Below are 57,671 nucleotides of genomic sequence, written 5' to 3'. Positions count from 1 at the left end.
AGTCCAAATATTGAACAATAGAAATATTTTCAATTAAGGGTTTGTGAAAATTCTGGAATCATATATAATTAAACTATAACAATATATAAAATAGGAAAATAAAGAAGGTGATAGAATGGCAGATAAAAATGTAGGACTAGTTCTTGAAGGTGGAGGAATGAGAGGGGCTTATACATCGGGAGTATTGGATGCTTTTATGGATTCAAATATAAAATTTCCTTATGTAATAGGTGTATCAGCAGGAGCAAGCAATGGAGCTAATTTTGTGGCGGAGCAAAGGGAAAGGAATAGAAAAGTATTTGTTGAACATGTCAAAGATAAGGAATTTTCCGGATTTAGGCATTGGCTTAAAGATAGAAGTTATTTCAATATGAACTATCTATATGACAGTCTTCCAAATAAAGTAGTACCTTTTGATTATGAAACTTTTAAGAAATCCGAGACTATATTTAAGGCATGTGCTACTAGTTGTAAAACTGGGAAAGCTGTATATTTTGAAAAAAATGATTTTGACCCAGTGGAATACATGGAAGTGGTTTTAAGAGCTTCTAGTAGTTTACCTATCATTTCACCTCCTGTAGAAATAAATGGAGAATTTTATTATGATGGTGGTATTTCAGATTCTATTCCTATAAATAAATCTATTGAAGATGGGAATCAGTATAATGTAGTTGTACTTACAAGAAACAAGGGATATAGAAAAGAACCTCAGAGAATAAATTTTGCAATAAAAAGACTTTCCAGAAAGTATCCTAAAGTAGTTGAAGCAATTAAAACTAGACATATTAGATACAATTCTGCATTAAATAAAATTCAAGAACTTGAAAAAAAAGGTAAAGTTTTCGTGCTTAGACCTGTAAAAAAATTTGATGTAGATAGACTAGAAAGAGATATTTCTAAACTAGATGCTTTATATATGCAAGGATATAATGAAACAATGGCAAAAATAGATGATTTGAAAAAATGGTTAGAAAATATCTAACTTCTGCATACCTCTCTTTTATTAATAGTATAATTAGATAGAATACAAGGGAGAATGAGGAGGAATAATGTGGAAATATTTGTTGATGGGGTCGAATATATTTTAAATATTTTAGAAGATGACAAATTTGACGATAAAAAGTTAAAAAAATATCTTTCTTCTAAAGAAGGAAAGTTGTTTTTAAAACACGAAAAAGAGTTGAGAAGAAAAACTAATAGTCTGACAATAGAAGAAGAATTGAGAAAAGTTGTTGAAGATGAAAATTATAAAGATCCATATGAATTTTATATTTTAAAAGACAATATAGAAGAAGTTAAAAAAAATCTCCAGTTCATTAAAAAAAATGAGGATATTATCTTTGAAAATGTACTTAAACAGATATACAAATATATTCCGGAATCTATAAAAGTAGATCCCAATATAGTATTGTATGCTGGTGGCGTAGATGGTGGTTTTGCTATATTTACTAAAAATGTATATATAAATTTCATAAAATACATAGGAAATATAGATGAATTTGAGAAAATACTTGCTCATGAGTTCTATCATGCTAGACAAGTTCCTATAGGGAAAAAAGTTACATTAATATTAAAGATGAGTTTTTATCCCAAGAAAGCACTATATGATACTTTGGGAAGACTTTTGGAAGAAGGAATAGCTTCTTTAGTTGAGCATGGAACTGATTTTGTCAGAGATGATCCTGTAGGCACATTGACTCATAGAGAGATATTATTTTACAAAGAGCATTTCAATATTTTAAATAGGGCTTTGTTGTCAATAAAAAATGAAAATCCAGATTACAATTTGATATATAAAATCAATGTATATGTATTAGGTTATATAATTTCAAAAACTATTTATGAAAGAGAAGGCACTTCTATTCTTAATAAATGGACTGTTGACTTTGATTATAAAATTCCTATAAAAAAGTATATAGAAATATGTGAAATTTGAGGGGAAACCTTCAGAATTCGATATGGATCTGGAGAATTGGATAATGAGCATGTAAATGGTTAAATAAAAAATAATAAACAAACAGTGATTATTGTGATATTATTGGGTATAAATAATTGAATATTTTTGAAAGGGTGGTATCATGATAAGATTTTTTAAAAGGGACAAGAACATAGAAATATTGTCTCCAGCCACAGGTAAAGTTGTGCCAATTGAAGAAGTTCCAGATGAGACTTTTTCAAAGAAAATAGCTGGTGATGGATTGGCAATAGAACTTACAGATGGGAAAATTGTTGCACCTTTTGATGGAGAGATAACAAGTGTTTATAATGCTAACCATTGTTTAGTTGTCAGTTCAGAAAGTGGCTTGGAATTGCTTATACATATTGGGATAGATACTTTAAAGTTAAAAGGTGAAGGATTCAAAAGATATGTAGAGCTCAATGACAAAGTAAAAGCTGGAGATTTATTGTTAGAAGCTGATTTAAGCTTATTGAAATCAAAAAATAAGTCCATTTTGACTCCAGTAGTTATAACCAATAGGAGAAATGTAGAGTCTATAGAAAAAATGGATGGAGAAGTAGAAAAAGATAAAGATTTATTGATGAAAGTCAAAATGAAAAACGATTAATACAAATGCCCACTTGTCAAAGTGGGTTATGTTTTGCATATGAATGAAATAAAGTTTCGAATTTTAAATAATGCGTTGAAATAAAATTTCAGAGATGATATAATAAAAGTAATCCAAAAGGTATATAGAAGAAAGGTGATCAAGATGATAAATTTAGAAGAGTTAGTAACAGAGGGAATAAATAAAAATACTAGCAACATTGATAGAGTATCTACAGTTGAAATGGTTAAGATGATTAATGATGAAGATAAAAAGATTGCTTATGCTGTAGAAAAGGAAATTCCCAATATAGCAAAAGCTATTGATATTATTGCAGAAAAGTTAAGTGATGGTGGAAGACTTATCTATATAGGTGCAGGTACTAGTGGTAGGATTGGGATTTTGGATGCTTCGGAATGTCCTCCAACTTTTGGGGTAGAACCTACTTGGTACAAGGATTAATTGCTGGAGGGAATAAAGCAATATTTGAAGCGGTAGAAGGGGCGGAAGACAATAAAGATTATGCCATTAGGGATTTGAAAGAAATCAACTTTTCTTCTAAAGATGTATTGGTTGGACTTGCTGCTAGTGGAAGGACACCTTATACAATTGGAGCATTAGAGTATGCAAATGAGTTAGGAAGTTTCACTATTGCAGTAACTTGCAACCCAAATTCTATTTTATCAAATACAGCTAAATTATCTATAAATCCTATAGTTGGTCCTGAAGTAATATCTGGATCTACAAGGCTTAAGGCTGGAACTGCTCAGAAGATGGTTTTAAATATGTTATCTACAGGAACTATGGTGAAATTAGGAAAAGTATATGAAAATCTTATGGTAGATTTGAAAGCTCAAAATCAAAAGTTAGTTGAAAGAACTAAAAAAATAGTATGTCAAGCAACAGGAGTATCAAAAGAAAAAGCATCACAGGTTTTAGAAGAAACTGACTATGATGTGAAATTGGCAATTCTTTTGATTAAAACTGGTCTCAACCTTGAAAAAGGTAAAGATATTCTAAAAGAAAACAATGGCTATTTAAGTAAAGCCATTGAACAAGCAATTTCTAAATAAAATAAAAAGGGGGCTGCAAAATGAGTGAAAAAATTGGCAACATGGCCAAGGGTATCCTTGACAATATTGGTGGCGAGGAAAACATTTTAGGCTTTGAAAATTGCATGACTAGATTAAGAATTACTTTAAAAGATATGTCTAAATTAGACAAGGGGAAATTGCAAAAAGTAGAAGGAGTTATGGGCGTAGTAGAATCAGGAAATCAAATTCAAGTTGTTGTAGGGCCAGGGACTGCAGCAAAAGTTTCAGATCATATCAAAGATACAACAAATATAAAAGTAGTTGATGCAGAGCAATTTGGAAATGCTGAAGCCGTTAAAGCCCAAGTAAAAGAACAATACAAGGCTCCAGGAAGTGACTTTTTGAAAAAGATTTCAAATATTTTTATACCTTTGATTCCAGCATTTATTGGTTCAGGACTTATAATGGGGATTAATAATATACTAAAGACTGCAGGAATAAATCCAACTATAACTGGACTATTGGGAGTGTTTTCAGGAGCAGTTTTTGGTTACATGGCAATAATGGTAGGTATGAATGCAGCAAAGGTATTTGGAGGTTCACCAGCAATTGGTGGATTGATGGCAGGTATAACTATATCACCTGGATTAGCTGATGTAGAGTTGTTTGGCAAAGCACTTATACCAGGGCGTGGTGGAATATTTGCAGTATTGTTGGTAGTATGGTTTGCATCATTTATTGAGAAGAAAATAAGAAAAGCAATGCCAGAATCCGTTGAATTGGTTTTGACTCCACTTTTGACCATATTGATTTCAGGATTTGCTTCAGTACTTGTGTTGCAACCACTAGGTGGACTTATTTCTGATGGTATAGGTGCTGCTGTGACAGGAGCAATTGATAAGGGTGGAGCATTAACTGGAGCTATATTAGGTGGGACTTTCTTGCCATTGGTAATGACAGGATTACATCAAGGATTAACTCCAATACATGCAGATTTACTTCAAAGAACTGGAGTCACTACATTGCTTCCAATTTTAGCTATGGCAGGAGCAGGCCAAGTAGGAGCAAGTATTGCAGTGCTTGTAAAGACTAAAAATGAAAGATTAAAGAAAACTGTTGCTAATGCTCTTCCAGTAGGGATACTTGGAGTAGGAGAACCATTGATTTATGGTGTTACATTGCCACTTGGGAAACCATTTTTAGGTGCTTGTATTGGTGGAGCAGTAGGTGGAGCAATAGTAGCCACTTTAAAAGTAGGAGCTGTGAATATGGGTATTTCTGGGATACCACTAGCAATACTAATTGAACCAGGTCATGTTGGACATTATCTATTGGGAATTTTAGGTGCTTATATTGGTGGATTTATTGCAACAATGTTGTTAGGATTTAAAGATCCTGTTGAGTAGTAAGATTTTAATTATTTGCAAAATTATAACATAAGGTGCTGAATTCAGCACCTTATGTTATCTTAAATGAGGTGATGTTTTGTTTGGAATATCTGTTTATGCTGGAATGGAAAATAACATAGAAGAAATAATTGAATACATGAATAGGGCTTATAGCTTAGGTTTAAATACTATATTTACTTCGGCTCATATCCCTGAAACAAATGAAAGCTTTAAAAAAGATTTTGAAAAGATTTTGGAGCATGCTTCTAAATTGGGATTTTTAACTATGGTTGATATTTCAAAAAATTATTTTGATAGTTTAGATATAAAAAAATACAATATAGATTATTTAAGATTAGATTATGGATTTACATTAGAAGAGATAGCTCAAATGACTCAAAATTATAGTTTTGGTATAACTGTAAACGCTACTACTTTTGTGAAGCAAGATATAGAGAAATTTATAAGTTATGGTGGAAGAATAGATAAAATAAATGCATGTCATAATTTTTATCCTAGAAAAGATACAGGAATATCTGAAGACTTATTAATTGAAAAAAATAGTATTTTTAAACAATATGGTATAAAGACTATGGCTTTTATACCTTCTCAATATAAAAGAAGAGGTCCTGTATACGAAGGACTTCCAACACTAGAAATGCATAGAAATGCGAAACCTTTAGTATCTGCTCAACATTTACAGAGATTAGGTATTGATTTTATTGTTATAGGAGATGCAATGGCTTCAGAAGATGAGATGAAAAGTCTAAATTGTATTAAAGATGATGAAACTGTTATCCCAATAAGATTTAGCAAGGATTTATCAAAGACTGAATTAGAAATATTAAACAGTACACATACAAATCGTATGGATCCAGGAGAGTTTGTTGTAAGGTCCCAAGAATCTAGGCTCATAAAATCAGGAAAAATAATACCTAACAACAATATTTTGCCAAGAAAGAAGTATTTTGTTACAATAGATAATGAAAAATATAAAAGATATGAAGGCGAATTGCAAATATTGAAAAAAGATTTTGATATTGATGATAGGGTAAATGTAGTAGGGGATGCTAGTGAAGGCAATATATTGATTGAAATGTTAAAGCCAGGGGAAAAGTTTAGCTTTTATATGGTGGAGGATTGATATGAGCGTAGTTTTGAAAATCAATGAAATGAAAGACCAACTTACTAATTCAGAACAAAAAATTGCAAACTGTATTTTAGATAATTCCCACAAGGTTTATAATATGTCTATACATGAGTTGGCTAATTCATGCAATACAAGTTCGTCAAGTATAGTGAGATTTTGCAGAAAAATGGGTTTTGATGGATTTAAGGAATTTAAGATTGAACTTGCAAAGGATGTAGCGGATTCTGAAAAAAATAAAGATATTGTCTATGAAGATGTATCTGTAGATGATAGTATTCAAGCTGTTATAAACAAAATATCTTCTGGGAATATTAAGTCTATAGAAAATACTTTGGAACTATTGGATAGCTATGAAGTTGAAAAAGCCATAAATGCACTAGACAAGGCAAATAATATTTATTTATATGGAATAGGTGCTTCAGGATTGGTTGCTATGGATTTTCAATATAAACTTATGAGGATAAACAGAAATGCTTTTATGTATTTAGACAGTCATACACAGTTATCAACTTCTGTAAACATTCAAAAAGATGATGTTGCTGTAGGTATTTCTCATAGTGGAAAAACATTGGAGATATTTAAAGCTATGGATATGGCTAATATGAAAGGTGCTACAACTATTTCTATAACTAAGTATGGAGACAATCCAGTTAGTAATGTATCTGATATAAAATTGTATGTTGGTGGTATAGAACAAAATTTAAGAGTAGGAGCTATTGCATCTAGAATAGCACAGCTTACAGTAGTAGACATTCTCTTTGTTGGATTAGCAAGGAAAAATTTTGAAGTTGTGTCTGACCATTTAAAAGGTACAAAAGAAATTGTAGAAGAGTTTAAAATTGAAAAATAAGCAAAGGGTGGATATAAATGTTTAATTTTTTAAAGAAAGATAAAATAATTGAAATAGGTGCTCCTGTAAGTGGTGAGATAATAAGTATAGAAGATGTACCAGATGCTGTTTTTTCTGAAAAAATGATTGGAGATGGTGTAGCTATAGAACCTAGCGATGGGTTGGTATTCTCACCTGTTGATGGAGAAATAGTGAGTTTGTTTCCAACTAATCATGCTATTGGCATTAGAACTTGCGAGGGTTTAGAAATATTGATTCATATTGGTTTAGATACGGTAGAATTGAAAGGTGAAGGCTTTAAAAGAATTACTAGCGAAAATGCCAAAGTAAAAAAAGGAGATCTATTGATGGAGTTTGATATAGATTTTATAAAGTCTATGAAAAAATCTCCTATAACACCGGTAGTCATAACCAATATGGATATGGTTAAAGATGTGGTTAAGAATAGTGGAAGAGTTGAGACTTCAAAGGATATCATAATGAGTATTAAATATTAAAAGCCCACCTAGGTGGGCTTTTAATATTTAATATTTGATACTCATTACTAAAGATTGTAGTTCTTCAGATAATTTAGATAAACTATGGCTTGATGATGCTATTTCTTCCATAGAAGCTGTTTGTTCTTCTGTGGCGGCAGAAATATTTTGTATTTGGCTAGATACTTCCTTACTCATTTCTTCTATTGAACTTGCTTTTGATTTTAGATTTATATTTTCGTTAGCTACATTGTCTATAGCTTCAACAGTTTCTTTTATTTTTATATTTATTTCATCTATGAGGTCTAAAATTTGATTAAAGGTTTCTTTAGCTTCTTCAACGCTTATTTTGCCATTTTTCACATTTTTGTTATTAGAATTCATAGATACATTTGTTTTGTCAATGGTATTTTTATTTTCATTTATAATATTGTTAACTGCTTCAGTAGATTTTCTTGTTTCTTCGGCTAATTTTCTTATTTCATCTGCAACAACAGAGAAGCCTCTCCCGTATTCACCAGCCCTTGCAGCTTCAATAGCTGCATTTAAAGCAAGTAAATTTGTCTGTTCAGCTATATCTTGAATTACTTTTATTATATCATTCATTTTGTTAGAACTACGAGTTATTTCAAATAATGAATTTTGGACTTCAATTGTACTTTTGTCTATTTCGTCCATTTTATATATAACTTCTTGAATTTTATTTTTACCCACGTCACTATTTTGAGAAATATTTTTGCTTAAATCTGAAATTTCTCTAGCATGTCCTACAACTTCATCAATTTGATTAGATACTTTTTCAATAGACTCTACAACGCTTACTACTTCTTGTAATTGATGGTCAGAACTTTCTGCAATGTTGTAAGATGAGTCTGCTATACTTTCTGAAACTAATGCAGATTGTTCTGTTGTAGCAGTTAGTTCTTCTGCTGCAGCTGCAACTTGTTCAGATGATTCATTTATTTCTTTTGTAAACTTTCTTAAATTTTCAATTATTGTTTGAAATGAAATACTTAATGTGCCAATTTCATCTTTTCTTTTTAAATATTTTTCTGACATATTAATTTTTAGATTTAAATTAGCCACATCGTTTGCAGTATTTGTTATAGCTGTAATTGGTTTTGCTACAAATCCAGTGATTAAAAATGAAAAGATTATTCCCAGAATTAAAGATATTAAAGTTGTGATGAATGTTTTTATTCTTAAGCTATTTAAACTTCCCAATACTTCATTTTCGGGAGCTGTAACTGCTACTGACCATCCAGTAGTTTTCACTGGATAAAATGCAGCGTATTTAGCCGTATTTTGAAATTCATATTTATATATTCCTGATTTTCCAGCAACCATTTTTTCCATTAAATTTTTTAAGCCTATTAAGTTTTTATCTTTTTCAATAGTTTTTAGATCAAGTTCTTCAGTTTCTACATACTTGCTATTTGGATGGGCTATGATTGAACCATCTTTATTGAGGATGAAAGCATATCCAGTTTTGGCAAAGGTAATGTTAGAGGTTATTTCATTGAATATTTCCGCTTTGCCAAAGGCAATTATGACTCCTGTTGTTACATTGTTAGATTTTAAAGGTACTGCTATAGCTATTTGTTGTGTATTTGTGTTTTTATCTATGAAAGGTTCTGTTATATAGCTATTGCCTTTTCTAGCTTCTTTGTAATATTCTTCTTCCCATACATTATACTCTTTTCCGCTGATGAGTTTTAAATGTCCAATAGGATCTGCTATTCCTATATCTATGTATCCTAAACGTTCTGCTTCTTTTTTTAGAAGTGCTGTCTTTTCTTCCCAAGGGATATCCTTATTAGCTAGTTGTTCTAGTTTTCCAACTGTTTCCAGAAAAGAAATTTGTGCATTTAATCTAGTATCTATTAAATTTGCAGCATCTTCTGCTATTTTAGGTAGAGTGTCTTCTGTGGTTTTTATCAATGAATTTTTTGCATTATTGTAAGAAATAATACCTTGAACGACGCAGATAATTATGATCAGTGCTACTAGAGCAAGAGTTATTTTAGTCTGGATACTATTTAAAGCAAAATTAAATTTTTTATTTTTACTTTTTTCGTTAAGGTCGTCTTCTTTTGGCTTAAATGATTGTTTTTTTAGCTTAAGTTTTTTGTTCCTCATGCTTTGGCCTCCTTAATGTACAAAAATTATGACTATTTATATTATAGAATAAATTTCGAGAAATGTATACAAATTTGAGTAAACATTAAAATAACTTAAAAAATATCAAAAAATCAGTGTTTGTTGACTTCATAGTATTACTTTATGTTATACTTTTATGTATAGATTATGTAGTTTTAGGAGTGGTACTAGAATGATAAAATGTATGCATACAGGAGATTTACATTTAGGGTCTCAATTTGAAAATGCTAGTTTTGATAGTTCATATGGAAGACAAAGAAGATTAGAACTTTGGGAAACCTTTGAGAGAATAATAGATAGGGCTATAGAAAATAAAGTTGATTTTTTATTTATTGTGGGAGATTTGTATGAAGAGAAATATTTTAATGTTGGAGATATAAAAAGAGTTAGAGATATTTTAAAGAAAGCAGTTGATATAAATATTATAATTTCAACAGGAAATCACGATCCATTAAGAAAGGATAGTTTATATAATACTATAGATTGGCCGGAAAATGTATATATATTCCAATCCGAAGGCATTTCTTCTATAGAGTTTAAGAAATATAATACTGTTATATGGGGATATAGTTGGGATAAAAAGGAGGAGAAAAAAGATATTTTTGAAGATTTGTTTATAGAGGATACTAGCAAGATAAATATATTAGCAATTCATGGAGATGTTTTGAATAAGTTTTCTTCTTATTTACCAATTGACAAGAATAAGCTTAAATCAAAAGGTTTTGATTATATTGCATTGGGTCATATACATAAGCCTCAATTTATAAGTAACAATATAAGCTATTGTGGAAGTCCAGAACCTTTGGATTTTGGGGAAGCTGGTGTTCATGGAATAGTTGAAGGTACTATCGAAAAGGGAAATGTTTGTATGAGCTTTTTTCCGATTTCAAAGAGAAGTTTTATCATTAAAGAAATAAATATAAGTGAGACAATGACTCAAAAAGATATACTTAGTAAAATCATGAATCTTGACAATGCATTTATGAGAGAAAACAATTTATATAGAATTTTTTTAAATGGGGTTAGAGATAGGGATATAAATATAGATATGGATGATTTGAAAGAAATGTTAAGGAATGAATATTATTATGTTGAAATTATCGACAACACAATACCTGATTATGATTTGGGGAAATTGCTTATACAAAATAAAAACAATATTATTGGAATGTTTATTGAAGAGATGAAAAAAAATGATTTAGAAAATGAAATTGTAAAAGCTGCTCTTTATGCTGGTTTAGAAGTTCTTTTAGATGAAAAGGTGATGAAATGAAAATTTATGAGTTAAATCTTATATCTTTTGGAAAATTCAAAGATAAAAAAATAATTTTAAATGATGGGTTAAATATTATTTATGGTGAAAATGAAGGTGGAAAGACTACTATCCACAAATTTATTGAGGGAATGTTTTTTGGATTTTTCAAACCCTATTCAAAGAGAAAAATATATACTGATGACTATGAAAGATTTTTTCCCTGGAAATACAATGAGTATTGTGGTGTTTTGAAATTTGAATACAAAGGGGAAATATATAGGATTGAGAGAAATTTTGTGAAAGGTTTTGATGACGTAAAAATATATGATGACAAAACTGGAGAAGATATAACTGACTTATTTGAGTATGATCCAGTATTGAGATTGCATTGTCCTAATTCTAGACTGTTGGGTCTTAATAGTATTGTGTATAACAATACAGTAAGTATCAAGCAGCTAGGCTCTAAAACCGATGAAGGACTATCTAAAGAAGTAAAAGACAGTTTAATAAATATTGGTGGCAGTTTAGATGAAGATATTTCAGTGAAAAATGCAATAGAAAAATTAAATAAAGAAATAGATGCTATAGGTACTGCTAGTCAAAGAAAATCTTCACCTTATGGGAAAACTGTAGAAGAATTAAATGCTTTAATGGATGAAAAAAAAGAGGCTTTACGGTATATAAGGCAGATAGAAGAAGAAAAAAAATGTTTCAATGAAATGAATAAAGAAATGATAAGGCTTGAGCAAAACAGAGAAATGCTTAAAAAGCAATTAGAAGCAATAGAAATTAAAGAAATAAGAGAAAAATATGAAGAGGCTATAAAGCTTAGCAATGTAATAGAAAATTTAAAAAGAGAAATAGAAGCTTTAAAGGAATGTGAAAGGTTAGATTTAAGTGATTATAGCAAATTGATTACTTTGGAAAAGGAAAAGGATGGTATAGTAAAGAATATCAATGAGTGCAGAGATGAATTAAAAACAATAGATGAAAATATAAAGAATTTATCTAATGATATGAATAAACTTGAAAAGTTTAGGGATATAGATGATGATGAGTTTGATGATGTTGTAGAAGATTGTAAAATGTTGTACAATATGAAGGATAAATTAGAAGAAATAGATACCAAAATAAATGAGATAAATAGAGATAGTGAGAAAGATAATGAAAATATAAGAGACTTAGTAGATGATGTATATATTTATGAAGAAATAGAGGACAAGCGAAATGCTATTTTGTATAAAACAGAATATACCAATACAATGTTTTTAAAAACACGATTAGATGAGAAATCAAAAGAATTAAAGAAGAAAAATCTTTTGATAATTGTACTATCATTTCTTATGGCTAGTTGTATATTTTGGGGTTTTAAAAATAAGTTGTTTTTCATTGTATCTATACCATTTTTAGCTTTTAATATATATACTATTCATTCAAAAGGTGAAATTAAGAATTATATACAAAAATTAAATGAACAAATAGAGGATAGTGAGGACAAAGAAGAAAAAAGGAATCAACAGTTAAAATCTTTAGAAAAAGATATGGAGAAAATTTTAAATAAGTACAATTGTTCAAATAAAATAGAATTAAAGAGATTGTTAAATATAAATTATGAAAATAGTATAAAGTATAAAAGTATAAATGAATCATTTGAGAAATTAAGTATGGAAAGAAGCAAATTAATTGAAGATATTGAAAAATTAAAGGGAAAATTGATTGATTATGAATTTCTGCTTAAAAGTAGATTTGATTTTACATTGGAAGATTTAAATATACTTCAAAAAGAGTATTTTGAATATATAAAGCTTAAAAATATAAAGGATAAATCATTGGAAGAAAAAAAGCATTTAGACGATAAATTAAATGATTTTAATATTGAAATAAACAAGATTTCTAAAGAAATAGGAGAAATTTTTGCAAGAAATTCTTTATCTAATATAGAAGAGTTTAAACAGGGCTTAAAAGATAAAGAGAGATATGAGACACTTAAAATTAATTTGGAAAATAAGAAATTATTGTTGAACAATATTTTGGGAAGTAGAAATCTAGAATATTTGAAAAGCAAGGCTTCAGAAATCTATGATGAAATTTATGAAGATATAAATGTTTTAGAAAAAGAAAAATTGGTTTATGAATTGGAAAAGATAGAAGAAAATATAAACAGTATGAGGTTTAATATTGCAAAAGCAGAAGAAAGAGTGGAAAATTTAATATTGAATTTTAGACCTTTAGTTGAGATAGAAGAAGATATAGAGATATTGGAAAAAAGGAAAAATGAATATGAAAAGAGACTGGAATCTTTAAAGCTTGCAAGAGATACTATTGAAAAAATATCTAAAAATATACAGAGAGATTTTGCTCCCATATTAAATAGACAAGTGAGTGAGATCATTGAAAATGTAACAGCTGGAAGATATGGTGAGGTAAAAATAGATGAAAATTTAAATATTTCTATAGTTGAGCCAGATATTAATACTATTGTGGATATAGATAAATTGAGTGGTGGTACTATAGATCAACTTTATTTTGCAATTAGATTTGGCATAGCTAATCTTGTCATAGAAGAAGGGACTCCTTTGATACTAGATGATTGCTTTGTTCAGTATGATATAAAAAGGTTAGAAAATATTTTGAGTTTTTTGGAAAATGAATCTAAAAATAGACAGATAATAATGTTTACTTGTCATACTAGAGAAAGTGAATTGTTGAGTAAGCACAATGCGAAATTTAATTATATAAAGCTTTAAGTTAAAGTGCTGGTTCAATCAATAGAAACTGTAAAAATGGCCATTTGTAAGTTAAAGTTTAACATTAACTGAGGTGAAAATTATGATATTTGGTATAGGTGATTTACATCTAGACTATTCTCAGCAAAAGCCCATGGATGTATTTGGTGAGAAATGGATAAATCATGAAGAAAAGATATTTAACAATTGGAAATTAAAAGTAGAGGATGAAGACTTAGTTCTTATACCTGGGGATATATCTTGGGCTTTGAAATTGGATGAGGCTTATTATGATTTAAAACGTATTGATGAATTGCCAGGCAAAAAAATCATAACTAAGGGCAATCATGATTATTGGTGGGAAAGTAAAAAAAAGATGAATAGTTTTAATTTTAATTCTATATTTTTCATTCAAAATGATAGTTATATCTATAAAAATGTAGCAGTAGCTGGATGTAGAGGTTGGATAGCCAAAGATAGTGAGGGCTTTTCATCTCATGATGAAAAAATGTACAATAGGGAATTGGGGAGATTAGAAAATTCTTTAAATTCAATTAAAAAAAGTACTGAAAAAAAAATCGTTATGATTCATTATCCACCATTCAATGAAGATGCTTCACCCAATGAGTTTATATATTTAATGAAAGAAAACGCAGTTGATATCTGCATTTATGGACACTTGCACTCTGAAGGCCTTAAATATGTCGTTGAAGGAAACATTGAAGGAATACAATTTATTTGTGTGTCAAGTGATTATATAAATTTTTCACCTAAAGAATTATTATAATATGTGGGAGGCTTGAAATTATGAAAATTATTATTGAAAAAGATTATGAGAGTTTGAGTACTACAGCTGCTAATATCATAAAAGAGGAGATTGAGAAAAAAGAAGATCTTTTATTGGGATTAGCGACAGGGAGCACACCTATAGGTACTTATAAGGAACTTATAAGGCTTCACAAAGAAGAAGGATTAGATTTTTCTAAAGTAGTTACATTTAATTTAGATGAGTATTTAAATATTCCATATACCAATCCAAACAGCTATCATTATTTTATGGAAGAAAACTTGTTCAAACACATAAATATTCCTAAAGATAATATTCATATTCCAGATGGGAATGCAGAGGATGTAGAAAAGTTTTGCAGAGAATATGATAAAAAAATAGAAGATTGTGGTGGAATAGATTTACAAATATTAGGCATAGGAGAAAATGGTCATATTGCTTTCAATGAACCTGATGATGAACTTTATTTAGGAACTCATATTACTGGTCTTACTGAATCTACTATAAAGGCAAATTCAAGATTTTTTGATTCTATTGATGAAGTTCCAAAGGAGGCTATAACTATGGGAATTGGAAGTATAATGAAGTCGAAAAAAATACTTCTTTTGGCCAATGGAGAAAAGAAAGCTCCTGTAATTTGTGAATTGCTAAAGCAAGAGAAAGTTTCCACGAGAATACCAGCTTCTCTTTTATTATTACATCCTGATGTAGTTGTAATTTTAGATGAATTAGCTGCTAAGAACTATCTTAAAGAGATATAAAGGTAGGTGAAAGTCCAGTATGGATAGGGAATTGGAAGTTAAGGTACTCAATATTGTGAAAGATGAAATTGAAAAGAAATTATCTAATGTTGGTGCATCTTTAATAAAAAGAGAAAAACAAATAAATTATCTCTTAGATTCAAAGGATAACAGCATACAACATAAAAATAATAGCTATTTGAGATTGAGAGAGACAAAAGACTTGGATACAAATCAAACAAAGTATACTCTTACTCTAAAAGAAAATGTTTCTAAAGATGGAATTAGAGAAAATGTAGAAATTAGTAGTGATATAGAAGATAAAAAAGCAATATTATATATAATGGAAGTATTAGGTTATGATGTGATTCAGAAAGGTTTTAAAGAGAGAATTTCATATATTTATGATGGAATAAGATTTGATATAGATACTTGGGATGAAAATACTTATCCATATACTTATATGGAAATAGAAGTTGAAGAACAAGATGATTTAACAAAGGCTATAAAATTGTTAGATATAGATGAAAAAAATATATCAACTAAATCTATAGTAGAGTTGAGAAAAGACCTAGGTTTAACTACCTAGGTCTTTTCATAAATAAATTGTAACGAAATGAAGCTGCCGGAATAATATGTATTAAGTATTTTATTGATAAGGAGGATTGGTTATGTTACAGGATATATTCAAAAGTGGCAACGAGAGTATGCTACTACTTTTTTTCTTACTATTCATATTGTTATGGGGTGATTCAGGGAAAATGTTAGGTGGCTCAAATGATATGCTATTGATTTTATTGCTAATATTTTTCTTGTTTTCAGGATTTTAGTATTATATGTGGCTGCACAGTAGATTTTCTACTGTGTTTTTTACTTTAAAAAGCAAATAAAAAGTAACTTTTAAAGTACATATTACATAAAATAAATTGAGTGTAAAAAAGGAGGTTGTTTATTTATGACAGAAGATTTAAATATTTCAAGTCCACAAAAAAGAGGATTATTTGACATTTTTGGAGGCGGAGGCAATGAAAATTTACTATTCTTCTTTTTACTTTTAGTAGTTTTTTTTGGTAATTGTGGATATGGAGATAGAGCTGATGATTCTTTACTATTTTTCTTTCTCTTGTTGGTAGTTTTATTTTGCTATTGTTAAGAAAATCCCGTTTACAAACGGGATTTTTTTATGCATTTAATAGACTTTTATATGGAATACTATTTATTAACTGAGATAATTATTTTTAAGAATGAAAGGAGAAAAATTTATATGAAAAAAACGATTATAGCTTTTATATTGATAGGCGCTATTTTGCTTTCATCTTGTAGCTATAAAACACCCAAGAAAGCAGATATTGGTAAATCTCAATTAGAAAATAGCATAAATGGAGAAAAAGATGAAAGAGAATTGGAATCAGACATTAGTTATATAAGTATAAGCGAAGATAATAAACTTACATTGAAAGCCCAAAATGGTGAAAGTATTGATTATCTTTTGAGAAATAAAAAATATTTACAAGACAATAAATCACTTGCCAATTTTTCTTTGGGAGCTGGGAATTTAAGTAAAACATTTCATACGGTGGTTCCAGAAAAGTTTAATGTAGACATAAGATATAATAAATATTTAATGCCTTATGATTATTATTTGTTTACAGTTGATAATGTAGATGTATATAATAAGCCGTCTTATAATGGCAATGTTTTAGGGAAAGCCAAAATATATGATAAAGTAAAACTATTAAATGAAGTGAATGGTGATAAAATTAAAAACATGAATTCAAACAAGTGGTTTGGAATTAGCTGGTATGATAAGAATGGGAATTTGATTAGTGGATTTGTTCCAAATGGCACAGGCTCGATTAGAACTTTTAATTTTGAAAATATGTATACATCTATAATAGATCTTGAAAAAAAATTGAAAGCTAGTAGTTATGGTTATATATCTAATTACAAAGATGAAAATGGTTCTCCACCTCTAATGAATGGAAAGGCATTAGATGAATATGGTATGCAAGCTTATCAAAGTGCCCCTGCTTATACAAATTTAAATGATATGACTAAATTTAGATATTTTCCTGATGGAATGTTGGTTTCTATATTAGGAGAAGTTAAAGGCTATTTTAAAGTTAAAAGTACAGAGTATGACGGAGAATATTGGATACCTAAAAAATATATTTTTTTTGATGACAACTTAGATACATTTGCCAAGGCTATTGTTGTAGATACTACCAATCAGAATGAGGCAGTATTTGAAAAAAGAGGAGATAAATGGACTCTTATATCATATACATTGGCTACTACTGGAGTCAAAGACAAGGTCAGATATGAGACACCTATAGGAAAGTTTAAGGTTATGGAAAAAAAAGAACGATTTTATTATTTGGATGAGAACTTAAAGGAGATTACTGGATATGCTCCTTATGGTATCAGATTTTCTCAAGGGGCCTATGTACATGGAATACCTGTAGAATTTGTAGTGAAAAATGGAGAAAAAACAGATCCAGGAATTAAAGAATATCTATTTACTATCGGAACTGTTCCTAGATCACATAAATGTGTTAGAAATTACACAAGTCATGCTCAGTTTTTATTTAATTGGGCAGATCCAAATGATACAGCAGTTATAGTCATTAAATAATAGACTAAAAAGCTTTACAAAATTGTAAAGCTTTTTTTTAGAAAAAAATAATAAATAGTATAGCACATTTAAAAATATATGATATAATATATATATAATTATTGCGTAGGAGGTATACTTTATGAGTAAATACAAGTATATAAGATGGTTCAATGAAATAGACAAAAATGATATACCTGTTGTAGGAGGAAAAGGAGCAAATTTAGGAGAAATGACGCAAAAAGGGGTAAATGTACCACCTGGATTTTGCGTGACAGCTGGGGCTTATAGAGATTTTATCAAGTTATCTAATTTGCAAGATAAGATAAAAGAAAAGATTGCAAGTTTTGATGTGGAAGATTCTGATGAATTGCAAGTTAAATCTAAGGAAATAAGAGATTTGATCGATGAATGTCAGATACCAGATGTTATAGCAAATGAAATAAAGGAAGCATATATTGAATTTAGTAAAAATGTTGGTTTGGAAAATCCTTTTGTAGCAATTAGAAGTTCAGCAACAGCTGAAGATTTGCCAGAAGCTTCTTTTGCTGGACAACAAGATACTTATCTTCATATAAGTGGGATAGAAGAAGTGTTAAATTTCACAAGAAAATGTTGGGCTTCCCTTTGGACAGGAAGAGCTATTTATTATAGACAAGAACAAGGATTTGATCATTTCGAAGTTTCACTTAGTGTTGTAGTTCAAAAGATGGTAAATAGTGAAAAATCCGGAGTTATGTTTACGGCAAACCCTGTAAATAACAATAGAAATGAAATGATGATAAATGCAAGCTGGGGATTAGGAGAAGCAATAGTATCGGGAACAGTTTCTCCAGATGAATATATATTTGACAAGGCAAATAGAAAAATTTCAGAAAAACATATTTCAGAAAAAGTTACTATGATAGTTAAAAAGAAAGATGGGGTTGGAACAGTAGAAGTAAATGTAGGCGATTACTTAGGATTTGATAAAATAAACAAACAATGTTTGAGTGATGAAGAAATATATGAATTAGCAGATTATGGAATGAAGATAGAAAATATTTATGGAAAACATCAAGATATTGAATGGGCTTTTGATGAAGATACAAATGAATTATATATTTTACAAGCAAGACCTATAACTACTTTGAAAGAGAAGGAGGAAGCAAAAGCTATGGATGAAAAAGCTGAGTTGAAGACATTGGTTAGAGGATTACCTGCTTCTCCAGGTATAGCTAGTGGAAAAGTAAAGAATATACTTGATATAAGTGAGATCGCAAGAGTAGAAGATGGGGACATTTTAGTGACAGTTATGACAAACCCAGATATGGTTCCAGCTATGAGAAGAGCTAGTGCAGTTGTTACTGATGAAGGTGGAAGAACTTGTCACGCTGCTATTGTTTCAAGAGAACTTGGGATACCTTGTATAGTAGGAGCTAAAACTGCAAGTGAAAATTTAAAAGAAGGTATGGAAGTTACTGTAGATGCTACAAGAGGAGTAGTTTATGAAGGGAAAGTATTCCAGGAAGAAAAGAGTGAAGAAAAAGGTGAAGTTACTGTTTCGAGTGCAGCTATAAGTGAAGATTTTATACATCAATTAGCTCCAATTACTGCGACAAAGATATATATGAATCTTGGAGAACCATCCATAATAGGAAGATACAAGAACTTACCTTTTGATGGAATAGGTCTTATGAGAACTGAATTTATATTTACAAATATGATTGGAGCTCATCCAATGTATTTAGTGAAAACTGGTCAAGGACAGTTGATGATAGATAAAATGGCAGAAGGAATTATGACTGTAGCACAGGAAATATATCCAAAGCCTATAGTTGTAAGGCTTAGCGATTTTAGAACTAATGAATTTAGAGGATTAAAGGGCGGAGATGAAGTAGAACCAATTGAAAATAATCCTATGATTGGATGGAGAGGTGTATCTAGATATATATCGCCTGATTATGAAGAAGGATTTAGACTTGAATGTAGGGCTCTTAAAAAAGTAAGAGAAGAATATGGGCTTACAAATGTATGGGCTATGCTTCCTTTTGTAAGGACTACATGGGAACTTGTGAAAGTTAAAAATATCATGGCAGAAGAAGGATTAGTTCAAGATAATAGCTTTAAATTATGGATAATGGCAGAAGTGCCATCAGTAGTGTTTGAAGCTGAAGAATTTGCACAACTTGTTGATGGATTCAGTATTGGTTCAAATGACTTGACTCAGCTAGTTATGGGAGCTGATAGAGATTCAGGTATTCTAAACAATATGGGATATTTTGATGAGAGAAATGAAGCAGTTAAAAGAGCAATTTCAATACTTATAAAAGCTGCTCATAAATATGGAAAGACTATTTCAATTTGTGGGCAAGGACCATCTCAATATCCTGAATTTGCAGAGTTTTTAGTTCAAGAAGGAATAGATAGTATGAGTGTGAATCCAGATACAGTAGCATATACAAGAAGATTAGTTGCTACTGTAGAGCAGAGAATTATACTCAACAAAATAAGAGGATTATAATAATATAAATAATTATTATATGATAAATATACCATAGACCCCTAACAAATATACCCTTTGCACAATGCGAAGGGTATATTTTATGTATAAATTTAGTATATGTATGAAATAAGCAAAAAGTAAAATAATAAAGGTATAATAAGAAAACATTGGAGGTTTTAGCATGAGAAAAACAAAAACTATGGATGGAAATGAAGCAGCAGCTTATATTTCCTATGCTTTCACAGAAGTTGCAGCTATATATCCTATAACACCGTCATCTCCTATGGCGGAATTGGTGGATTTGTGGTCAAGTCAAGGACGAAAAAATTTATTTGGGCAAAAAGTAAAGGTAGTAGAGATGCAATCAGAAGCTGGAGCAGCAGGAACACTTCACGGTTCTCTTCAAGGTGGAGCATTGACTACTACCTATACTGCTTCTCAAGGACTTTTGCTTATGATACCCAATATGTATAAGATTGCAGGGGAACTTTTGCCAGGAGTATTTCATGTTAGTGCAAGAGCTATTGCTACTCATGCCCTTTCTATTTTTGGAGATCATCAAGATGTTATGGCTACAAGACAAACTGGTTTTGCACTTCTTTCGTCAAGTAGTGTTCAAGAGGTTATGGATTTGGCTGGAGTAGCTCATTTAAGTGCTATAAAAGGTAGAGTACCTTTTTTACATTTTTTTGATGGATTTAGAACAAGTCATGAAATTCAAAAAGTAGAAGTCATAGAGTATGAGGAACTTGAAAAACTTTTAGACTATGAGGCTGTAGAAGATTTCAGAAATAGATCTTTAAATCCAGAAAGGCCTGTTGTTAGAGGGACTGCTCAAAATCCAGATATATATTTTCAAGGTAGGGAGGTTTCAAATCCATATTATGAAAAGGTACCAGAAATTGTTGAAAAGTATATGAATCAGATAAACGAGATTACTGGAAGAGACTATAAACTTTTCAACTACTATGGTCATCCTGAGGCGGAGAGAATAATAGTTGCTATGGGCTCTGTATGTGAAACTATAGAGGAAACTATAGATTATTTAATGAATAAAGGGGAAAAAGTAGGATTAGTAAAAGTTCATCTTTATAGACCATTTTCTATAGAACATTTTTTCAAAATACTGCCTAGAACAGTTAAAAAAATTGCTGTATTAGATAGGACAAAAGAACCTGGTTCTATTGGGGAGCCACTTTATTTAGATGTGAGAAGTTCTTTTTATGAATCTGAAATGAGTCCTATAATTGTAGGAGGAAGATATGGATTGGGCTCAAAAGATACAGTTCCTGCTCATATCATATCAGTATATGAAAATTTAAAAATGGATAAACCAAAAGATAGATTTACTATAGGGATATATGATGATGTATCAAATACTTCTCTTGAAGTAAAAGAATTTGTAGATACGTCCAAAGAAGGTACTATAAGATGTAAATTTTGGGGACTTGGTTCTGATGGGACTGTAGGAGCAAATAAAATGGCTATAAAAATAATAGGAGACAATACTTCTTTATATGCTCAAGGATATTTTTCATATGATAGCAAGAAGTCTGGAGGAACCACTGTATCTCATTTGAGATTTGGGGAAAATCCTATAAAATCTGCTTATTTAGTTTATGAATCGGATTTTGTTTCTTGCCACAACAAGACTTACATATATAATTATGATTTGTTAAAAGGATTGAAAAGAAGGGGAACATTCGTTTTAAATTGTCCTTGGAAGGTTGAAGAATTAAATCAAAAACTTCCCAATCATATAAAAAGGTATATAAAAGAAAATGATATCAATTTTTATATAATAGATGCAGAAGATATAGCTCAGGAAATTGGATTAGGTTCAAGAATTAATATGATTATGCAAGCTGCCTTTTTTAAATTGGCTAATGTGATTCCTGTAGAAGATGCAGTTAAATATTTAAGAGAATTTATCCAAAAGACTTATGGCAAAAAAGGAAATATTGTAGTGGAAATGAACAATAAGTCTGTTGATAGAGGAATAAATGAACTAGTTAAAGTTGATATTGAGAAATATTTAAGTTTTTCAGAAGAAAGTGAAGTAAGAGATGAAAGAAAAGAAGAACCAAAATTTGTGAAAGATATACAAAGACCTATGGCTAAAATGGAAGGGGATAGTCTTCCAGTTAGTGCCTTTAAGAAAATGGAAGATGGGACTTTTCCATTAGGTACTACCGCGTATGAAAAAAGAGGTATAGCAGTTCTTATACCTCAATGGCAAAGAGATAAATGTATTCAGTGCAATCAATGTAGTTTTATATGCCCTCATGCAGTGATAAGGCCATTTTTATTAAATGAAGAAGAAAAAAGAAATGCCCCTGATACATTTGAGACTAAAAGTGCAGTAGGAAAAGGATTGGAAGGATTAGAATACAGAATACAGATAAGTCCCCTTGATTGTACGGGTTGTGGGAATTGTGCTGATATATGTCCAGCACCTGGGAAGGCTTTGGTCATGGTGAAGGCAGAAAAAGAAATAGAAAGACAAAACGATAATTGGGAATATGCAGTTAATAATATAAAATATAAAGATAATTTAATGAGTAAAACAATATTGAAGGGAAGTCAATTTGCAAAACCTCTATTAGAGTTTCATGGAGCTTGTGCTGGCTGCGGAGAAACAGCTTATTTAAAACTTGTCACTCAACTATATGGAGATAGAATGATGATAGCTAATGCAACAGGATGTTCTTCTATTTGGGGAGCTAGTGCACCATCTATACCTTATACTGTGAATTGGGAGGGAAAAGGGCCTAGCTGGGCAAATTCTCTATTTGAAGACAATGCGGAATTTGGTCTTGGAATGTATGTAGCTGTAAAACAGATTAGAGAAAGATTAAAGGATTTAATGAAAGAAGCTATTGATGAAAATATAGATACTGATTTAAATCCTCTCTTTAGTGCATGGATAGAAAATATGGAGGATGGAGAAAAATCAGAAAAAATATCTAGGGAACTGGTAGATAAAATAAAAAATTCATCTCAAAAAAATCACAAAATCATGAAGGAAATTTTAAGTAAAAAGGATTTTCTAATCAAAAAATCTCAATGGATAGTAGGGGGAGATGGCTGGGCTTATGACATAGGTTATGGAGGATTAGACCATGTATTGGCACTAGGTGAAGATGTAAATATATTGGTATTTGATACGGAGGTATATTCAAATACTGGAGGGCAAGCTTCTAAATCAACTCCAACAGCTGCAGCGGCTAAATTTGCGGCAGCAGGTAAGAGGACTAAAAAGAAAGATTTAGGAAGAATGGCAATTAACTATGGATATATTTATGTTGCTCAAGTATCTATGGGAGCAAATATGAATCAGGCCTTGAAGGCTATAGTGGAGGCAGAAAGCTACAGGGGACCATCCTTGATAATTTGCTATGCACCTTGTGTAAACCATGGTATAAAGGCAGGAATGGGCAGAACTGTAAATGAAGAAAAAAAGGCTGTTGATTCTGGTTATTGGCATCTTTATAGATATGATCCAAGGCTAGTAGCAGAAGGGAAAAACCCATTTATATTAGATTCAAAAGAGCCTAAGGAATCTTTTAAAGATTTCATAATGGGTGAAGTAAGATATTCTCAAATTGAGCATACTTTTCCTGAGCTTGCAGAAGAGCTTTATGAAAAAGCAGAATTAGATGCAAAAGAAAGATATGAAATCTATAGAAAATTTGATGAAAACAAGTAGCATATAGAACTGCTATTGACTTAAACTATATTTATCTATATACTTAGATTGAAATAAAATTGAATATGTAGATGAAGGTATAGAGAATAATTTCTCTGTTTAAAAGGGAAATAGGTGAAAATCCTATACGGTCCCGCCGCTGTAATGGTGAAGAATTTAAAATACATGCCACTGAGACAATTGGGAAGGCTTTAAATTCTAATGAACCAAAGTCAGAAGACCTGCCTTTATTTATGCACCAAAAACTCTACGGTCGATAGGGGGTGTTTAGAGGGAATTTTTAAAAGAGAAATAGGTGAATTGTGCCTATAGTTAGTTCTTTATATATTTGTGTCTCCTAAACCCATTGAGTTTAGGGGACTTTTATATTATTGGAGGTGGGAAAGTGTCAAAAAAAATAAAAGATTACATTATTATAACTATTGGAATGTTTATGGTAGCAGCTGGATTATATTTTTTTCTAATGCCAGGAAATTTAGCTATAGGTGGTGCCAATGGATTGGCAATTGTTTTAAATCATGTATTTCCATTTTTATCAATAGGGGTTTTTATGATCATTATAAATATAGTATTATTTATAGTTGCTTTTTTGGTTATTGGGACAAGCTTTGGTGTCAAAACTATTTATGCAAGTTTAGGTACTTCTTTTTTAGTACTATTGTTTGAAAAAATAATACCTATACATGCTCCTTTAGTAGAAGATATTATACTTCAACTTTCTTTTGGTATATTTATATCTGCTATTGGTATGGGAATAGTATTCAATCGAAATGCTTCTACTGGAGGTACGGATATTATAGCAAAAATATTGAATAAGTTTTGGGGAATAGATTTAGGAAAAGCAGTACTACTTTCTGATTTTGCTATAACTATAGGAGCGGGTTTTGCATTTGGGCCTGAATTGGGAATGTATTCTTTACTTGGAGTTATAGTAAATGGTCTTGTGATAGATTCGACTATTGAAGGAATAAACTTATCTAAACAGGTAAGCATAGTTAGTGAGCGTAGTGAAGAGATAAAAAAGTATATAATTAAAGATTTGGAAAGAGGAGCAACACTATATTATGCTGAGGGAGCATATACAGGAAATAAAAAACAAGTCCTCGTAACTGTTGTTGATAGAAAAGATTTTATTAGATTGAAAAATTATATAAATGATATAGATAAAAATGCTTTTATAACTGTAAGCAATGTATATGAAGTACTAGGTGATGGCTTTAAAAATATTGGAGATTAAAAAAGATATAGATGTAAATTTCAATGAAAAATAGGAGTGGAAATTTCTCACCCCTATTTTTCATTTTCATCCACCCATTCTTTAGCTCTTATGACTCCTGTTAAGGTTGGAATAGGAACTCTTGATTGGGGTTTTAGTCCTTTTATATCATAATATGCAGCAGTTTTTTGATTTTCTATAGGGATAGACATATTTCTTTCCTTAAAATTATTTATTCTTATATTTTTTTTCAAGTTATCCCTCCTCATACATAGTATTTGCAAATTTTAAAAAATAATGCTTAACTTTTTAAAATGCAGGAATAACTCCACCATCATACTTTTCTTCAATAAATTTTTTAACTTTTTCGCTTTGAAGAATTTTCAATAGTTTTTGAAATCTTTCTTCATTTTCTTCACCACTTCTCACAGCTATAATATTTGCATAAGGAGAGTCTTTATCTTCTAGAATCAAGGCATCTTTTGTAGGAACAAGTCCAGCTTCTATTGCAAAATTTCCATTTATAACTGCTCCATCGACATCTCTTAGTATTCTTGGAAGACCGGCTGCTTCGAGAGGTTGAAAAGATAAATTTTTAGGATTTTCTATTATATCTTTTTCAGTAGCTGAAAGTCCAGCTCCATCTTTCAATTTTATAAGTCCATGTTTTTCAAGAAGAATAAGTGCTCTTCCGCCATTTGTAGGATCATTTGGTATAGCTATGGTGCTATTATCTTTCAGTTCCTCTATGGAACTATATTTAGATGAATATAGTCCCAATGGTTCTACATGAATTTTTCCAAGGGATATAATATTAATATTTTGTTCGCTAGCAAATTCATTCATATATGGTTCATGTTGAAAGAAGTTGGCATCAATTTCACCTTCTGCAAGAGATAAATTTGGTTTTACATAATCAGTGAATTCAATTATTTCTAAATTTATTCCTTCTTTCTTTAAATCATCTTGAATATATTCTATTATTTCGCCATGAGGTACAGGTGATACACCTATTTTAATGGTATTTTCACTAGATTCTTTTTTTTCACAAGCTGTAAAAATAGAAGTACATAAAACCAAAATTAATAGTGACAATAAAATATTTTTTTTCACAAGAATTCCTCCTTATTTTTTATTTATAGAAACAGCTATTTTATTTCCAATTAGCTGTATTCCTTGAACTAAAACAATGATTATAGTTACAGAGACTATCATGATATCAGTTTGAAATCTATATAATCCATATCTTATAGCCAAATCTCCCAGTCCACCGCCTCCAATAGCTCCTGCCATGGCAGAATAACCAATCAAATTGATAATAGTCAAAGTGATTCCCATAACTAATGAAGGCATGGATTCGGGTATAAGTACTTTAAAAACTATTTGTGGAATAGTAGCACCCATTGAAAGACTGGCTTCAACAACTCCTCTATCTACTTCTTTTAAAGCACTTTCAATGATTCTAGCCACAAAAGGTGCTGCTGCGATAGATAATGGTACAATAGTTGCTTTAGTGCCAATGGTACTTCCAACAATTAGTCGAGATAGTGGGAATAAAAGTATCATCAAAATGATAAAAGGAAAAGATCTTAAAACATTGATTATTCCACTTAGTGTTTGGTTGAGCATTGACTTTTCCCATATGCCGCCTTTTTCAGTTATGACTAACAGTATTCCCAATGGAAGACCTATAATTAGTGAAAATATTGTAGAGAAAAAGACCATATAAAGTGTTTCTAATAATGCTGGAACTATCAATTCTGACAATTAAATCACCTCCAATCGAATATTTTCTTTAGTGAGCCATTGAATAGCTCTATCAATTTCTTCATCTTTTCCCAATAGTTCAACTGTTAGATTTCCTATACTAGTGGTCATGAGTTCGTTTATATTTCCTGAAAGAATATTTACATCTATATCGAAATTTTTTATCATATTGGATACTATGGGTTTTTTTGAATTTTCTCCCAGAAAGCCAAGTCTTACAAGTTTACTTTCTGGTTTTTTTTCATATTTTATTTCTTCTTCTATATTTGTTTTTAAATTAGATACGAATTCAGAGGCGGTTTTTGTCTTTGGATTTGCAAATACTTCCTCTACAGTATCTAATTCAATGATTTCTCCATTTTCAATGATTGCAACTCTATCACATATATCTTTTATGACTTCCATTTGATGAGTGATAAGTACAATGGTTAAGCCAAATTCTTTGCGAATTCTATTTAATAGTTGAAGAATAGATTTAGTAGTCTTTGGATCTAGTGCAGATGTACCTTCATCACTTAAGAGCAATTTTGGATTGTTTGCCAGTGCTCTTGCAATAGCAACCCTCTGTTTTTGACCTCCACTTAATTGAGAAGGATAAGAAAGTTTTTTGTCTTCAAGATCTACATATCTTAAAAGAGTTTTTACTCTTTCGTTTATTTCTTTTTTGTTTTTACCTTCAAGTTCCAGAGGAAAGGCAATATTTTCATAGACATTTTTAGATGATAAAAGATTGAAATGTTGAAATATCATTCCTATTTCACTTCTAATGTTTCTTAAATCTTTTTTATTTAGATTAGTTATTTCAGTATCATCAATAAAGATTTTTCCTTCAGTGGGTTCTTCAAGTCTATTTAGACATCTTATGAGAGTAGACTTGCCTGCTCCACTCAATCCAATTATGCCGAAGATTTCCCCACTATTGATTTCGAGATTGATATTTTTTAGTGCATATACTTCTTCATTGTTGTTTTTGTATACTTTTGATAAATTTTCTACACGTATCAACACAGTTCACCCCTTTAAATAATTAACTTATTAAATCACACTATATACAAAAAACCTCTTTCAAGAGGTTTTTCAAATAAAAAAAACCTCTTCAAGAAGAAAGAGGCTATATAAATCCTCTCTCATCTCTCGGTATAAATACCGCAGGAATTAGCACCTTGTACAGATGTACAGGCTGCTGGGTTTCATCGGGCCAGTCCCTCCACCACTCTAGATAAGAGTTTCCTATTAAATTCTTACAAACTTTATGTTTCATTGTATTACATGAAAAATGTTTTGTCAATGTTTTTTTATTTATATCTAGATTCTAACAAATTATATATTTCTTCTGGAGTTCTGCCTTTAGCTTCTAAAATAGGAACTGGAGGATTGTCATAAGAGGCATCAGTAGTGCTTAAAACGTCTAATCCAGATACAATTATTGCTTTATAATCTGGAGATTTTATATTGTTTATATTTTCGTTTTTATATAATGTGTAAACATCATATCCGCTGTCTTTCAAAAAATTTATATAAGGAGTAAGTGTATTTTCAACTACAACCTTTTTTTCATTCATATAATCACCTCCATTCATTTTTATTATTTCCACTTTTGAATCTATTATTTAGTTCCTTTTTTCCATGAATAAATGTCAATTCAAAAAGACAAAATATAAAAGAGTTGAAAAATAAAAAACATGAGAAAGGAGCTTTTCTATGACACTTAAAAATACTGTGAACTTAGGAAATATAAATCAATCAGAATTGCAATCTTTAAGAGAAATAATTGGTTGTCACCAAACTATGGCTACAAAACTTGATTTTTATTCAAATCAATGTCAAGATCAACAAATTAAACAGTTATTTAAACAGTCAAGTCAGGATGCTCAAACTACCGCAACAAATTTAACAAATTCATTATAATTTAAGAGGAGGGAATGGTATGCAAGAAAAAGATATGGTAAGTGATGTTTTAGCTGGTACTAAAGCTAGTATAGATAGCTATACAAAGGCCATAACTGAATGTGCTAATCAACAGTTGAGAGGTACATTGCAACAACTTCGAAATGAAGCAGAACAATTTCAATATCAATTATTTCAAATAGCAGAACAAAAAGGATATTATACCCCTGCGCCAACAGCTGATCAAAAAACAATTCAACAGGTTAAAAGTGGACTTACTGGTGGTACAACACCAACAATGAGATAGATAGTTTAAATGGGCACTCAATATTGGGTGCCCATTTAAAAAAATATTGACAAATACATAAATTTGTGATAGATTTATAAAAAATAATAGTACCTTTAAACTGATCCAGTGAGGTCAGAAAGGAAAGCGCAGAATAGTCATGCCTTCCTTTAAATGGAAGGTTTTTTTGTGCCCTTTCCTTTTAAAATAAGGTTAAAGAAAGAGGAGGGAACAATATGTTAAAAGGCAGACATTTAATTGAACCAGAAGATTTTACAAAAGAAGAATTAGATGAAATATTTACATTAGCTAATAGTATAATTGAAAATCAAAATATGTATTTGCATTCTTGTGATGGAAAATTGTTAGCAACTCTTTTTTATGAACCAAGTACTAGAACGAGATTTAGTTTTGAATCTGCAATGTTAAGACTTGGAGGCAATGTAGTTGGCTTCTCAGAGCCAGGTTCAAGTTCAGTGATGAAAGGTGAAAGCATTGCAGATACCATAAGAACTGTTGGTTCTTATACAGATATAATAGCTATGAGACACCCCAAAGAAGGAGCTCCCAAATTAGCTTCTATGTATTCTCCTGTTCCTATCATAAATGCAGGAGATGGAGGGCATCAACATCCAACTCAAACTTTGACAGATCTTTTAACTATTCAAAATATTAAAGGAAATTTTTCAAATCTAACTATAGGACTATGTGGTGATTTAAAATTTGGAAGAACAGTTCATTCTCTTATAAAAGCACTTTCAAGATATGAAAACAATTCATTTATTCTCATTTCTCCTCAGGAGCTTAGAATTCCACCTTATATAAAAAATGTATTAGACGATAAGAATATAAAATATATAGAAGTTGAAAAATTGGAAGATGTTATAGGTGATTTAGACATACTATATATGACAAGAGTACAAAAAGAAAGATTTTTCAACGAAGCTGATTATATAAGACTAAAAGATAGCTATATTTTAGATTCTGAAAAAATGAAGTTGGCAAAAGAAGATTTGACTGTATTGCATCCATTGCCAAGAGTAAATGAAATTAGCTATGAAGTAGATAATGATCCTAGGGCTTGTTATTTTAGACAAGTTAAATTTGGTATGTATGTGAGAATGGCTCTTATATTAAAATTGTTGGGGGTGGAATAAATGTTAAATATCGACAGTATCGCTAACGGAATAGTTATAGATCATATAAAGGTAGGATATGGATTTAAAATATTTAATTATCTAGGTCTTGATAAAGCTGACTACAGAGTAGCCCTTATCATGAATGTACCTAGCAAAAAATATGGGAAAAAAGATTTAATTAAAATAGAAAATGTAATGGATTTAGATTTGACTATGTTGGGATTTATAGATCCAAATATAACTATAGCTATAATAGAAGATGAAAAAATAAAAGAAAAAATACATTTATCTTTACCTAAAAAAATAGAAAATGTTATCGAGTGCAAAAATCCTAGATGTGTGACTTCTATAGAAAGAAATATAGTTCATAAATTTGTGCTAGTAGATGAAGAAAAAGGAATATATAAATGTGAATACTGTGACCACAATTATGATGGTTGGGAGGGCTAAAATGGAACTTCTGATGAAAGGTTGCAGACTAATTGATTGGGATAAAGATTTTTATGGAGATATTTATATTTTAAATGGAAAAATAGAAGACTTTGGCTCAAATTTGAATTATGATTGCAATACTATAAACTATGAAGGATTGGCAGTACTGCCATCCTTCATAGATATGCATGTTCACTTTAGAGACCCAGGATATACATATAAAGAAGATATCTATACTGGAAGTCTTGCAGCACTAAAAGGTGGATATACATTTGTCAATCTTATGGCAAACACGAATCCTATTTGTAGCACTATGGATGTGGTAAATTATGTACTAGATAAATCTAAAGAATTGGATTTGATAGATGTTCATCAAACTGTTTCTATAACAAGAAATTTTGATGGAGTGTCATTAGACCACATAGATAAATTGGAGAAATGTGTAAAGTTTTTATCTGATGATGGAAAAGGAGTTCAAAAAGAAGATATTATGTATAATGCACTAAAAAAAGCAGGGGAAAAAGGCTTAATTCTAATTGCTCATGAAGAAGATGAAAGTGTAGTGAATATAGATAGTAGACAATCTGAAAACAATATGACTTTTAGAGATATAGAACTTGTGAGAAAGACAAAATCAAGGCTTCATTTTGCTCATGTGAGTACGAAAGAAGCTATGATGGGAATAATTTCTGCAAAAAAAGAGGAACTGCCTATTACTTGTGAGGTGACTCCACATCATATAGCACTTTATGACAATGATTATAAGGTCAATCCTCCTATAAGGTCAATAGAAGATGTGGATTCGCTAATTAGTGGCATAAAGGAAGGTTTTGTCGATGTCATCGCTACAGATCATGCACCTCATAGTTATGAAGATAAATTAAAGGGAGCTTGCGGAATATCAGGTTTAGAGACTGCTTTTTCTGTATGCTATACTACATTGGTTAAGAATGGACATATTTCTATAAAAAAATTGTCTGAACTCATGAGTAAAAATCCAGGAGAAATTGTAGGAGTAAATAAAGGGAAAATTGAAAAGGGATATGACGGGGATTTAGTTTTGGTAGATTTAGAAAAAGAAGTAGAAGTAGATGAAAATACATTTGTATCTAAAGGTAAAAATACTCCTTTCCACAAAAGAAAATACTATGGAGAAATATTAGCTACTATTAAGAATGGTCAAGTAAAATACAATGGAGGGATAAATTTTGATAATAGATAGATTGTATGAGGAAGTAAGAAAAAAAGGAAACGTATGTGTAGGATTAGATACTTGTTTAGATTATGTACCTGACAATATGATGGATAGAAATGTTTCAGTAGAAGATATATTATTTCAATTTAACAAAAGAGTCATAGATGCAACTATTGATATTGTCCCATGCTATAAAGTGCAGATTGCATTTTATGAAGCTTATGGATTAAAGGGGATGAGCGCCTATAAGAAAACCCTTAAATATATAAGGGACAATGGTTCTATAGTCATAGCAGATATAAAAAGAGGAGATATTTCTTCTACGGCACAGATGTATGCAAAAGCTCATTTTGAGGGAGATTTTGAGAGTGATATCATTACTTTAAATCCTTATATGGGTTTTGATAGTATCATACCTTATCTTGACTATGTTGAAAAGAAAGATAAGGGACTTTTTATACTTTTAAGAACTTCTAATGATGGTGCTAAAGATATTCAATATTTAAATGTAAATGGCAATGAAAAACTATATAATCATGTTGGAGATAAACTTAAAGAAATTGCTTTAAAATATATGGGTAGATGTGGATATAGCTCTATAGGAGCAGTAGTAGGTGGAACTCATTTAGAAGAAGCAGAAGAGATAAGAAATAGACTTGACAATATGTTTTTCTTGATACCAGGATATGGTGCTCAAGGAGGAAAGGGTTCTGATGTGGCTCATTATCTAAAGAATGGAAATGGTGGAGTCGTGAATTCTTCTAGAGGAATAATCACAGCTTATAAGAAATATGAAGATGGAATAGAAAAGTTTGATGAATATATTAGAAAAGCTGTATTGAATATGAAGGAGGACATTTCAAGTGGATCCAAAGTACTGTAGTGGAGTTGTTTTTTCAAATACTCAAGTCTATGAAAATATATATGAGATGAAAGTAGGAGAAAATTTTAAAGGCCAACCAGGACAATTTTATATGTTGAGAGCTTGGAATAGAGAACCATTTTTATCAAGACCAATAAGTATATCTAATATTGAAAATGGAACTATAATTTTTTTATATGAGATAAAAGGAAAGGGTACAGAACTTTTTTCAAAGCTTAGAAGTGGAGATTCCATAGAACTTTTAGGGCCTTTGGGAACAGGTTTTCCACTAGGTATTGAAGGAAATGTAGGAATTGTAGCAGGAGGTATAGGGATAGCACCTATGGTATATTTATGCCACAAACTTTCTACTAAAGTGGATTTTTATGCAGGGTTTCGTGAAAAATCATTTTATATGGACAAAATAGAAAAGAATGTAGAGAATATATATATATCTACTGATAGTGGACTTGAAGGGCACAGTGGATTTATCACTGAAATTTTTCAGCCTGAGAAATATTCTTCCGTATATACCTGTGGACCATTGCCTATGATGAGAATTGTTTTAGATATGTGTAGAAAGGCGAATGTATCTGCGTATATATCAATGGAAAGACGAATGGCTTGTGGCATAGGAGCCTGTTTAGGTTGTAGCATTTTGACTACATCAGGAATGAGAAAAGTGTGTAAGGATGGTCCAGTATTCAAAGGAGAGGAGATTGTTTTCAATGACTAGTGTTGAAATTTGTGGAGTAGAATTTAAGAACCCTGTTATTGCAGCTTCTGGAACCTTTGGATTTGGGAGAGAATATGAAAAGTTTTATTCACTATCAAAATTAGGGGGTATATGTACAAAAGGGATTACTTTACATGAAAGACATGGAAATAGTGGAACTAGAATACATGAAACTACAGGAGGCCTATTAAACAGTATAGGTTTAGAAAATCCAGGAGTTGATGTATTTATAGAAGAAGAATTGCCTCATATGGAAAAATATGATACTGTGATTATAGCTAATGTAGGTGGAAGTACTATAGAAGAATACATAATGGCAGTAGAAAAACTAAATAAAACAAATATACCAATGTTTGAACTTAATATATCTTGTCCCAATGTAAAGCAAGGTGGAATGGCCTTTGGCATAAAATCAGATGTAGCTTTTAAAGTAGTGAGTGAAGTAAAGAAAGTATCTAAAAAACCTCTTGTTGTGAAACTTTCCCCAAATGCAGAAAATATAGTTGATATGGCTTATAGATGTTGTGAAGCTGGTGCAGATGGGCTTTCTCTTGTGAATACATTTAGTGGTATGGCCATAGATATTTATGGGAAAAAACCTGTATTTGAAAATACTATAGCTGGTTTATCGGGACCATGTATAAAACCCATTGCTTTAAGGATGGTCTATGAAGTATGTAGTGCTGTTGATATTCCGGTTATAGGAATAGGTGGTATCATGGACTATAAAGATGCAATAGAATTTATAATGTCTGGGGCATATGGGGTACAAATAGGCAGTGGAAATTTTGTTAAACCTGATATATGTTTGGACATTATTAGCGGAATAGAGAAATTTATGAAAGATGAAGGAATAAAATCTCTTAAAGAAATAAGAGGTATTATAAGGAGGAAAAGTTAATGTTTATAAATCTTTTGAAAGAAACAGGAGCACTTCTTGAGGGACATTTTTTGCTCTCATCTGGGAAACATAGCAATAGATATGTTCAATGTGCAAAACTTCTGCAGTATCCAGACAAAGCAGAAGAAGCTATAAAACCAATAGCAGAAAAGGTAAAAGAAATAGATTTTGATATAGTTGTAGGGCCTGCTATGGGTGGAATAGTTGTAGGATATGAATTAGGAAGACAAACTGGAAAACCTTCTATATTTACAGAAAGAGTAGATGGAAAAATGACTTTGAGAAGAGGTTTCCAAATAGAGAAAGGACAAAAAGTTCTTATAGCAGAAGATGTAGTTACGACAGGTAAGTCTTCTTTTGAAACTGTAGAAGTTATAAATAGTTTAGGAGGAGAAGTAGTAGGAATAGCATGTTTAGTTGATAGAAGTACAGGGGACATAGGACTTCCACTATATAGTGGCGTGAGACTAGAAATAGAAACTTATGATGAAGAAAATTGTCCGCTGTGCAAAGCTAATATACCTTATGAAAAACCAGGTAGTAGAAATATGAAAATATAAGTACTCAATATTGAGTACTTATATTTTTTTGATAATTAATCATACTAAAGATAAATAGGGTTAATTGTCAAGAGGATGATAGAATGATTTCTAAAAAGATAGAGGAAAATAAAAAGCTTATATTAAATAGTTTTCAAAATAGTAGTGACCTAATTCACTATGAGTTCGAGGCAGGAGACTATACAAAGATACTTATATTTTATATTGAAGGTTTTATTGATAGAAATTTATTAGATAGGGATATTGTAAAACCACTTATACATAACAAGGAGAACAAGGATATAAAAAAGATAATATCTATTTCTAGTTTGAGTGAGGTAGGAGAAATAGATGAAGTAATAAATAAAATTACTGATGGAAATGTAGCTATATTTTTCGATGGAAAGACCACTGCTTATTTAGCAAATTTAAAAAATTGGGAGAAAAGGTCTATACAAGAAGCTCAGGCAGAGGCAGTTGTAAGAGGGCCTAAAGAAGGATTTGTTGAAGATATAAGTTCTAATAGAAATTTACTGCGAAAGAAAATCAAGTCAAATAATTTAGTATTTGAGGATTATACATTAGGGAAACAGACAAATACCAAAGTTTCTATTGCATATATAAATGGAATTGTAAATGAAGATGTTCTAAATGAAGTTAGGAAAAGAATTAATAATATAGGCACAGATGCAATATTAGAATCAGGATATATTGAACAATATATAGAAGATAATAAAGTTTCTATATTATCTACCATAGGGAATACCCAAAAACCTGATGTGGTTGCAGGAAAAATTCTGGAAGGAAGAGTAGCTATATTTTGTGATGGTAGTCCTCATGTTTTGACTGTGCCTAAGTTATTTTTAGAAAACATTCAAACTAGTGAAGACTATTATATCAGACCTCATTTTGCCTCATTTTTGAGATTTATAAGAATGCTTTCTCTTGTTCTAACTATAATATTACCTGGTTTTTATGTAGCTTTACAACTTTTTCATCAAGAAATGATTCCAACTGTTCTTTTAGTAAGTATGGCAGAGTCACGGGAAGGAGTACCTTTTCCTACAGCTATAGAAGCTTTTCTTATGATAATAATGTTGGAACTAATAAAAGAATCGGGAGTTAGACTTCCAAAAGCGGTTGGTTCAGCTGTAAGTATAGTAGGAGCTTTGGTATTAGGGCAGGCGGCAGTACAAGCGAGAATTGTGAGTGCTCCTATGGTTATAGTTGTAGCTGTTACGGCTATCGCAGAATTTACAGTGCCACCTTTGACGGAATTACTTATCTTATATAGATTGATAATACTTTTTTTAGGAGCATTTGCAGGATTGTATGGAGTCACTTGTGGATTAGTTGTGCTAATTGTACATGGATTATCTTTAAAGTCTTTTGGTGTATCTTATGGATATCCTATATCTCCGAGAGATAAAGAAGGGTTGAAAGATTTTATCATTCGTTTTCCATTATGCTCTTTTATATTTAGGCCTAAAGCTATAGAAAAAACAAATATGGTGAGAAATATAAAACCAAGAGAGAAGTGAAAGTATGAAAAAGTATTTTGTATTATTAATTTTAATTATATTTTCAGCACAAATTCTTTCAGGGTGTTGGGGTTCTCAAGAGCTAAATACCCTTGGGATAGTCACGGTAACTGGATTTGACATAGAAAATGATGAAGTAGTAGCTACTTTTGAAGTAATTAAATTAAATCCTTCTTCAGGATCTTCAAATTCAGATGATTCTACCAAGGCAAAATATGTACAAACTAGGGGAAAGACTATATTTGAAGCTGTTAGAAATGAAAACTTAAAATTTGATCGAAGAATTTATTTATCTCACAATCAAATATATATTTTTGGTGAGGAATTTGCAAAAAAAGGATTGACGAATTATATGGATTTTTTACAAAGAGATCATGAATGTAGAGAAACTGCTTATTTATTGGTAAGTAAAGGCGGAAAGGCTTATGAGGTAATGGGATTTTCACCGGGTGCAGAAGATTTACAGGGAATATATATTGGAGATATGATGAAAAATAGCAAATTTACTTCTAAATTAGTAGCTATTAATATATCAGAGTATTTTAGAAATTATTATGATGCTGGGATACAGCCAGTTATTGGAACTGTCGAAAAAAAGGAAAAAAAATATGAAAAGGATATGGAATTGAAAAATAAGGATAAATATGAGCTTTCGGTGGAAGGAGGAGCAGTGTTTAATAGAGAAAAACTTGTTGGATATTTAAATGGAGAAGAAACTAGAGGATATAACTTTGTTAGAGATAAAGTGTATAATGCAATAATAGAATTTCCATCTATTTCAACGGGTACAGACTCAATATCAATTCCTACACCTAAAGTAGGAGGTACAATTAATACCAATAAAGATTCACAAATAAAAGAATATACTGTGGTTGAAATAGCAAAAAGTAAGACAAAGAATGATGTAGAGATACAGGATGGGAAATTAGTACTGAAAACAAATGTTAATGTCAAAGGAACTGTTGGTGAAGAATTAGGTAATATTGAGATATCTCAAGAAAAAGGTGTATATCTAATAGAAGAAGCTTGTTCAAATGAAATAAAAAGACAAATTGAAAAGGTATTTTCGAAAGCACAAAAGGAATATAAAACCGATATATTTGGATATGGAATTTTATTTCATAGGAAATATCCTAAAGAATGGGAGAAAATAAAGGATGATTGGAATGATGTATTTTCGGATGCAGAGTTCAAAGTAAATGTAAAAACAGAAATACTAAGGACTGGCCTTGTAAATACACCTTCTAATAGGATAAGAGGAGAATGATTATGAATGAGTCAGAGAAAGTTTCATCGTACCAAGTCATATTGCTGTTAATAGCATATAGATTAGTGATTGCTTTTTCATTTTTGCCAGCGGCAAATGTTCCACCAGGAAATCAAGATATGTGGATAGTAGTCTTTCTATCAATTCCCTATACCGTATTGTTTTGTTTTCCAATACTTTTTTTATCTAATAGATTTAATAAATATACACTTATTGAGTATATGGGAATAATATTTGGGAAACATTTGGGGAAAATTATAGGACTAATTTATACATTAATATTATTAACTTTTTCTATTTCCAATGTATCTGTGCTTGCAGAAATACTTGATTCAACTATGTTTCCATCTATGCCTACGATTGTTACTGTGATTATTATGGTTATAACTTGTTCTTATATTTCTTACAAAGGATTGGAGCCCATAGCAAGAGGAGCAGAAATATTTGTACCTTTTATACTGATGGTTATATTTATTTTTCCTATATTGGGTATGAAAATTTTAGATTTTAAAGTATTTTTGCCAATACTAAAAGATTCAAGCTTTAAAGAATTAAATAGAGGTGCTATAGAAATTGCACTGAAATTTGGAGATGTACTTATTCTTGCTATGATAGTTCCAAGTCTAGAAAAAAAGGAAAAATTAAATAATATTTTTATGAAAAGTTTATTTTATGGTGTATTTATGTCCAATTTTGTACTTGTCATAAGTCAAGCTGCTTTGGGAATAGAGCAAACCAAACATTCTAACTTCCCTTTTTTTGCATTTGCACGATTAATAAATGTATTTGATTTTATACAGAGAATAGAGTCAATTTATGTAATTTCATGGATTACTGCAAATATTGGGAAAATAAGTGGATACCTATATTTTTCAACAGTATCATTAGCACAAGTATTAAATAAAAAGGATAATAAAAAATATATAATTCCCATGGCAATAATAGTATTTATTTTATCTACATTATATAAAGATAGAAATTCAGTAGTGGGGATAAAAAACCCATTTCAAAAAATTCTTTTAATGATTACAATGATTTCAGTTATTGTTATACCTTCTATCGCACTTCTTGTTTATTTTATTAGAAGAAAGAAGATAAAAGAAGTAAATATAGATGATTGATTTCTTTATTGTATATAGTTTAACTTGGAAATCACATATTGTTTTTGATAAATAAACAAAATAGTTATATAATATATATAAGCTTACAATCAGGAAATAAAGCTACTTTAAATTTAAAATATATTTAAAATTAAAGAAAAAGGGGATGATATAAATGAAAGTAGCTATTGTTACTGATAAGCCAAGAGCAAAATATTTGCCTACAGAAGAAGGATTGTTAGAGGATAGGCAAAAGAGAGAAACTGTAGCAGAATTGAAACAAGTGCTTTCTAAAAAATATGAGTGTATTGATTTAGTTCTAGATGACAATATAGTTAGTAAACTGCGAAGAGAAAAAGTTGATTTGGTATTTAATTTATGTAATGGCATTCGAGGAGAGTCAAGAATTTCACAACTTCCTGCTATATTAGAATATGCAGGAATTCCTTATACAAGCTCGTCACCACTAGGTCATGCGTTGGCCTACAACAAAATTTATTCATGCAAAATATTTAAACAATCCAATATTCCTACACCTGATTTTACTTATGTATATGATATAAAAGAACTTAAAAATATGAATATTGAATTTCCTATTTTGGTGAAACCTAAGGACGAAGGTTCAAGTAGAGGCATAGATGAAGGAAGTTTAGTATTTGATATGAATTCTTTAAAGTCTAAAGTTCAAAAAGAGCTAAGAGTTTATAATCCTCCTATAATGCTTACAGAATATATAGAAGGAAGAGAATTTACAGTGGGAGTTGTAGGAAATGGGAAAGATATTTCTGTTCTTCCTATTTTAGAGATAGACTTTTCGAAAATACCTGATCATTTAAGTAAATTTTATAGTTTTGAAGTTAAGTCTCATTATGGAGATAAGACTATCTATCACGTTCCAGCAAGATTAGATAAAGATACAAAAGATCTCATAGAGAGAACAGCTATTAAGGCTTATAATTCTTTGGGGATGAGAGACTATGCAAGAATTGATTTTAGATTAAAAGATGGAGTTCCCTATGTTCTTGAAATAAATTCATTGCCAGGACTAAAGAGGGGACATAGTGATATTTGCAAGATGGCAGAAGCATGTGAATTAGGATATGATGGATTAATAATGAAAATTGTTGATAGTGCTATAGAAAGATACTTATCTCAGGATGAACTAGAAGATAAAAGTGTATAGTTATTTAATAGAACAAATCCTTGTGATATCACAAGGATTTATTCTATTTTTGTGTATATTATATATAATTATAAATACCATATATAGACAAGATTAGTTATAATTGATTTTATTTGATACTGTATTGTAACTTTTTATATATGAATATATATTATAATAATATATGTCAGTTTTTTATGTGCAGAGTGGAGGAATATTATGGCAAAGAGGAGAAGAAAAAAAAGAAAAATAATCATAGCAAATAAGAAGAGATTTACATTATCTATGATTGTGATTGTTGGCATTGTGTTTGTTTTAAGCAAATCAATAAAAGCAATACAACATAAAGATAAGAAGGAAACTATTATTATAGAAAAAAACAATATAGCTTGTTCTGCACCAAAATCCATAGAAGACATACCCGAACTTTCAGAAAAAGATACTGTGGAGGAACAAAAATTAAGTGGTAAAGAAGAAAAAGTACAAGCAGAAGAAAATAGTGATGTAGAGCTTAACAATGATGAAAAAGTTGATCCTACAGAAATAGATGATAAAAACAAAAATTATAGTGAGATTTTTAAAGATGACCTCTTTGTAGGGGATTCAATTACTGATAGTTTATCTTTCTATGAAATACTTGAAGAAAAAAATGTTATTGCAAAATTGGGACTTACAGTAGTTCAAGGAGAAAAAGAAATAAACAATATTAAAAAAGCAAATCCTTCCAATATATATTTGCTATTTGGGATGAATGATGTATTGATGGGAATAGATGGTCAAAAATTTGCAAAAAATTATGCTGAATTTGTACACAAAATTCAAGATGAATTACCTGATGCAAATATTTATGTTCAATCTGTCATACCAGTTTCTCCAAATGTTAAACAAAAAAAGCCTTTGCTCAACAATGTTAATATAGATAAATTCAATGAAGCCCTAATGCAAATGTGCAAAGATGAAAATATCAATTATATAGATTTGAGGCCAATATTGGAAAATGAAAGTGAACTATATGAGCCCGATGGAATACATTTAAAATACAAGTTTTATAAATTATGGCTAAATTATCTTATAGATAATACTAAGAAATAAAATATTAGGAGGACTGATGAAAATGAAAAACTTAAACAAAGGTATTTTAGCTACAACAGGTATTATAATTATTATTTTTATATTATTGACAGGGTGTTCTTCAGATAATAAAGCAGAAAAAGAGCCTTCTATTGATGAGATTGAGAAAAATATTAGTGAAGCTGTAGACTTATCTAATATGAAGAAAGTAGACGGCGATAAATTGGAAAAGCTATATGATATTCATAGTGATGAGTTGGAAGGTTTTCTACTATATACTGCAGATACTAATATAAAAGCAGATGAGATGTTGATATTGAAGGTATCAGATGAAAAAGATATAAGTGATATACAAGACAAAATTTCAAATAGAATAGAAGAACAATCAAATAGTTTTAAAGACTATCTACCAGATGAATATTATCTAATAGAAAAACATGTATTAAAATCAAATGGACAGTATATTTTGTTTGTTATATCAGAAGATGCAGAAAAAATAGAGTCTATATTTGATGAGTCTTTTAAATAAAATTATGGTTGCTTTTACGAGGTGGTGGACAAGACGTGGTTTTTAGTAGTTTAATATTTTTATTTGTATTTTTACCTATAACTTTACTTGTATATTATATATGTCCTAGACCCATAAGAAACCTTGTTCTTTTTATAGCAAGTTTGATATTTTATGCTTGGGGAGAGCCTATATATATACTTATAATGCTGTTTTCTACTTTTTTTGATTATTTTAATGGACTGTTTATAGATAAGTATAGAGATAATAAAAAAATTACAAAGTTAGTTTTAATAAATTCTTTAGTCATTAATTTAGGAATACTTTGTTTCTTCAAGTATTATGGATTCATAATTACAAATATAAATAATTTTTTTAGTTTGAATCTAAAAACATTAGATTTGCCCCTTCCACTAGGGATATCTTTTTATACATTTCAAACACTATCATATACTATAGATGTATATTTAGACAAAGTTCCTGTTCAAAAAAATATTATTTCTTTTGGCACATATGTGACTATGTTTCCACAACTTGTAGCAGGCCCCATAGTTAGATATAGTGATGTAGCGTGGGAGATTGACAATAGAAAAGAAAGTTTGGAATTGTTTGGAGAAGGAGCAGAGCTATTTGTTATAGGATTATCTAAAAAAGTTCTTTTGGCCAATAGTATAGGAGTACTTTGGAAAAGTGTAAAAGCAATTCCCGTAGAGAATATTTCAATTCTATCTGCATGGCTTGGTATAATAGCTTTTACATTTCAAATATATTTTGATTTTAGTGGTTATTCGGATATGGCTATAGGATTAGGAAAAATGTTTGGATTTAATTTCATGAAGAATTTTGACTATCCTTATATATCTAAAAGTGTGACGGAATTTTGGAGAAGATGGCATATTTCTCTTGGCACTTGGTTTAAAGAATATGTATATATTCCTCTTGGTGGAAATAGATTAGGCCGATTAAAGCAGTATAGAAATCTCTTTATAGTATGGTTTCTAACAGGTTTATGGCACGGTGCAAACTGGAACTTTATATTGTGGGGATTGTATTATTTTGTATTTTTAGTTATTGAAAAGACTTATTTAAATAAGTGGTTAAAAGATAAGCCAGAGTTTATTAGCCACATATATACACTTTTAGTAGTGATAATAGGATGGGTATTTTTTGAATTTGAAAATATAAGTGAGGGTGCGAAATTCATCAAAACTATGTTTGGAATTGGAGGAAATCCTGTTTATGATGGGACAGCCCTTTATTATTTATATACAAATGCAATACTCTTTGTTGTTCTCACAGTTTGTTCTACACCGGTGCTTAAAAATAGAGTACACAAATTAAAAGAAGACATAAACACGAAAGATTCTATAGCTTATTCATTAATAATTCTAGTACTTTTGTTTTTATGTACAGCATATTTAGTAAATGAAAGTTATAACCCATTTTTATATTTTAGATTTTAGTATGAAAAGAGGTTTTATTTTGAAAAAAAATAGGGATTTATATAAATATATGATAGGAGGAACTTTAATTATATTCATTAGTTTTATGGCTCTTATCGGTTTTTTTGCTCCTGAAAAAAGTTTTTCTGAAATGGAAAATAGAAGGCTTCAGAAGAAACCTGAATTTTCAATGAAAAAGCTTTTTGAAGGAAATTATACATCTAGCTATGAAAAATATGTTTCTGATCAATTCCCTTTTAGAAACTTTTTTATAGGAGTTAAATCAGATTGTGAAAGGATAGCAGGAAAAATAGAAAACAATGAAGTATATCTTGGCAAGGATGGGTACTTGTTTGAAAAATTTAAGACACCTCAAAGAAAAGAATTTGAAAAAAAGATTGATGCAATTAATTCTTTTGCTGTTTCTAATCCCAATGTGGATAAATACTTTATGTTGGTTCCAAATTCAGTGAAAATATTAGAGGATAAACTTCCAAAGTTTGCACCAGTAGATGATGAACTTGAACTTATAAGAAGTGTACAAAAATCTCTTGATAAGGATATAGATTTTGTAGATGTATATGATACATTACTTTCTAAAAATCATGAATATATTTATTATAAAACTGACCATCATTGGACTACTAAAGGGGCTTTTTATGCTTATGAAAAATTTTGTGAGAATGTAGGTATTACCCCTCATAATGAAGGATATTTTGATATAAATGAAGTAACTTGTGATTTTTATGGTTCCCTATATTCCAAAAGTGGATTTAGACGATTAAGTCCTGATAGTATTCAATTGTATATACCTAAAACAAAGAAAGAATTAGAAGTGGAATATTTTGATGAAGGAAAAATTGGGGATACTTTATATGATTTTAATAGTTTAAATAAAAAAGATAAATATACTATTTTTTTAGGAGGCAATCATCCACTTATAAAGATAAGTTCCAATGTAAATGAAAAAAAGCTATTGATTGTGAAAGATTCTTATGCCAACAGTTTAATTCCTTTTTTGACTGATCATTTTGGGCAGATATATGTAGTGGACCTTAGATACTTTGATGAAGATTTGAGTAGTTTAATAGAAAAAGAAAATATTGGAGATGTACTCATACTTTTCAATGTGAAAACTTTCTTTGAAGATGATTCAATAAGAAAAATTTCTTGGTAAGAATATGAGTTTATTTAGTAAATACAAAAAATACTATATCTTGTGATATAGTATTTTTTGTATTTAAAGAAGGAATATGAGGTACAGTGTATTATTTTTGAAACTCTTCCCATATAAGAAATGCTTTTTCAAACTCATTTTCAAGTTTTTCCTTTTCCTTGTAGAGTTCGTACAATTGTTCTGCATCTGCATTATTTAAAATCATTTGTTCTTGTAAAAAGTTTAATTTTTCTTCTAACGATTCTAATTCTTTTTCTGCTTTTGCCAAATTATATTCATTAGATGGTTTTTTCGGAGTTTTCTTTTGAACTGCTTTAGGTATTTTAACTTCTTTTTTAACAGGTTTATCTAGTACTTCTTTTTGCTTTTCTTCTAAATAATCCTCATAAGGCATAGGATATAGTTTTCCTTTACAGTTTTCTATCAACATAATTTTGTTAGCTATTTTTTGTATGAAATATCGGTCATGAGAAACAAATAATATTGTTCCTGTAAAATGAAGCAATGTTTCTTCTAATATTTCTCGTGAATCAATATCTAAATGATTAGTTGGCTCATCTAAAATCATGAAATTAACATTTTCATAAATTAAGGAACACAATTTAAGACGACTTTTCTCTCCACCTGATAAATTGCTGATTTTTTTATACACATCATCTTTAATAAATAGCATTTTTGCTAATTCAGACCTTGCTTCTTTTTCAGTGACAGTATGCATATCTGTAAAATATTCTAATAGAGTCATTTTCTCATTTTCAAAGGTAACATTTTGAGGTAAATATCCTATCTTAATACTTGCTCCCAATGAAACAATTCCCTTATCGGGCTTAAGTTCTCCTAAAATCAATTTCAGTAAAGTTGTTTTTCCACTGCCGTTTTTCCCAATTATACACACATGGTCTTGATAAAATACTGTGAAGGATAAATCTGTAAACAATTTTTTCTCTCCAAAAGATTTATTTAATTCATCAACTTTAAGAACAATTTTGCCTGAACGGCTAGTATCTTTAGGAGATAATCTAATTTTTCGATTTTCTAAAATAGGTCGTTCTAATACTTCTACTTTTTCTAAACGTTTTTCAAGTTCTTTGGCACGTTTGTACATTTTTTCGCTATCTCTCATATCTCCCCATATACGATAACGTTGAATTTGACTTTCCATTTTTTCTATTTTCTTTTGATTATTTTCATAGGCGGTATATTCTAATAGAAATCGTCTTTCCTTCTCTATTACATAATAACTATAATTTCCATCGTATACAGATGTACTTTTAGGAGTCAATTCTACAATCTTTTTTACTACTCTATCTAAAAAATGACGATCATGTGATATTACCAAAACAGTACCCTTATAATCTTGCAAAAAGTTTTCTAACCACTCTATAGAATCAATATCTAAATGATTAGTTGGCTCATCTAACAAAAGAATGTCAGGCTGTTCTAACAAGAGCTTCCCCAGCATAACTCTGGTTTTTTCGCCACCACTTAACTGTTCAAAGTTCATGTCTCTATAATTATCTTCTATCTTTAAACCTTGACATACTTTATTGATATTTGTTTCAATTTCATATCCCCCTTGTAATTCGTATTTTTCCATAAGAGATCCATAATTTTTTATAGCTGTATTTAAAGCTTTTCCATCTAATGTTTTCATCTGATTTTCTACAAATTTCATTTCTCTTTTTATATCCTTAATATTTTGAAAGGCTTCTTCAAGTACATCAATAACAGTAGAATTTGGTTCACAATTAAAAATTTGATCCAAATAACCAACTTTTACTCCCTTTCTAAAACTAATATTACCTTCTTGATAATTTTCCATACCCATCAAAATTTTCATTAGAGTGGTTTTTCCACATCCGTTTTGACCAATCAATCCTATTCGTTCGTTGGTTTTCAATTCAATAGATATATTTTCGAATATTTTATTAGCACCATAGTACTTAGTTATATTATTTACACTACAATCAATCATAATTTTCGTCCTCTCCTATTATTTAATTAACGGCGTTGCAAACGTCCCATGCCCACCCATTATCATAAAAGCATACAAAAAAACCCAAAGCCATAATTAGCTTTAGGTTTTTATACAGATTGAAATATATATCTATGATGAAAAAATCTTTACAATATAACCTGTTTATACCTCAATACTAATATGGTATTGCAACAATTTGAATCTATTTTTGGACGCACCTCTCCCGTAGATAGTTGGTATTGCGTTTTTAATTGATTCAAATTTAGTCCATCTTAGTATTGTACTCATTTTATAAATCTCTCCATAATTAGATATTTAACCTCATTATATTGAATATAGCTTATTTAGTCAAGAGCTTTATAACCTATTGACTTATATATTAAATTTTGATAATATTTTGCATACGACTTAAAGAACAGCTTGGGAGGAGGGATTCATATGCACATTGTGGCCGAAGATTTGTGCAAATCTTTCAAGGTATCAAAAAGAAGTCCTGGTATAGCTAATGCCTTCAAAAATGTTTTCCATAGGGAATATGAAACTATCAATGCTTTGGATAAGGTATCTTTTGAAATTGAAGAAGGAGAGCTAGTAGGTTATATAGGACCAAATGGAGCAGGAAAATCCACGACAGTTAAGATACTAAGTGGAATACTTACTCCAGATTCGGGAAATTGTCAAGTGCTAGGTAAGGTTCCATGGAAAGAAAGGGTGCAGTATGTAGGAAACATTGGAGTAGTCTTTGGTCAGAGGACTCAATTGTGGTGGGATTTACCTGTTATAGATTCTTTTGAACTGTTAAGAGATATATACAGAGTTCCTCAAAATGACTATGAGAAAACAAAAGATGAACTTATAGAACGGTTGAATCTGGGAAATTTTATAAATACTCCTGTTAGACAATTGAGTCTTGGACAAAAGATGAGATCTGAATTGGCAGCATCATTACTCCATTCCCCACCGATATTGTTTTTAGATGAACCTACCATTGGACTAGATGCAGTATCTAAATTAGCTGTTTGACAATTTATAAAAGAGTTGAATCAAGAAAAAAAGACCACGGTTATACTTACTACCCATGATATGGACGATATTGAAGCACTGTGTAGTAGAGTCATTGTCATTGGGAAAGGACAAATTTTATCTGATGGTTCTCTTGATCAATTGAGAAGTATGGTATCAAAGGAGCGAAGACTTATTGTTGAATTGGAAAATCAAGATTTTGACATTACAGAGTTTAGAAATTGTCAACTCTTTTACATATGGAGGAGTTGAAACCGCCCAATATCCATTATCTATATATAAATCTTGGTTTAGAAAAATATTTATATTTATAATTCCTCTTGGGTGTATAAACTATTTTCCCGCTATGGCAATACTCGAGAAATCAGATTCCTTAAAATCACCAATATGGTTTCAATGGATTTCTCCTATGGCTGGAGTAATATTTTTCTTAATTAGTCTTAAAATATGGAAGTTTGGAGTAAAACATTATAAATCAACAGGGAGTTAGTAGCTGATTATGCTTTTCTTGCAGCTACAACATCTATTCCTAATCCCAAAATATTTTTAATTATTATATCGCCTTTTTTAATGGGAGCAGTGACTTCTGTTGAATTTATAATTTTCATGCATTCATCTATCTTATCTCTTGGAACAATTCCAGTAGTTTTAACAGGAAGACGATTTAAAACTCCGTCTTTGAGAATGACTCTTCCAGTTAAAATTCTTGATGGTTCTGTTACTTCTTTTATGCCAAATTCTCTACCACTATTGCAGTTGTTTCCCTCAACGGTGTATCCAGCAGAACTAGACTCATTTTTAGTTATGATAAGCTCACAGCCTATAGGGCAAGCTTTGCATTTCACTTTATACATAAAAACACCTCTATTAAATGATTAGTTAATTTAATTAAATTATATTATATCATATTAAATATAGCTAAATAAATCTTTTACTTATTATAATATTCAATGTGAATTTGGATAATAAATAGTATAATTTATATATAAATATTTCATTTTTAAATAATAGAGAAATATGAAAAACAACTTGTACAGGAGGGAAAAATATGAAAATGTTTTTAAGTGATAACAATTCAGGAGTTCATCCTAAAATTTTAGAGGCAGTATACAGATGCAATAGTGAACATGAACCATCCTATGGTGATGATAAATATACTAAAAGAGCTATAGAATTATTTAGAGAAGTTTTTCATAGTGATGTAGATGTTTATTTTGTAACTACAGGAACAGCTGCCAATATTGTTGGATTGAGTGGATTGTTAAGACCTTTTGAAGGAGTAGTGGCTCCAGATACCGCTCATATAAATGTAGATGAATGTGGCGCATTAGAAAGGTTTGGAGGAACGAAGATTCTTTATGTGCCAAACAAAGATGGGAAAATATGCACTAATGATATAAAAGAATTTTTAAAATCTGTAGGAGATGAACATCAGGTACAACCAAAAGTTATATCTATTTCTCAAATAACAGAAACAGGTACAGTATATACTATTGAAGAAATAAAAGAATTGGCTGATTTTGCTCATGAAAATAATATGCTATTACATATGGACGGAGCTAGAATTGCCAATGGAGTAGTTGCTTTAAATTCAAGTTTCAAAGAGATGATAACAGATACAGGAGTAGATTTATTGTCTTTTGGAGGGACGAAAAATGGAATGATGATAGGAGAGGCTATAGTTTCTTTTAATAAAGATATTAGCAAGAACTTTAAATATATAAGAAAACAAGGGATGCAATTAGTTTCTAAAATGCGTTTTATATCTGCACAATTTATACCTTATTTGGAAGATGAAATATGGAAAGAAAATGCAACTAAATCAAATGGTATGGCTCAATATTTAAAAGAAGAACTTTTAAAACTTCCAAATATAAATGTGATAAATGAAGGTCTTGGAAATATGCTCTTTGTTCAAATTCCAAAGACATGGAATGGATCATTGCAAGAAAAATTCCCTGTATATGTAGTAGATGAAAAGGAAAATATCATAAGATTAGTAACTTCTTTTGATACAGAAAAACAAGATATAGATAAATTCATTGATTTTGTTAGAAATAAATTTTGTTAATACTATGGAACAACAATTAAATTTTTGATAAAATAAATTGTTAAAAATCAAATCAAAAAACAAAGTTATTAGACAGGAGATGTAGCAATGAATTATTTAATATATTTGCTTTTTAGTTCAAAAAATCCAGGGATATCTTATTTTTCAATAGAGCATATATTTATAATGTCAGCAGTAGGACTATTAATTGGCTTAATGATTTATTTTAAAGAAAATTTAAGAAGCAATGCAAGTTTTAAAAAGTTTGGAAAAATATTTTTGCTAATGATATTATTTTTTCAGCAAATTCTATTATACTCATGGTATATATTTACTGATAATTTTACATTAAAAGAATCTTTGCCATTGTATCCATGTAGAATAAGTGAATTGTTATGTATTGTTTTGTTGCTTAGAATGAGTGAAAAATATTTTCATCTATTATTTTATTGGGGTTCTTCAGGTGCTATCATGGCTTTATTGAATCCTGATACTCTAAATTTAGGTTTTCCCAATGCAATGTTTATTCAGTTTTTTTTAGGTCACATTGGAATCATATTGACCATTGTATTTTTAGGGATAATATATGATTATACTCCTACAAGAAAGTCTTTATTTACTAGCTATAAGATTAGTTTTGTTTATATTTTATTTATAGTAGTATTGAATAAAATTACAGGAGGTAATTATGCATATTTAGCAATTAAACCTGAAAACTCGTTTTTTGCTAAATTGCCAGAATATCCATATTTCATTCCTATTTTTGTAGGATTTATGTTTTTGATATTTGCAGGAATGAATTATTTATGGACAGTAGCCATGAGGGGAAATTCTAGGATTGCTTAAATAAATTTTAATAAATTGTTTACTTTTTAAAAATATAGTGTATAATGTATAGCAATGAAATATTAAAATCAATGAACAAGAGTAGTAGATATAGAAAAGGTCTATAGAGAGCTGAGAAAGGTGGAAACTTGGCGATACTCTTATATCGAATGGACTTGGGAGAGAAAATCTGAAATTTAAGTAGGATTTTACGGCTTGTCACCGTTAAAGATTTAAGTGAGCTTTTAGCTAACAAGAGTGGTACCACGGAAACTAACCTTTCGTCTCTATTTTTGAGATGAAAGGTTTTATTTTTATATAGGGAGGGTTTTTTATGGAAGAAAGAAAGGTAGTATTTAGTGGAGTTCAACCATCGGGAGCATTGACTATTGGAAATTATATAGGAGCCATAAGAAATTGGATTGATCTTCAAGATGAATATGAATGTTTTTATTGTATAGTGGATCTTCATGCAATTACAGTTCCCCAAGAACCAAAAGAGTTGAGAAAAAACACATTGAATCTATTGGCATTATATTTGGCTAGTGGACTTGATCCAGAAAAATCTACTATATTTATTCAATCCCACGTAAGTGCTCATGCTGAACTGACTTGGGTACTTAATAGTATTTCTTATATGGGACAATTAAGTAGAATGACTCAATTTAAAGAAAAATCACAAAGAAGTGAAGCCAATTTAAATGCAGCTTTATTTACTTATCCTGTACTTATGGCTTCCGATATACTTCTTTATCAAACGGATTTAGTTCCTGTAGGAGAAGATCAAAAGCAACATCTTGAACTTGCAAGGGATTTAGGAGAAAGGTTCAACAACAGATATAGTGAAACCTTTAAGATACCAGAGCCATTGATAAAAAAAGTTGGAGCAAAAATTATGAGTCTTCAAAATCCAGAGAGCAAAATGTCAAAATCTGATGCAGATGAAAATGGCTATATACTTCTATTGGATAAACCAGATGCCATTAGAAGAAAGATAAAAAGAGCTGTTACAGATTCCATAGGAGAAGTGAAATATAGAGATGAGCAACCAGGAATTAAGAACCTTATGAATATATATTCTATTTTTAGTGGAGAATCCATTGAGAATATTGAAGCAAAGTATGAGGGAGAAGGCTATGGAAAATTCAAAGAAGATTTAGCCGAAGTAGTAATAGAAGGCCTTAGACCAATGCAGGAAAAATATGATTATTATATGAAAAATAAAGATTATTTAGAAGAAGTATATAAAAATGGTGCAGAAAAGGCAGAAAGAGTTGCAAGAAAGACTTTGAGAAAAGTATATAAAAAGGTTGGTTTTATACCTAGATAAAAAATCAGATGGAGGAATAGCCCTCCATCTGATTTTTTAATATACTAGGCGTTCAGACATAAAAACTGGACAGTTAGGCTCAAAAAATGACCACTTAGGAATTTTAGGAGGATTTTTAATATATATGAAGAATTGAATAAATGTTAAGTAATAGGTTCAATTTAGTCTAAAAATACATTAATTATATTTAATTGTGCATTTGTAAAGAAGATAGTAAATCAGCCGACGACAGAAGGTCATTGTGGCACGAACAAAACTGGTCAGACGAAAAGTATTTATTAAGTTCTGACGAGGCAACAACGCACTCATATAATGCGGTGTGTTGTTGCTTTTTTAAAGTTTGATCGTGGAAAATATAATGCAAAGGAATGCGATGATAATGTATATAAAGTTGATCAATTGTAGTGCCGTTCATATTTATCAAGAGTCTGCTTATGTATATACAGATTCAGCAATTTATGTATTAGATGAAATCAGCTCAAGATTTGTGGAACTTCTTAGGCATACTTCGGAATACGATAAATTGCTTAATGCTTTCGAGAAAAGTTTGAATTTTGCCCGTCAAGAGGCAGTAGATACAATCCAAGAAATCATAGATGTTAATAAAAAATTTTTTTCATTTTCTGATACGCCGAATAATATCTGTATTACCGGCAGATGTGGTATGGCGTATCCTCATATGCTTCAAATTTCATTGACAAATAGATGCGTACATAATTGTAGGCACTGTTTTAAAAATTGTGTTTTCACAGGCAAAAGCTTATCGTATTCTGTCATAACGGGATTATTAGATCAGATTAGTTCAGAGTGTAAAAGTGTAGAATTTACAGGTGGCGAACCATTTTTACATAATGATATCATGAATTTGGTAACTAGATATCAAGATAAAATTAGTTTTAATGTAACAACATCTGGTTTTATATTACACCAATTTAATATTTCTGATTTGAAAAAATTTCATTTAATTCAAATTTCACTACATGGTAGTACGGAACAAATGCATGATGCATTTGTTGGGAAAAACGGAAGTTTTAAGATGGTAACAAAAAACATCAAATGGCTTTGTGACAACGAGCTAAATGTAGTTTTAAGTAGAACTATAGTAGCATTTGACAAGAAGGAATTAGAAGGTTTTATAAATCTTTGCATTTCACTTGGTGTAAAACGCTTAATATTAGGGATTATACTACCATTGGGGCGAGCAGTGCAAAATAATTGTGCTACAGCTAATGAAGAATGTCGACGACTCGAGGAATTTCTTGAAGATTCACGGAACAAATATAAAGAAATTTCAATAGCAGTTGATAACGAGACTGCAGTTTCTAATAAGCCGAGTAAATATGTCTTTCACTGCATTGGAGGTCGTTTGCATTGGTATGTCAATGAGGATGGAGCAGTTTATCCCTGTACTTATTGCCAGCGAGAAGAACTCAGTATTGGTAATTTAATTGATAATCCTGATCTTTTCAATGAAATAATATATAATGGTAAATATGAAGAGTATAATCAAAGAATTGCTAATAATTTTTTATGTTATCAATGATTTATATAGATATCAAAAACTTTCTATAAATGACATATGTTCTAATATTAGAGAAGCCGAAATACAGGATAAGCTTTAAATTTTTTAGATATATCTCATAAGTTCAAAATATAGAAAAGAGTGATTAAAAATGACTATTTTTCTGCTTGTAATTTTATCTTCAGCGGCACTTGCAGTTTGCACAGCGTTAAAACCTATTTATCTTCAGAATACAATAGATGCATGTTCTGCTCTGGATAGTTCAGCAGTTTTAACTTATTTTATTATCTATATATGTAGTATAATTGGAATTCTGTTATTTGAAACAATAAGGCAATTAAGCATTGGAAAGTATAGAGTAAATAAAACTGCATCCTTAAAAAGGCATCTTATTAATCGTATTGTAAAGATGCAGTTGAGAGATTTTCAGGTAGAAAGAGGACAAAACTACCTTACTATACTTAATCAGGAAATTGATATGTTGGTTGAAAACTACTATATGCAAAGTTTAGATTTCGCATATAGTGTGTTAGTTCTTGCCACTAGTATTGCAGCCTTGATCTACATTAATTATATTTTGGCTTTTTTGATTTTAATTTCTACTTTTTTACCAATTTTGGTTTCGACACTGCAAGGGAAAAAAATGCAGTTTCGGACAAATGTATATACTAATAGTTTAGAAAAGTTAAATGTCATGATTGGCAATTTAATCAATGGATATCCTACGCTAAAAGTTAATCGTGCTGAAGGTAGATTTGGCAATGTTCTAGAAACGAGCAATCAGGAAACTGCACAGGCTAAGTTTAAAGAGACAAAAACAAGAACCTTTGTAAATATGCTGATTGGCACATTGGCCTATGCAGGTGAAATTTTACTGATTGGTGTAAGCATCATTCTAATTACAAGAGGACATTTAACAATTGGTGCACTGGTTGCGTCTCTTCAATTGTCAGAAATGTTGGCAATTCCGACTAACAGCATAGCTTACCAACTGAATGATATGAACTCAGTGAAGGGAATTAAAAATAAAATTTCAGACCTACTCCGAAATGAAGAACTATGCGATGAACAATATATAGAATGTCCAACTATTAAAAGTATTGAATTTAAGGATGTTTCCTTTTCCTATAAAGATAAATGCATTTTGAAAAATGTTAGTATTTGTTTTGAGGCAGGCAAGAAGTATTTAATCATTGGTGAAAATGGTAGCGGTAAGAGTACGCTTTTTAAATTGATTAGCAAATTTGAAACTGGCTATGAAGGACAAATATTAGTAAATGGTATCGATCTAAAAGAAATCGGTACTTCCTTTTTTGACCAAGTTGGGATTATTCTTCAGAACACATTTTTGATGAATGATACTTTGCTTAACAATATTACACTGTATAGTGATTATACACTAGATGATACCGAAAAAGTGCTAAAATCCATGGGAATGACTGAATTTCTTGCTACTCATGATTTACATAGCGAATATCAAGATACAAAAGACAATATTTCTGGCGGGGAAAAGCAGAAAATTGCATTGGCGCGAATTTTGCTTCAGAAGAAAAACTTTATTCTGATGGACGAGGCCACATCTGCGATTGACCCTGAGAGTAGTTTACAGATAGAGGAAGAATTGCTGCATAATGACGATATGACAGTTATTAATATTGAGCATAAGATTATTCCTCAATTAGTTCCACTTTATGATAGAATCCTTGAAGTCAAGGATTTTACAATTACAACTATATATTAATGTATTGATGCTTGGAATCATTTGTTTAATGGACGTCCAGTTCTTAACGCTACTTTTGCCAATATTTTTGATACATCTAAGATACATTCCTCATGAATGTCATACAGGACCACAACATGAATTTTGTAGAATAGTTAAGAAGGACACTGAAAAATGTGGATGGGAATATTATGAAGCTCAATGTTGTTGTGGATTAGTCATGTCATATCAAGAAATATATTGCGAGAATCATCAATAAAGAAAATTACAAATCAAATTTTCATGCTATGTCAATACAAACAAAAAATGAGATAAAAAAAGGAGCATTGCTCCTTTTTTTATCTCATTTTTATAGTTTCCATAGCTTTTTCTGCAAATTTTGTAGTCACAATTTTGTCATAGTCTGCTCTTTTATCTAGTTCTCCTGCCATTTCTATGATATCCATCATATGATTTAAGCCTTCTTCAGTGAGAATTAAATCTGGTTTCCAAGTATCTTGTTCTTTGTATCTAGTTATAAGAGTGATGAGTATTTCATCATCAGTATCAGGAAATTGAGGTTTTACAGCTTTTGCAATTTCTTCTACGCTGTGATTTTGTACCCAGAGCATTCCCTTATATATGGCATTTGTGAAACTTTGAATTGTATCTGGATTTTTTTCTAAATTGCTTTTAGTAGTACAATAGCAAGTATAAGGAATATATCCTGCTTCTTTTCCAATAGAGGAGACTACATATCCTTTACCTTCTTTTTCAAGAGAAGCTGCAACTGGTTCAAATAGGGCAACATAGTCCCCTTCTCCTCCTATGAATGCCCCTGCCATTACATCAAATTGAATATCTGTTCTCACATTTACATCTTTGCCTGGCTCCAATCCATTCTTTTTAAGTACATATTCTAAAGCCATTTCAGGCATTCCGCCTTTTCTTCCACCTATAATAGTTTTTCCTCTTAATTTTTCAAAATTAAAGTTATCATCTTTTTCTCTTCCAACCAAGAAAGAACCATCTTTTTGAGTTAGTTGAGCAAAATTTACGGCATAGTCTTCTTTTCCTTGATTGTAGACATATACTGAAGCTTCAGGTCCCATAAATGCAATATCAGCTTCGTCGCTTAATAGTGCTGTCATACATTTATCTGCTCCCTTGCCGTTTATAAGATCAATTTTTAGTCCTTCTTCTTCAAAAAATCCTTGAGTTATAGCTACGTATTGAGGAGTATAAAATAATGAGTGAGTTACTTCTATTAATCTAATAGTTTTTAATTCATCTTTTTTACAAGCTGATAAAGTAAAAGTTAAAAAAATTGTCAATACTAATAAGAAGACAATAAATCTAAACTTTTTATACATCAAAATCCCTCCTAAAAATTTCATGTGTACTATAATTATTATATGGATGTGATGCATAAAAAGTTACAAAATATGAGAAGGGAGATTATATGAATACAGCTAATATACTTACTCTAACAAGAATTTTATTGATGCCTATATATTTAATTGTTTTTTATTCGAATTTAGAAAACAAAATTATGTATGCAGGAATGATACTTATTTTAGCTGGAATTACAGATATACTAGATGGGTACATAGCAAGAAAATATGATATGGTGACAAAGTTGGGAACAGCACTTGATCCAGTGTCAGATAAAATAACTACTTTTGTCGTTCTTATAAGCTTTGCTTCTGCAAATATAATTCCTACTTGGATATTGATTGTATTGGGTTTAAAAGAAGCATTTTTAATAATGGGGGGAGTAATTTTATATTATCATGGAGATAAAGAAGTTATACCAGCCAATAAATTCGGGAAAATAGCTACAACTTCTTTTTATATTGCAGTAATATCTGGAATTTTAAATTTTCCCAATACAATTGTATATATTTTATTTTATATAGTAGTAGTATTGCATTTAATTGCGTTTATAAATTATTTATTTATCTTTACAAGTATTATAAAGGATAAAAATAGAATTTAAATTGTTGACAAGATATATTCAATTTTTATATAATATAAGATAATTAATTTAACAACTAAACAACTATGAAGGAGAGGAGTAAGTAAACTTCTATAAAGAGAGGAAAGCTCATAGGCTGAAAGGCTTTTCTAGACAAGGTTTGCTGAAGGTAGCTCCTGAGTTTTTAAACTGAAATGTAGTAGGTTTAGACGGATATACCGTTATCTATATGAGTGCCATAGTTGTACTATGGAAATAAGGTGGTACCGCGAATATACCCTTCGTCCTTATATTTTTTTGGACGAAGGGTTTTTGTATTTTTGATAAATTGATAAGGAGGAGAATAGAATGATAGATAATTTACCAAAAACTTACAATCCCAAAGATTTCGAAGATAGAATTTATAAATACTGGAACGATAGTGGATATTTTAAAGCTAAAGTAAATAAGGAGAAAAAGCCTTTTACTATAATGATGCCACCACCAAATGTTACAGGAAATCTTCACATGGGTCACGCATTAAACAATACAATACAAGATATACTTATTAGATGGAAGAGAATGGAAGGATACGAGGCACTTTGGCTTCCGGGTACAGATCATGCCAGTATTTCTACAGAGGCTAAAGTAGTAGAAAAGTTGAAAAAAGAAGGAAAGAGCAAAGAAAAACTGGGAAGGGATAAGTTTTTAGAAGAGGCATGGGACTGGACGAAAAAGTATGGAGGAAATATAAACAATCAGTTAAGAAAGTTAGGAGTATCCTGTGACTGGTCAAAGGAAAGATTTACTCTTGACGAAGGACTAAGTGATGCAGTAGAAGAAGTTTTTATTAGACTTTATGAAAAAGACCTTATATACAGAGGAGATAGAATTATCAACTGGTGTCCAAATTGTAAAACTGCAATATCTGATGCAGAAGTTGAACATGAAGATTCTAAGGGAAACTTATGGTATATAAAGTATCCTATAAAAGATAGTGAAGAATTTATAACTATAGCGACTACAAGACCTGAAACAATGCTTGGAGATTTAGCTATTGCTGTACATCCAGAAGATGATAGATATAGCCATATTGTAGGGAAATATGCTATACTTCCACTAGTTAATAGGGAAATACC

At 30.3% G+C, this 57,671-nt stretch carries 56 protein-coding genes, 2 riboswitches and 2 other annotated features (1 of these 60 only partly in view); of the genes, 47 read left to right on the top strand and 9 right to left on the bottom strand.

Translation table 11 applies throughout. The annotated features are described in order from the left end of the window. Positions 1-115: 115 nt before the first annotated feature. The 9 genes from ACFWUA_RS00620 (at position 116) to ACFWUA_RS00580 (ending at position 7,465) form a co-directional block, all read left to right on the top strand. Positions 116-982 carry a patatin-like phospholipase family protein gene (locus ACFWUA_RS00620; protein WP_416198248.1) on the top strand — a complete coding sequence of 289 codons (867 nt, stop codon included), beginning with the start codon at positions 116-118 and terminating at the stop codon, positions 980-982. A 69-nt stretch (positions 983-1,051) separates the two neighbouring features. Then, positions 1,052-1,936 (top strand): DUF5700 domain-containing putative Zn-dependent protease, encoded by an 885-nt coding sequence (locus ACFWUA_RS00615; RefSeq protein ID WP_416198247.1) that lies wholly within the window; start codon positions 1,052-1,054, stop codon positions 1,934-1,936. Between the two features lie 142 nt (positions 1,937-2,078). Continuing rightward, positions 2,079-2,567: a PTS sugar transporter subunit IIA gene (locus ACFWUA_RS00610; protein ID WP_416198246.1), complete on the top strand. Its 489-nt coding sequence runs from the start codon at positions 2,079-2,081 to the stop codon at positions 2,565-2,567. A gap of 144 nt (positions 2,568-2,711) precedes the next feature. After that, positions 2,712-3,008: a hypothetical protein gene (locus ACFWUA_RS00605; RefSeq protein WP_416198245.1), complete on the top strand. Its 297-nt coding sequence runs from the start codon at positions 2,712-2,714 to the stop codon at positions 3,006-3,008. Beyond that, complete coding sequence (locus ACFWUA_RS00600) at positions 2,993-3,619, top strand: N-acetylmuramic acid 6-phosphate etherase (protein ID WP_416198244.1); 627 nt, start codon at positions 2,993-2,995, stop codon at positions 3,617-3,619. Before ACFWUA_RS00605 ends, ACFWUA_RS00600 begins: the two co-directional genes overlap by 16 nt. Before the next feature lie 20 nt (positions 3,620-3,639). Beyond that, on the top strand, positions 3,640-4,986 hold the full coding sequence (locus ACFWUA_RS00595; RefSeq protein ID WP_416198243.1) for a PTS transporter subunit EIIC: 1,347 nt from the start codon (positions 3,640-3,642) through the stop codon (positions 4,984-4,986). Positions 4,987-5,065: 79 nt separating this feature from the next. Continuing rightward, on the top strand, positions 5,066-6,112 hold the full coding sequence (locus ACFWUA_RS00590) for a MupG family TIM beta-alpha barrel fold protein (protein WP_416198242.1): 1,047 nt from the start codon (positions 5,066-5,068) through the stop codon (positions 6,110-6,112). A 1-nt stretch (position 6,113) separates the two neighbouring features. Further along, positions 6,114-6,968: a MurR/RpiR family transcriptional regulator gene (locus ACFWUA_RS00585; protein WP_416198241.1), complete on the top strand. Its 855-nt coding sequence runs from the start codon at positions 6,114-6,116 to the stop codon at positions 6,966-6,968. A 17-nt stretch (positions 6,969-6,985) separates the two neighbouring features. Continuing rightward, complete coding sequence (locus ACFWUA_RS00580; RefSeq protein ID WP_416198240.1) at positions 6,986-7,465, top strand: PTS sugar transporter subunit IIA; 480 nt, start codon at positions 6,986-6,988, stop codon at positions 7,463-7,465. Between the two features lie 27 nt (positions 7,466-7,492). On the opposite strand, the gene ACFWUA_RS00575 is transcribed toward ACFWUA_RS00580, so the two are convergent. Further along, a complete protein-coding gene (locus ACFWUA_RS00575) occupies positions 7,493-9,583 on the bottom strand; it encodes a methyl-accepting chemotaxis protein (protein ID WP_416198239.1) in 2,091 nt (696 codons plus the stop codon). A 193-nt stretch (positions 9,584-9,776) separates the two neighbouring features. On the opposite strand from ACFWUA_RS00575, the gene ACFWUA_RS00570 reads away from it, so the two are divergent. The 11 genes from ACFWUA_RS00570 to ACFWUA_RS00520 all read left to right on the top strand — a co-directional run bounded on the left by ACFWUA_RS00570 (position 9,777) and on the right by ACFWUA_RS00520 (position 25,157). Continuing rightward, on the top strand, positions 9,777-10,877 hold the full coding sequence (locus ACFWUA_RS00570) for a metallophosphoesterase family protein (protein WP_416198238.1): 1,101 nt from the start codon (positions 9,777-9,779) through the stop codon (positions 10,875-10,877). Then, the gene (locus tag ACFWUA_RS00565; protein WP_416198237.1) at positions 10,874-13,606 is read left to right on the top strand and encodes an ATP-binding protein; all 2,733 of its coding nucleotides are present in this window, start codon (positions 10,874-10,876) and stop codon (positions 13,604-13,606) included. Before ACFWUA_RS00570 ends, ACFWUA_RS00565 begins: the two co-directional genes overlap by 4 nt. 82 nt (positions 13,607-13,688) lie before the next feature. Further along, complete coding sequence (locus ACFWUA_RS00560) at positions 13,689-14,372, top strand: metallophosphoesterase (protein WP_416198236.1); 684 nt, start codon at positions 13,689-13,691, stop codon at positions 14,370-14,372. A gap of 20 nt (positions 14,373-14,392) precedes the next feature. Continuing rightward, positions 14,393-15,133, top strand: a complete 741-nt coding sequence (gene nagB, locus ACFWUA_RS00555) for a glucosamine-6-phosphate deaminase (RefSeq protein WP_416198235.1) — start codon at positions 14,393-14,395, stop codon at positions 15,131-15,133. Positions 15,134-15,152: 19 nt separating this feature from the next. After that, positions 15,153-15,701, top strand: coding sequence for a class IV adenylate cyclase (locus ACFWUA_RS00550; protein ID WP_416198234.1), 549 nt, complete (start codon positions 15,153-15,155; stop codon positions 15,699-15,701). Between the two features lie 82 nt (positions 15,702-15,783). Continuing rightward, positions 15,784-15,942, top strand: a complete 159-nt coding sequence (locus ACFWUA_RS00545) for a hypothetical protein (protein ID WP_416198233.1) — start codon at positions 15,784-15,786, stop codon at positions 15,940-15,942. 125 nt (positions 15,943-16,067) lie between these two features. Further along, on the top strand, positions 16,068-16,265 hold the full coding sequence (locus tag ACFWUA_RS00540) for a hypothetical protein (protein WP_416198232.1): 198 nt from the start codon (positions 16,068-16,070) through the stop codon (positions 16,263-16,265). Between the two features lie 111 nt (positions 16,266-16,376). Then, the gene (locus ACFWUA_RS00535; RefSeq protein WP_416198231.1) at positions 16,377-17,747 is read left to right on the top strand and encodes a L,D-transpeptidase; all 1,371 of its coding nucleotides are present in this window, start codon (positions 16,377-16,379) and stop codon (positions 17,745-17,747) included. A gap of 121 nt (positions 17,748-17,868) precedes the next feature. Next, positions 17,869-20,229 (top strand): phosphoenolpyruvate synthase, encoded by a 2,361-nt coding sequence (gene ppsA, locus ACFWUA_RS00530; RefSeq protein ID WP_416198230.1) that lies wholly within the window; start codon positions 17,869-17,871, stop codon positions 20,227-20,229. Between the two features lie 163 nt (positions 20,230-20,392). Beyond that, positions 20,393-23,920 carry a pyruvate:ferredoxin (flavodoxin) oxidoreductase gene (gene nifJ / locus ACFWUA_RS00525; RefSeq protein WP_416198229.1) on the top strand — a complete coding sequence of 1,176 codons (3,528 nt, stop codon included), beginning with the start codon at positions 20,393-20,395 and terminating at the stop codon, positions 23,918-23,920. A 58-nt stretch (positions 23,921-23,978) separates the two neighbouring features. After that, a riboswitch (cobalamin riboswitch) is annotated at positions 23,979-24,164 on the top strand. A 141-nt stretch (positions 24,165-24,305) separates the two neighbouring features. After that, on the top strand, positions 24,306-25,157 hold the full coding sequence (locus ACFWUA_RS00520) for a YitT family protein (protein ID WP_416198228.1): 852 nt from the start codon (positions 24,306-24,308) through the stop codon (positions 25,155-25,157). Positions 25,158-25,210: 53 nt separating this feature from the next. On the opposite strand, the gene ACFWUA_RS00515 is transcribed toward ACFWUA_RS00520, so the two are convergent. The 5 genes from ACFWUA_RS00515 to ACFWUA_RS00495 all read right to left on the bottom strand — a co-directional run bounded on the left by ACFWUA_RS00515 (position 25,211) and on the right by ACFWUA_RS00495 (position 28,465). Then, the gene (locus tag ACFWUA_RS00515; protein ID WP_416198227.1) at positions 25,211-25,390 is read right to left on the bottom strand and encodes a CDIF630_02480 family spore surface protein; all 180 of its coding nucleotides are present in this window, start codon (positions 25,388-25,390) and stop codon (positions 25,211-25,213) included. 55 nt (positions 25,391-25,445) lie between these two features. Further along, the gene (locus tag ACFWUA_RS00510) at positions 25,446-26,249 is read right to left on the bottom strand and encodes a MetQ/NlpA family ABC transporter substrate-binding protein (RefSeq protein ID WP_416198226.1); all 804 of its coding nucleotides are present in this window, start codon (positions 26,247-26,249) and stop codon (positions 25,446-25,448) included. A 12-nt stretch (positions 26,250-26,261) separates the two neighbouring features. Next, positions 26,262-26,903: a methionine ABC transporter permease gene (locus ACFWUA_RS00505; protein ID WP_416198225.1), complete on the bottom strand. Its 642-nt coding sequence runs from the start codon at positions 26,901-26,903 to the stop codon at positions 26,262-26,264. Further along, positions 26,904-27,908, bottom strand: a complete 1,005-nt coding sequence (locus tag ACFWUA_RS00500; protein WP_416198224.1) for a methionine ABC transporter ATP-binding protein — start codon at positions 27,906-27,908, stop codon at positions 26,904-26,906. Positions 27,909-28,027: 119 nt separating this feature from the next. Beyond that, a riboswitch (SAM riboswitch) is annotated at positions 28,028-28,129 on the bottom strand. A 69-nt stretch (positions 28,130-28,198) separates the two neighbouring features. Next, positions 28,199-28,465 (bottom strand): YkuS family protein, encoded by a 267-nt coding sequence (locus ACFWUA_RS00495; RefSeq protein WP_416198223.1) that lies wholly within the window; start codon positions 28,463-28,465, stop codon positions 28,199-28,201. 139 nt (positions 28,466-28,604) lie between these two features. On the opposite strand from ACFWUA_RS00495, the gene ACFWUA_RS00490 reads away from it, so the two are divergent. The 17 genes from ACFWUA_RS00490 to ACFWUA_RS00410 all read left to right on the top strand — a co-directional run bounded on the left by ACFWUA_RS00490 (position 28,605) and on the right by ACFWUA_RS00410 (position 44,148). Further along, complete coding sequence (locus ACFWUA_RS00490; RefSeq protein ID WP_416198222.1) at positions 28,605-28,811, top strand: hypothetical protein; 207 nt, start codon at positions 28,605-28,607, stop codon at positions 28,809-28,811. A 19-nt stretch (positions 28,812-28,830) separates the two neighbouring features. Next, a complete protein-coding gene (locus tag ACFWUA_RS00485; protein ID WP_416198221.1) occupies positions 28,831-29,097 on the top strand; it encodes a spore coat protein in 267 nt (88 codons plus the stop codon). A 215-nt stretch (positions 29,098-29,312) separates the two neighbouring features. Continuing rightward, complete coding sequence (gene pyrB / locus ACFWUA_RS00480; RefSeq protein WP_416198220.1) at positions 29,313-30,233, top strand: aspartate carbamoyltransferase; 921 nt, start codon at positions 29,313-29,315, stop codon at positions 30,231-30,233. Then, complete coding sequence (locus ACFWUA_RS00475) at positions 30,234-30,665, top strand: aspartate carbamoyltransferase regulatory subunit (RefSeq protein WP_416198219.1); 432 nt, start codon at positions 30,234-30,236, stop codon at positions 30,663-30,665. A 1-nt stretch (position 30,666) separates the two neighbouring features. Continuing rightward, a complete protein-coding gene (locus ACFWUA_RS00470) occupies positions 30,667-31,869 on the top strand; it encodes a dihydroorotase (RefSeq protein WP_416198218.1) in 1,203 nt (400 codons plus the stop codon). Then, a complete protein-coding gene (gene pyrF, locus ACFWUA_RS00465; protein ID WP_416198217.1) occupies positions 31,856-32,725 on the top strand; it encodes an orotidine-5'-phosphate decarboxylase in 870 nt (289 codons plus the stop codon). Before ACFWUA_RS00470 ends, pyrF begins: the two co-directional genes overlap by 14 nt. After that, positions 32,706-33,440 carry a dihydroorotate dehydrogenase electron transfer subunit gene (locus ACFWUA_RS00460; protein WP_416198216.1) on the top strand — a complete coding sequence of 245 codons (735 nt, stop codon included), beginning with the start codon at positions 32,706-32,708 and terminating at the stop codon, positions 33,438-33,440. The genes pyrF and ACFWUA_RS00460 overlap by 20 nt, the downstream gene beginning before the upstream one ends. Beyond that, positions 33,433-34,341 (top strand): dihydroorotate dehydrogenase, encoded by a 909-nt coding sequence (locus ACFWUA_RS00455; protein ID WP_416198215.1) that lies wholly within the window; start codon positions 33,433-33,435, stop codon positions 34,339-34,341. The genes ACFWUA_RS00460 and ACFWUA_RS00455 overlap by 8 nt, the downstream gene beginning before the upstream one ends. After that, positions 34,341-34,901, top strand: coding sequence for an orotate phosphoribosyltransferase (gene pyrE / locus ACFWUA_RS00450; RefSeq protein ID WP_416198214.1), 561 nt, complete (start codon positions 34,341-34,343; stop codon positions 34,899-34,901). The genes ACFWUA_RS00455 and pyrE overlap by 1 nt, the downstream gene beginning before the upstream one ends. Before the next feature lie 83 nt (positions 34,902-34,984). Beyond that, complete coding sequence (locus tag ACFWUA_RS00445) at positions 34,985-36,421, top strand: spore germination protein (RefSeq protein ID WP_416198213.1); 1,437 nt, start codon at positions 34,985-34,987, stop codon at positions 36,419-36,421. A 4-nt stretch (positions 36,422-36,425) separates the two neighbouring features. Next, the gene (locus tag ACFWUA_RS00440; protein ID WP_416198212.1) at positions 36,426-37,688 is read left to right on the top strand and encodes a Ger(x)C family spore germination protein; all 1,263 of its coding nucleotides are present in this window, start codon (positions 36,426-36,428) and stop codon (positions 37,686-37,688) included. Between the two features lie 2 nt (positions 37,689-37,690). Then, the gene (locus ACFWUA_RS00435; RefSeq protein WP_416198211.1) at positions 37,691-38,809 is read left to right on the top strand and encodes a GerAB/ArcD/ProY family transporter; all 1,119 of its coding nucleotides are present in this window, start codon (positions 37,691-37,693) and stop codon (positions 38,807-38,809) included. A gap of 154 nt (positions 38,810-38,963) precedes the next feature. Beyond that, positions 38,964-39,971, top strand: coding sequence for a D-alanine--D-alanine ligase family protein (locus tag ACFWUA_RS00430; RefSeq protein ID WP_416198210.1), 1,008 nt, complete (start codon positions 38,964-38,966; stop codon positions 39,969-39,971). Positions 39,972-40,169: 198 nt separating this feature from the next. Further along, complete coding sequence (locus tag ACFWUA_RS00425) at positions 40,170-41,042, top strand: GDSL-type esterase/lipase family protein (RefSeq protein WP_416198209.1); 873 nt, start codon at positions 40,170-40,172, stop codon at positions 41,040-41,042. Positions 41,043-41,064: 22 nt separating this feature from the next. Beyond that, positions 41,065-41,550: a DUF4358 domain-containing protein gene (locus ACFWUA_RS00420; protein ID WP_416198208.1), complete on the top strand. Its 486-nt coding sequence runs from the start codon at positions 41,065-41,067 to the stop codon at positions 41,548-41,550. Between the two features lie 35 nt (positions 41,551-41,585). Beyond that, entirely contained in the window at positions 41,586-42,992 is a 1,407-nt protein-coding gene (locus ACFWUA_RS00415) for an MBOAT family O-acyltransferase (RefSeq protein ID WP_416198207.1), read from the top strand. Between the two features lie 19 nt (positions 42,993-43,011). Next, positions 43,012-44,148, top strand: a complete 1,137-nt coding sequence (locus ACFWUA_RS00410) for a DHHW family protein (RefSeq protein ID WP_416198206.1) — start codon at positions 43,012-43,014, stop codon at positions 44,146-44,148. Positions 44,149-44,239: 91 nt separating this feature from the next. Here ACFWUA_RS00410 and abc-f read toward each other — a convergent pair whose 3' ends face one another. After that, on the bottom strand, positions 44,240-46,123 hold the full coding sequence (gene abc-f / locus ACFWUA_RS00405) for a ribosomal protection-like ABC-F family protein (RefSeq protein ID WP_416198205.1): 1,884 nt from the start codon (positions 46,121-46,123) through the stop codon (positions 44,240-44,242). A gap of 441 nt (positions 46,124-46,564) precedes the next feature. Here abc-f and ACFWUA_RS00400 point away from each other — a divergent pair, with 441 nt between their 5' ends. From ACFWUA_RS00400 to ACFWUA_RS00390, 3 genes are read left to right on the top strand one after another with little or no spacing between them, the layout of a single operon-like run. Continuing rightward, positions 46,565-47,149, top strand: a complete 585-nt coding sequence (locus ACFWUA_RS00400) for an ABC transporter ATP-binding protein (RefSeq protein WP_416198204.1) — start codon at positions 46,565-46,567, stop codon at positions 47,147-47,149. Between the two features lie 15 nt (positions 47,150-47,164). Next, on the top strand, positions 47,165-47,401 hold the full coding sequence (locus ACFWUA_RS00395; protein ID WP_416199210.1) for a hypothetical protein: 237 nt from the start codon (positions 47,165-47,167) through the stop codon (positions 47,399-47,401). After that, the gene (locus ACFWUA_RS00390) at positions 47,325-47,639 is read left to right on the top strand and encodes an ABC-2 family transporter protein (protein WP_416198203.1); all 315 of its coding nucleotides are present in this window, start codon (positions 47,325-47,327) and stop codon (positions 47,637-47,639) included. Before ACFWUA_RS00395 ends, ACFWUA_RS00390 begins: the two co-directional genes overlap by 77 nt. 7 nt (positions 47,640-47,646) lie before the next feature. Here ACFWUA_RS00390 and ACFWUA_RS00385 read toward each other — a convergent pair whose 3' ends face one another. Next, a complete protein-coding gene (locus ACFWUA_RS00385) occupies positions 47,647-48,003 on the bottom strand; it encodes a DUF1667 domain-containing protein (protein WP_416198202.1) in 357 nt (118 codons plus the stop codon). A 194-nt stretch (positions 48,004-48,197) separates the two neighbouring features. Between ACFWUA_RS00385 and ACFWUA_RS00380 the strand changes: the two genes are divergently transcribed. The 5 genes from ACFWUA_RS00380 to ACFWUA_RS00360 all read left to right on the top strand — a co-directional run bounded on the left by ACFWUA_RS00380 (position 48,198) and on the right by ACFWUA_RS00360 (position 54,617). After that, the gene (locus ACFWUA_RS00380; protein WP_416198201.1) at positions 48,198-49,220 is read left to right on the top strand and encodes a threonine aldolase family protein; all 1,023 of its coding nucleotides are present in this window, start codon (positions 48,198-48,200) and stop codon (positions 49,218-49,220) included. An 87-nt stretch (positions 49,221-49,307) separates the two neighbouring features. Further along, a complete protein-coding gene (locus tag ACFWUA_RS00375) occupies positions 49,308-50,045 on the top strand; it encodes a TIGR02206 family membrane protein (RefSeq protein ID WP_416198200.1) in 738 nt (245 codons plus the stop codon). A gap of 62 nt (positions 50,046-50,107) precedes the next feature. Further along, positions 50,108-50,316: a binding site (T-box leader), on the top strand. 42 nt (positions 50,317-50,358) lie between these two features. Continuing rightward, positions 50,359-51,354 carry a tryptophan--tRNA ligase gene (gene trpS, locus ACFWUA_RS00370; RefSeq protein WP_416198199.1) on the top strand — a complete coding sequence of 332 codons (996 nt, stop codon included), beginning with the start codon at positions 50,359-50,361 and terminating at the stop codon, positions 51,352-51,354. 379 nt (positions 51,355-51,733) lie between these two features. Further along, a complete protein-coding gene (locus tag ACFWUA_RS00365) occupies positions 51,734-52,897 on the top strand; it encodes a radical SAM protein (RefSeq protein WP_416198198.1) in 1,164 nt (387 codons plus the stop codon). Positions 52,898-53,027: 130 nt separating this feature from the next. Then, positions 53,028-54,617: an ATP-binding cassette domain-containing protein gene (locus ACFWUA_RS00360; RefSeq protein WP_416198197.1), complete on the top strand. Its 1,590-nt coding sequence runs from the start codon at positions 53,028-53,030 to the stop codon at positions 54,615-54,617. 317 nt (positions 54,618-54,934) lie between these two features. Here the strand turns inward: ACFWUA_RS00360 and ACFWUA_RS00355 are convergent, their stop codons facing one another. Then, positions 54,935-55,948 carry an ABC transporter substrate-binding protein gene (locus ACFWUA_RS00355; RefSeq protein WP_416198196.1) on the bottom strand — a complete coding sequence of 338 codons (1,014 nt, stop codon included), beginning with the start codon at positions 55,946-55,948 and terminating at the stop codon, positions 54,935-54,937. An 89-nt stretch (positions 55,949-56,037) separates the two neighbouring features. On the opposite strand from ACFWUA_RS00355, the gene pgsA reads away from it, so the two are divergent. Further along, positions 56,038-56,574: a CDP-diacylglycerol--glycerol-3-phosphate 3-phosphatidyltransferase gene (gene pgsA / locus ACFWUA_RS00350; RefSeq protein WP_416198195.1), complete on the top strand. Its 537-nt coding sequence runs from the start codon at positions 56,038-56,040 to the stop codon at positions 56,572-56,574. Positions 56,575-56,630: 56 nt separating this feature from the next. After that, positions 56,631-56,845: a binding site (T-box leader), on the top strand. 56 nt (positions 56,846-56,901) lie between these two features. After that, positions 56,902-57,671: the start of a valine--tRNA ligase gene (locus ACFWUA_RS00345; protein WP_416198194.1), read on the top strand. It continues 1,882 nt past the right edge of the window; 770 of the gene's 2,652 nt are visible here — the first part of the coding sequence; the start codon lies at positions 56,902-56,904; its stop codon lies beyond the right edge, outside the window.

The sequence above is a fragment of the Sporanaerobacter sp. genome, assembly GCF_047830725.1.
GTDB lineage: Bacteria > Bacillota > Clostridia > Tissierellales > Sporanaerobacteraceae > Sporanaerobacter.
This window is presented reverse-complemented; position numbering and strand designations above follow the sequence as displayed.

Excerpts from the sequence above, each read along its gene's own strand:
- ACFWUA_RS00545 (WP_416198233.1), top strand. The coding sequence starts at position 15,784 with ATGTTACAGGATATATTCAAAAGTGGCAACGAGAGTATGCTACTACTT.
- pyrB (WP_416198220.1), top strand. The coding sequence starts at position 29,313 with ATGTTAAAAGGCAGACATTTAATTGAACCAGAAGATTTTACAAAAGAA.
- ACFWUA_RS00570 (WP_416198238.1), top strand. The coding sequence starts at position 9,777 with ATGATAAAATGTATGCATACAGGAGATTTACATTTAGGGTCTCAATTT.
- ACFWUA_RS00550 (WP_416198234.1), top strand. The coding sequence starts at position 15,153 with ATGGATAGGGAATTGGAAGTTAAGGTACTCAATATTGTGAAAGATGAA.
- ACFWUA_RS00575 (WP_416198239.1), bottom strand. The coding sequence starts at position 9,583 with ATGAGGAACAAAAAACTTAAGCTAAAAAAACAATCATTTAAGCCAAAA.
- ACFWUA_RS00455 (WP_416198215.1), top strand. The coding sequence starts at position 33,433 with ATGACTAGTGTTGAAATTTGTGGAGTAGAATTTAAGAACCCTGTTATT.
- ACFWUA_RS00355 (WP_416198196.1), bottom strand. The coding sequence starts at position 55,948 with ATGTATAAAAAGTTTAGATTTATTGTCTTCTTATTAGTATTGACAATT.
- ACFWUA_RS00585 (WP_416198241.1), top strand. The coding sequence starts at position 6,114 with ATGAGCGTAGTTTTGAAAATCAATGAAATGAAAGACCAACTTACTAAT.
- ACFWUA_RS00475 (WP_416198219.1), top strand. The coding sequence starts at position 30,234 with ATGTTAAATATCGACAGTATCGCTAACGGAATAGTTATAGATCATATA.
- ACFWUA_RS00485 (WP_416198221.1), top strand. The coding sequence starts at position 28,831 with ATGCAAGAAAAAGATATGGTAAGTGATGTTTTAGCTGGTACTAAAGCT.
- ACFWUA_RS00540 (WP_416198232.1), top strand. The coding sequence starts at position 16,068 with ATGACAGAAGATTTAAATATTTCAAGTCCACAAAAAAGAGGATTATTT.
- ACFWUA_RS00380 (WP_416198201.1), top strand. The coding sequence starts at position 48,198 with ATGAAAATGTTTTTAAGTGATAACAATTCAGGAGTTCATCCTAAAATT.
- abc-f (WP_416198205.1), bottom strand. The coding sequence starts at position 46,123 with ATGATTGATTGTAGTGTAAATAATATAACTAAGTACTATGGTGCTAAT.
- ACFWUA_RS00580 (WP_416198240.1), top strand. The coding sequence starts at position 6,986 with ATGTTTAATTTTTTAAAGAAAGATAAAATAATTGAAATAGGTGCTCCT.
- ACFWUA_RS00595 (WP_416198243.1), top strand. The coding sequence starts at position 3,640 with ATGAGTGAAAAAATTGGCAACATGGCCAAGGGTATCCTTGACAATATT.
- ACFWUA_RS00445 (WP_416198213.1), top strand. The coding sequence starts at position 34,985 with ATGATTTCTAAAAAGATAGAGGAAAATAAAAAGCTTATATTAAATAGT.
- ACFWUA_RS00425 (WP_416198209.1), top strand. The coding sequence starts at position 40,170 with ATGGCAAAGAGGAGAAGAAAAAAAAGAAAAATAATCATAGCAAATAAG.
- ACFWUA_RS00610 (WP_416198246.1), top strand. The coding sequence starts at position 2,079 with ATGATAAGATTTTTTAAAAGGGACAAGAACATAGAAATATTGTCTCCA.
- nifJ (WP_416198229.1), top strand. The coding sequence starts at position 20,393 with ATGAGAAAAACAAAAACTATGGATGGAAATGAAGCAGCAGCTTATATT.
- nagB (WP_416198235.1), top strand. The coding sequence starts at position 14,393 with ATGAAAATTATTATTGAAAAAGATTATGAGAGTTTGAGTACTACAGCT.
- ACFWUA_RS00620 (WP_416198248.1), top strand. The coding sequence starts at position 116 with ATGGCAGATAAAAATGTAGGACTAGTTCTTGAAGGTGGAGGAATGAGA.
- ACFWUA_RS00375 (WP_416198200.1), top strand. The coding sequence starts at position 49,308 with ATGAATTATTTAATATATTTGCTTTTTAGTTCAAAAAATCCAGGGATA.
- ACFWUA_RS00565 (WP_416198237.1), top strand. The coding sequence starts at position 10,874 with ATGAAAATTTATGAGTTAAATCTTATATCTTTTGGAAAATTCAAAGAT.
- trpS (WP_416198199.1), top strand. The coding sequence starts at position 50,359 with ATGGAAGAAAGAAAGGTAGTATTTAGTGGAGTTCAACCATCGGGAGCA.
- ACFWUA_RS00490 (WP_416198222.1), top strand. The coding sequence starts at position 28,605 with ATGACACTTAAAAATACTGTGAACTTAGGAAATATAAATCAATCAGAA.
- ACFWUA_RS00385 (WP_416198202.1), bottom strand. The coding sequence starts at position 48,003 with ATGTATAAAGTGAAATGCAAAGCTTGCCCTATAGGCTGTGAGCTTATC.
- ACFWUA_RS00605 (WP_416198245.1), top strand. The coding sequence starts at position 2,712 with ATGATAAATTTAGAAGAGTTAGTAACAGAGGGAATAAATAAAAATACT.
- ppsA (WP_416198230.1), top strand. The coding sequence starts at position 17,869 with ATGAGTAAATACAAGTATATAAGATGGTTCAATGAAATAGACAAAAAT.
- ACFWUA_RS00435 (WP_416198211.1), top strand. The coding sequence starts at position 37,691 with ATGAATGAGTCAGAGAAAGTTTCATCGTACCAAGTCATATTGCTGTTA.
- ACFWUA_RS00420 (WP_416198208.1), top strand. The coding sequence starts at position 41,065 with ATGAAAAACTTAAACAAAGGTATTTTAGCTACAACAGGTATTATAATT.
- ACFWUA_RS00360 (WP_416198197.1), top strand. The coding sequence starts at position 53,028 with ATGACTATTTTTCTGCTTGTAATTTTATCTTCAGCGGCACTTGCAGTT.
- ACFWUA_RS00430 (WP_416198210.1), top strand. The coding sequence starts at position 38,964 with ATGAAAGTAGCTATTGTTACTGATAAGCCAAGAGCAAAATATTTGCCT.
- ACFWUA_RS00365 (WP_416198198.1), top strand. The coding sequence starts at position 51,734 with ATGTATATAAAGTTGATCAATTGTAGTGCCGTTCATATTTATCAAGAG.
- ACFWUA_RS00495 (WP_416198223.1), bottom strand. The coding sequence starts at position 28,465 with ATGAATGAAAAAAAGGTTGTAGTTGAAAATACACTTACTCCTTATATA.
- pyrE (WP_416198214.1), top strand. The coding sequence starts at position 34,341 with ATGTTTATAAATCTTTTGAAAGAAACAGGAGCACTTCTTGAGGGACAT.
- ACFWUA_RS00440 (WP_416198212.1), top strand. The coding sequence starts at position 36,426 with ATGAAAAAGTATTTTGTATTATTAATTTTAATTATATTTTCAGCACAA.
- ACFWUA_RS00535 (WP_416198231.1), top strand. The coding sequence starts at position 16,377 with ATGAAAAAAACGATTATAGCTTTTATATTGATAGGCGCTATTTTGCTT.
- pgsA (WP_416198195.1), top strand. The coding sequence starts at position 56,038 with ATGAATACAGCTAATATACTTACTCTAACAAGAATTTTATTGATGCCT.
- ACFWUA_RS00400 (WP_416198204.1), top strand. The coding sequence starts at position 46,565 with ATGCACATTGTGGCCGAAGATTTGTGCAAATCTTTCAAGGTATCAAAA.
- ACFWUA_RS00560 (WP_416198236.1), top strand. The coding sequence starts at position 13,689 with ATGATATTTGGTATAGGTGATTTACATCTAGACTATTCTCAGCAAAAG.
- ACFWUA_RS00470 (WP_416198218.1), top strand. The coding sequence starts at position 30,667 with ATGGAACTTCTGATGAAAGGTTGCAGACTAATTGATTGGGATAAAGAT.